The 57,168-nt window shown below is 64.2% G+C and carries 50 protein-coding genes (1 of these 50 only partly in view); 26 read left to right on the top strand and 24 right to left on the bottom strand.

Annotated features, from left to right (window positions below; translation table 11 throughout):
- On the bottom strand, positions 1–1,072 hold the 5' portion of the coding sequence (locus RFN30_RS25410) for an ABC transporter ATP-binding protein (RefSeq protein WP_320264815.1). Its footprint begins 683 nt before the window's first position; 1,072 of the gene's 1,755 nt are visible here — the first part of the coding sequence; it begins with the start codon at positions 1,070–1,072; its stop codon lies off the left edge, out of view.
- 161 nt (positions 1,073–1,233) lie between these two features.
- On the opposite strand from RFN30_RS25410, the gene RFN30_RS25405 reads away from it, so the two are divergent.
- The 3 genes from RFN30_RS25405 to RFN30_RS25395 all read left to right on the top strand — a co-directional run bounded on the left by RFN30_RS25405 (position 1,234) and on the right by RFN30_RS25395 (position 4,448).
- Positions 1,234–2,514 carry an amidohydrolase family protein gene (locus tag RFN30_RS25405; RefSeq protein ID WP_320264814.1) on the top strand — a complete coding sequence of 427 codons (1,281 nt, stop codon included), beginning with the start codon at positions 1,234–1,236 and terminating at the stop codon, positions 2,512–2,514.
- Between the two features lie 416 nt (positions 2,515–2,930).
- The gene (locus RFN30_RS25400) at positions 2,931–3,854 is read left to right on the top strand and encodes a DMT family transporter (RefSeq protein WP_320264813.1); all 924 of its coding nucleotides are present in this window, start codon (positions 2,931–2,933) and stop codon (positions 3,852–3,854) included.
- Between the two features lie 120 nt (positions 3,855–3,974).
- On the top strand, positions 3,975–4,448 hold the full coding sequence (locus RFN30_RS25395; RefSeq protein WP_320264897.1) for a DUF805 domain-containing protein: 474 nt from the start codon (positions 3,975–3,977) through the stop codon (positions 4,446–4,448).
- 40 nt (positions 4,449–4,488) lie between these two features.
- Here the strand turns inward: RFN30_RS25395 and RFN30_RS25390 are convergent, their stop codons facing one another.
- Positions 4,489–5,391, bottom strand: a complete 903-nt coding sequence (locus RFN30_RS25390; protein WP_320264812.1) for a phosphotransferase — start codon at positions 5,389–5,391, stop codon at positions 4,489–4,491.
- Positions 5,392–5,489: 98 nt separating this feature from the next.
- Here RFN30_RS25390 and RFN30_RS25385 point away from each other — a divergent pair, with 98 nt between their 5' ends.
- Positions 5,490–6,122: a class I SAM-dependent DNA methyltransferase gene (locus RFN30_RS25385; RefSeq protein WP_320264811.1), complete on the top strand. Its 633-nt coding sequence runs from the start codon at positions 5,490–5,492 to the stop codon at positions 6,120–6,122.
- Positions 6,123–6,134: 12 nt separating this feature from the next.
- Here RFN30_RS25385 and RFN30_RS25380 read toward each other — a convergent pair whose 3' ends face one another.
- Positions 6,135–8,576, bottom strand: coding sequence for a GcvT family protein (locus RFN30_RS25380; RefSeq protein ID WP_320264810.1), 2,442 nt, complete (start codon positions 8,574–8,576; stop codon positions 6,135–6,137).
- Positions 8,573–9,469: a phosphotransferase gene (locus RFN30_RS25375; RefSeq protein WP_320264809.1), complete on the bottom strand. Its 897-nt coding sequence runs from the start codon at positions 9,467–9,469 to the stop codon at positions 8,573–8,575. Before RFN30_RS25375 ends, RFN30_RS25380 begins: the two co-directional genes overlap by 4 nt.
- 399 nt (positions 9,470–9,868) lie before the next feature.
- Between RFN30_RS25375 and RFN30_RS25370 the strand changes: the two genes are divergently transcribed.
- Positions 9,869–10,633, top strand: a complete 765-nt coding sequence (locus RFN30_RS25370) for a DeoR/GlpR family DNA-binding transcription regulator (RefSeq protein ID WP_320264808.1) — start codon at positions 9,869–9,871, stop codon at positions 10,631–10,633.
- A 56-nt stretch (positions 10,634–10,689) separates the two neighbouring features.
- Here RFN30_RS25370 and RFN30_RS25365 read toward each other — a convergent pair whose 3' ends face one another.
- On the bottom strand, positions 10,690–12,054 hold the full coding sequence (locus RFN30_RS25365) for a sensor histidine kinase (RefSeq protein WP_320264807.1): 1,365 nt from the start codon (positions 12,052–12,054) through the stop codon (positions 10,690–10,692).
- Positions 12,051–12,725, bottom strand: coding sequence for a response regulator transcription factor (locus RFN30_RS25360; RefSeq protein ID WP_320264806.1), 675 nt, complete (start codon positions 12,723–12,725; stop codon positions 12,051–12,053). Before RFN30_RS25360 ends, RFN30_RS25365 begins: the two co-directional genes overlap by 4 nt.
- 199 nt (positions 12,726–12,924) lie before the next feature.
- Here RFN30_RS25360 and RFN30_RS25355 point away from each other — a divergent pair, with 199 nt between their 5' ends.
- The 3 genes from RFN30_RS25355 (at position 12,925) to RFN30_RS25345 (ending at position 15,106) form a co-directional block, all read left to right on the top strand.
- A complete protein-coding gene (locus RFN30_RS25355; protein ID WP_320264805.1) occupies positions 12,925–13,524 on the top strand; it encodes a class I SAM-dependent methyltransferase in 600 nt (199 codons plus the stop codon).
- Positions 13,521–14,132 carry a DedA family protein gene (locus RFN30_RS25350; RefSeq protein ID WP_320264804.1) on the top strand — a complete coding sequence of 204 codons (612 nt, stop codon included), beginning with the start codon at positions 13,521–13,523 and terminating at the stop codon, positions 14,130–14,132. Before RFN30_RS25355 ends, RFN30_RS25350 begins: the two co-directional genes overlap by 4 nt.
- A gap of 68 nt (positions 14,133–14,200) precedes the next feature.
- The gene (locus RFN30_RS25345) at positions 14,201–15,106 is read left to right on the top strand and encodes a LysR family transcriptional regulator (protein ID WP_320264803.1); all 906 of its coding nucleotides are present in this window, start codon (positions 14,201–14,203) and stop codon (positions 15,104–15,106) included.
- A 108-nt stretch (positions 15,107–15,214) separates the two neighbouring features.
- On the opposite strand, the gene RFN30_RS25340 is transcribed toward RFN30_RS25345, so the two are convergent.
- Positions 15,215–15,697 carry a helix-turn-helix domain-containing protein gene (locus RFN30_RS25340; RefSeq protein WP_320264802.1) on the bottom strand — a complete coding sequence of 161 codons (483 nt, stop codon included), beginning with the start codon at positions 15,695–15,697 and terminating at the stop codon, positions 15,215–15,217.
- Positions 15,698–15,772: 75 nt separating this feature from the next.
- Between RFN30_RS25340 and RFN30_RS25335 the strand changes: the two genes are divergently transcribed.
- The 7 genes from RFN30_RS25335 to RFN30_RS25305 all read left to right on the top strand — a co-directional run bounded on the left by RFN30_RS25335 (position 15,773) and on the right by RFN30_RS25305 (position 23,127).
- Positions 15,773–16,618: a class I SAM-dependent methyltransferase gene (locus tag RFN30_RS25335; protein ID WP_320264801.1), complete on the top strand. Its 846-nt coding sequence runs from the start codon at positions 15,773–15,775 to the stop codon at positions 16,616–16,618.
- Positions 16,619–16,828: 210 nt separating this feature from the next.
- Positions 16,829–17,983, top strand: coding sequence for an ABC transporter substrate-binding protein (locus RFN30_RS25330; protein ID WP_320264800.1), 1,155 nt, complete (start codon positions 16,829–16,831; stop codon positions 17,981–17,983).
- A gap of 169 nt (positions 17,984–18,152) precedes the next feature.
- Positions 18,153–19,151, top strand: coding sequence for an ABC transporter ATP-binding protein (locus RFN30_RS25325; protein ID WP_320264799.1), 999 nt, complete (start codon positions 18,153–18,155; stop codon positions 19,149–19,151).
- A 14-nt stretch (positions 19,152–19,165) separates the two neighbouring features.
- On the top strand, positions 19,166–20,116 hold the full coding sequence (locus RFN30_RS25320; protein WP_320264896.1) for an ABC transporter permease: 951 nt from the start codon (positions 19,166–19,168) through the stop codon (positions 20,114–20,116).
- On the top strand, positions 20,106–20,921 hold the full coding sequence (locus tag RFN30_RS25315) for an ABC transporter permease (protein ID WP_320264798.1): 816 nt from the start codon (positions 20,106–20,108) through the stop codon (positions 20,919–20,921). Before RFN30_RS25320 ends, RFN30_RS25315 begins: the two co-directional genes overlap by 11 nt.
- 96 nt (positions 20,922–21,017) lie before the next feature.
- Complete coding sequence (locus tag RFN30_RS25310; protein WP_320264797.1) at positions 21,018–22,445, top strand: gamma-aminobutyraldehyde dehydrogenase; 1,428 nt, start codon at positions 21,018–21,020, stop codon at positions 22,443–22,445.
- A 196-nt stretch (positions 22,446–22,641) separates the two neighbouring features.
- Positions 22,642–23,127 (top strand): ester cyclase, encoded by a 486-nt coding sequence (locus RFN30_RS25305; protein ID WP_320264796.1) that lies wholly within the window; start codon positions 22,642–22,644, stop codon positions 23,125–23,127.
- Positions 23,128–23,313: 186 nt separating this feature from the next.
- On the opposite strand, the gene RFN30_RS25300 is transcribed toward RFN30_RS25305, so the two are convergent.
- The 11 genes from RFN30_RS25300 to RFN30_RS25250 form a co-directional block, all read right to left on the bottom strand.
- Positions 23,314–23,628, bottom strand: coding sequence for a hypothetical protein (locus tag RFN30_RS25300; protein ID WP_320264795.1), 315 nt, complete (start codon positions 23,626–23,628; stop codon positions 23,314–23,316).
- Positions 23,629–23,668: 40 nt separating this feature from the next.
- Positions 23,669–24,031: a nuclear transport factor 2 family protein gene (locus tag RFN30_RS25295; RefSeq protein WP_320264794.1), complete on the bottom strand. Its 363-nt coding sequence runs from the start codon at positions 24,029–24,031 to the stop codon at positions 23,669–23,671.
- Positions 24,032–24,105: 74 nt separating this feature from the next.
- Positions 24,106–24,573 carry a carboxymuconolactone decarboxylase family protein gene (locus RFN30_RS25290; protein ID WP_320264793.1) on the bottom strand — a complete coding sequence of 156 codons (468 nt, stop codon included), beginning with the start codon at positions 24,571–24,573 and terminating at the stop codon, positions 24,106–24,108.
- Between the two features lie 108 nt (positions 24,574–24,681).
- Entirely contained in the window at positions 24,682–26,235 is a 1,554-nt protein-coding gene (locus RFN30_RS25285; RefSeq protein WP_320264792.1) for an alpha/beta fold hydrolase, read from the bottom strand.
- A gap of 124 nt (positions 26,236–26,359) precedes the next feature.
- Positions 26,360–26,668: a formate dehydrogenase subunit delta gene (locus RFN30_RS25280; RefSeq protein ID WP_320264791.1), complete on the bottom strand. Its 309-nt coding sequence runs from the start codon at positions 26,666–26,668 to the stop codon at positions 26,360–26,362.
- Positions 26,658–27,482: a formate dehydrogenase accessory sulfurtransferase FdhD gene (fdhD, locus tag RFN30_RS25275; RefSeq protein ID WP_320264790.1), complete on the bottom strand. Its 825-nt coding sequence runs from the start codon at positions 27,480–27,482 to the stop codon at positions 26,658–26,660. The genes RFN30_RS25280 and fdhD overlap by 11 nt, the downstream gene beginning before the upstream one ends.
- Before the next feature lie 270 nt (positions 27,483–27,752).
- Positions 27,753–30,665, bottom strand: a complete 2,913-nt coding sequence (gene fdhF, locus RFN30_RS25270; RefSeq protein ID WP_320264789.1) for a formate dehydrogenase subunit alpha — start codon at positions 30,663–30,665, stop codon at positions 27,753–27,755.
- A 10-nt stretch (positions 30,666–30,675) separates the two neighbouring features.
- The gene (locus tag RFN30_RS25265; protein WP_320264788.1) at positions 30,676–32,232 is read right to left on the bottom strand and encodes a formate dehydrogenase beta subunit; all 1,557 of its coding nucleotides are present in this window, start codon (positions 32,230–32,232) and stop codon (positions 30,676–30,678) included.
- On the bottom strand, positions 32,229–32,708 hold the full coding sequence (locus RFN30_RS25260; protein ID WP_320264787.1) for a formate dehydrogenase subunit gamma: 480 nt from the start codon (positions 32,706–32,708) through the stop codon (positions 32,229–32,231). The genes RFN30_RS25265 and RFN30_RS25260 overlap by 4 nt, the downstream gene beginning before the upstream one ends.
- Before the next feature lie 194 nt (positions 32,709–32,902).
- Positions 32,903–33,802, bottom strand: a complete 900-nt coding sequence (locus tag RFN30_RS25255; protein ID WP_320264786.1) for a LysR family transcriptional regulator — start codon at positions 33,800–33,802, stop codon at positions 32,903–32,905.
- A gap of 41 nt (positions 33,803–33,843) precedes the next feature.
- Positions 33,844–34,221 (bottom strand): VOC family protein, encoded by a 378-nt coding sequence (locus RFN30_RS25250; protein WP_320264785.1) that lies wholly within the window; start codon positions 34,219–34,221, stop codon positions 33,844–33,846.
- Positions 34,222–34,495: 274 nt separating this feature from the next.
- On the opposite strand from RFN30_RS25250, the gene RFN30_RS25245 reads away from it, so the two are divergent.
- Positions 34,496–35,680 carry an Mrp/NBP35 family ATP-binding protein gene (locus RFN30_RS25245; RefSeq protein WP_320264784.1) on the top strand — a complete coding sequence of 395 codons (1,185 nt, stop codon included), beginning with the start codon at positions 34,496–34,498 and terminating at the stop codon, positions 35,678–35,680.
- Positions 35,681–35,711: 31 nt separating this feature from the next.
- Here RFN30_RS25245 and RFN30_RS25240 read toward each other — a convergent pair whose 3' ends face one another.
- Entirely contained in the window at positions 35,712–36,161 is a 450-nt protein-coding gene (locus RFN30_RS25240; RefSeq protein WP_320264783.1) for an SRPBCC family protein, read from the bottom strand.
- Between the two features lie 150 nt (positions 36,162–36,311).
- Here RFN30_RS25240 and RFN30_RS25235 point away from each other — a divergent pair, with 150 nt between their 5' ends.
- The 3 genes from RFN30_RS25235 to RFN30_RS25225 all read left to right on the top strand — a co-directional run bounded on the left by RFN30_RS25235 (position 36,312) and on the right by RFN30_RS25225 (position 40,472).
- Positions 36,312–38,117 (top strand): IlvD/Edd family dehydratase, encoded by a 1,806-nt coding sequence (locus RFN30_RS25235; RefSeq protein ID WP_320264782.1) that lies wholly within the window; start codon positions 36,312–36,314, stop codon positions 38,115–38,117.
- A 373-nt stretch (positions 38,118–38,490) separates the two neighbouring features.
- Positions 38,491–39,993: a flavin monoamine oxidase family protein gene (locus RFN30_RS25230; protein WP_320264781.1), complete on the top strand. Its 1,503-nt coding sequence runs from the start codon at positions 38,491–38,493 to the stop codon at positions 39,991–39,993.
- Between the two features lie 80 nt (positions 39,994–40,073).
- Positions 40,074–40,472, top strand: coding sequence for a hypothetical protein (locus RFN30_RS25225; protein WP_320264780.1), 399 nt, complete (start codon positions 40,074–40,076; stop codon positions 40,470–40,472).
- 18 nt (positions 40,473–40,490) lie between these two features.
- Here the strand turns inward: RFN30_RS25225 and RFN30_RS25220 are convergent, their stop codons facing one another.
- Positions 40,491–42,080 (bottom strand): trimethylamine methyltransferase family protein, encoded by a 1,590-nt coding sequence (locus RFN30_RS25220; RefSeq protein ID WP_320264779.1) that lies wholly within the window; start codon positions 42,078–42,080, stop codon positions 40,491–40,493.
- 219 nt (positions 42,081–42,299) lie between these two features.
- Entirely contained in the window at positions 42,300–43,793 is a 1,494-nt protein-coding gene (gene pdxR / locus RFN30_RS25215; protein WP_040993852.1) for a MocR-like pyridoxine biosynthesis transcription factor PdxR, read from the bottom strand.
- A 339-nt stretch (positions 43,794–44,132) separates the two neighbouring features.
- Here pdxR and pgi point away from each other — a divergent pair, with 339 nt between their 5' ends.
- Together pgi and RFN30_RS25205 are read left to right on the top strand one after the other, a co-directional pair.
- A complete protein-coding gene (pgi, locus tag RFN30_RS25210; protein WP_320264778.1) occupies positions 44,133–45,776 on the top strand; it encodes a glucose-6-phosphate isomerase in 1,644 nt (547 codons plus the stop codon).
- A gap of 6 nt (positions 45,777–45,782) precedes the next feature.
- Entirely contained in the window at positions 45,783–46,508 is a 726-nt protein-coding gene (locus RFN30_RS25205; RefSeq protein WP_320264777.1) for an HAD family hydrolase, read from the top strand.
- Here the strand turns inward: RFN30_RS25205 and RFN30_RS25200 are convergent.
- On the bottom strand, positions 46,505–47,143 hold the full coding sequence (locus RFN30_RS25200; RefSeq protein ID WP_320264895.1) for a class I SAM-dependent methyltransferase: 639 nt from the start codon (positions 47,141–47,143) through the stop codon (positions 46,505–46,507). The genes RFN30_RS25205 and RFN30_RS25200 overlap by 4 nt on opposite strands.
- Positions 47,144–47,220: 77 nt before the next feature.
- Complete coding sequence (locus tag RFN30_RS25195) at positions 47,221–49,227, bottom strand: long-chain fatty acid--CoA ligase (protein WP_320264776.1); 2,007 nt, start codon at positions 49,225–49,227, stop codon at positions 47,221–47,223.
- Positions 49,228–49,706: 479 nt separating this feature from the next.
- On the opposite strand from RFN30_RS25195, the gene RFN30_RS25190 reads away from it, so the two are divergent.
- From RFN30_RS25190 to RFN30_RS25170, 5 genes are read left to right on the top strand one after another with little or no spacing between them, the layout of a single operon-like run.
- Positions 49,707–51,305, top strand: a complete 1,599-nt coding sequence (locus RFN30_RS25190; protein WP_320264775.1) for an ABC transporter substrate-binding protein — start codon at positions 49,707–49,709, stop codon at positions 51,303–51,305.
- 50 nt (positions 51,306–51,355) lie between these two features.
- Positions 51,356–52,363, top strand: a complete 1,008-nt coding sequence (locus RFN30_RS25185; RefSeq protein ID WP_320264774.1) for an ABC transporter permease subunit — start codon at positions 51,356–51,358, stop codon at positions 52,361–52,363.
- A complete protein-coding gene (locus RFN30_RS25180) occupies positions 52,363–53,274 on the top strand; it encodes an ABC transporter permease subunit (protein ID WP_430694693.1) in 912 nt (303 codons plus the stop codon). Before RFN30_RS25185 ends, RFN30_RS25180 begins: the two co-directional genes overlap by 1 nt.
- Positions 53,274–54,125 carry an ABC transporter ATP-binding protein gene (locus tag RFN30_RS25175; RefSeq protein ID WP_320264773.1) on the top strand — a complete coding sequence of 284 codons (852 nt, stop codon included), beginning with the start codon at positions 53,274–53,276 and terminating at the stop codon, positions 54,123–54,125. Before RFN30_RS25180 ends, RFN30_RS25175 begins: the two co-directional genes overlap by 1 nt.
- A 13-nt stretch (positions 54,126–54,138) precedes the next feature.
- Positions 54,139–54,963: a dipeptide ABC transporter ATP-binding protein gene (locus tag RFN30_RS25170; protein WP_320264772.1), complete on the top strand. Its 825-nt coding sequence runs from the start codon at positions 54,139–54,141 to the stop codon at positions 54,961–54,963.
- A gap of 183 nt (positions 54,964–55,146) precedes the next feature.
- Here RFN30_RS25170 and RFN30_RS25165 read toward each other — a convergent pair whose 3' ends face one another.
- The gene (locus RFN30_RS25165) at positions 55,147–56,910 is read right to left on the bottom strand and encodes an adenylate/guanylate cyclase domain-containing protein (protein WP_320264771.1); all 1,764 of its coding nucleotides are present in this window, start codon (positions 56,908–56,910) and stop codon (positions 55,147–55,149) included.
- Positions 56,911–57,168: the final 258 nt, after the last annotated feature.

The raw sequence follows: 57,168 nt of genomic DNA, 5'->3' as shown, positions 1-57,168 counted from the left end.
TCTCCGGATAGGCGAAGCTGACATTGTCGAAGCGGATTTCGCCCGGCCCCGGCTGCAGCGGCTTGGCGCCGGGCTTTTCGGCGAGCGTCAGCGGCCGGTCGGCGAGCTGGAACATCATGCGCACGCCGACGATGCCGGTCTCCAGCGAAATGCGCACGCGCGCCAGGCGCTTTGCCGGCTCATAGGCGAGCAGCAACGCCGCGATGAAGGCCATGATGTTGCCCGGCATCTGGCCGCTTTCCAGCACCAGGAAACCGCTGACGAAGACGGCGCCGGCGATTGCCAGCCCGGCAAGCGTTTCCATCACCGGGCTGGTGGCGGCCTCAAGCGTGGCGATGTTGTTGGCGCGGTTCTCGACGTCCGAGACGGCCTTGTACATGCGCTTGCGCATCGCGCCTTCGAGATTGAAGGATTTGACGACGCGTACGCCTATTGCCGTTTCCTGCATGACATGCACGATCTGGCCGAGCGAGCGAAATTCCATCTGGGCGATTTTGCGCACGCGTTTCAGGATGCGGTTGACGCCATAGACCGCTACAGGCCCGACGACGAAGCAGATCAGGGACAGCGCCGGCTGCTGCCAGACCATCACCAGCACCAGCACCACGAGCGTCACCAGGTCGCGCACATAGGACGTGACGACGAGGTCGAGCACGCTGCGTGCGGCCTGTGCGTTGTTGGTCATGCGGGTGATCAGGTCGGACGACGAGGTCGAATGATAGAATTCGATGCCCTGCGCCAGGATCCGGTCGTAGATCTTGCGCTGCCGGTCGGCGATGATGGCGTTGCCGACCCTGCTCATGAAATAGGACTGGATGAAAGTTGCGAGGCCCTTGAGCAGAAAGATCGCGGCCACCCCTGCGGCAATCAGGTTGACGCGGTCGATCCTCTTGTAGACCACGAATTCGTTGGTGATCTCCTTCAGGATCCAGGCGCTGGCGCCCGTCATGGCGGCCACCACCAGCATCGACACCATGGCGGCGCCATAGCCGAATTTATGCTCCCGAAAGGATTCCCTCACCAGCCTTGCGACGAGGCGCTGGTTCTCCGTCGAGCGGAAGAAGCGAAACAAACGGCCTATCCCATGTCAATTTCGGATTCGCCACGAAGGCGAGAGGCGGCTTATAGAGCGAGTTGCCGCCGGAGGAAACCTTTCGCCGCCGGGAAAGAACCGGCTGCGGCAGACCATTTCGGTCACGATAAATGCTGATTCTGCAGAGGGAATGACGACAGATGGATTTCGACCTCATCGTGCGCGGTGGCACCTTGCCGGACGGACGGATTGCCGACATCGGCGTTACGGGCGAGACAATAGCGGCGATCGAGCCGGAGCTGCGGGGCCCGGCCCGGAGCGAGGTCGACGCGCGCGGCAACCTCGTCTCGCCGCCGTTCGTCGATCCGCACTTCCATATGGACGCCACGCTCTCCTACGGCATTCCGCGCATCAACGCTTCCGGAACGCTGCTCGAAGGCATTGCGCTCTGGGGCGAGTTGAAGCCGCTGTTGACGCATGAGGCCGTGCGCGACCGCGCGCTCGCCTATTGCGATTGGGCGGTATCGATGGGCCTGCTTGCCATCCGCACCCATGTCGATGTCTGCGACGACCGGCTGCTCGCCGTGGAGGCGCTGCTCGACGTCAAGAAGACCGTCGCGCCCTATATCGACCTGCAGCTGGTCGCCTTTCCGCAGGACGGGTTCTATCGCTCGCCCACGGCGCGCGAGAATACGATCCGCGCGTTGGACATGGGCGTCGACATCGTCGGCGGCATTCCGCATTTCGAGCGCACCATGGCCGACGGCACGCGCTCGGTGACGGAGCTTTGCGAGATCGCCGCCGGGCGCGGCCTGATGGTCGACATGCATTGCGACGAGACCGACGACCCGCTGTCGCGCCACATCGAGCAGCTTGCCTATGAAACGCAGCGCCTCGGGCTGCAGGGCAGGGTGGCCGGCTCGCATCTCACCTCCATGCATTCCATGGACAATTACTACGTCTCGAAGCTCCTGCCGCTGATCGCCGAGGCCGGCGTCTCGGCGATCCCCAATCCGCTGATCAACATCATGCTGCAGGGACGCCACGACACCTTCCCCAAACGTCGCGGCCTGACCCGGGTCAAGGAGATGCTGGCGCTCGGCATCCGCGTCGGCTGGGGCCAGGATTGCGTGCTCGATCCGTGGTATTCATTGGGCACCGCCGACATGCTCGACGTCGCCTTCATGGGGCTCCATGTAGCCCAGATGTCGAGCCCGGCCGACATGGCGCGCTGCTTCGACATGGTCACCAACGTCAACGCCGCCATCATGGGCCTCGACCATCTCGGGCTTGCCGTCGGCAAGCGCGCCAGCCTCGTCGTGCTCGATGCCGGCAACCCGATCGAGGCTGTGCGCCTGCGCCCCGAGCGCCTTTGCGTCATCGCGAGAGGCAAGGTGGTCGCTGAACGGACGAAGCAGGAAACGCGGCTGTCGATCGCCGGCCGCCCGGCGCAGGTCAACCGGCGGCATAAAACAGCGTAGGTCTCTGGCGTCTCGGTTTGACCGGTCGCGTGCGCGGACGGACAGCGCGCTTCGGCCAATCTCCAAAGTCCGCGATTTGCTTCGTTTGGGACAAAGCATCATGAACGGTTCGCGATTGGCCGGAACGCTCGTCACTTCGTCATCCTATGGCGAAGCAAGGAGCGAAGCGACGCGGCGCAGACCATAGGATCCATGCCATTACTTATGAGAGTTGCGGCGGTTCAGAACGTCCTCTGTTCTGCACCGCCTTCACTCGTCGCGCGAGGTCACGGCATGGATCCTCGGGTCTGCGCGTCCGCTTCGCTCCCGCTCCGCCCGTGGGGATGACGAAGTCCGGCGCTGCCGCCTACCTCGTTTCCCTCGCTGGTCTTACGGATTTCGCTCGTCAAACCTGCGGCTTGCAGCTAGGGAGCCGCATGGTTCAGACCATCGCCCGCAATTTTACGATCCGGAACGTCCTGCTCGCCGGCATCCTCTTGATGCTGGCCGGCGACTTCATGTTCGCGTTGAACGACGCGATGGGCAAATGGCTGGTCGCCTCCTTCTCGGTCGGCCAGGTGGTGCTGATCCGCTCCATCGGCGCCTTCTTGGTGCTTGGACCGATGATCGCCAACCAGGGCGCGGGCAAGCTCTTCCGGATGGAAAGGCCGACATTGCAGTTCCTGCGCGTCGTCGCGACCACGCTCGATACCGGGCTGTTCTACGCCGCCGTCGTCTATCTACCGCTCGCCGACGTCATGAGTTTCTACATGGCCGGACCGATCTATGTCGCCGCGCTCTCGCATCTGTTGCTCGGCGAAAAGGTCGGCTGGCGCCGCTGGCTGGCGATCCTGGTCGGCTTCTGCGGCGTGCTGATCATCCTGAAGCCCTCGTCGGCGGCGTTCTCGCTGTCGTCGACCTATGCGCTGATCGGCAGCGTCGCCTTCGGCTTCGCCATCATCCTCGGCCGGCGTTTGCGTGGAACGAGTGACACGACTTTAGTCACCTGGCAGACCATCGGCACGCTGATTGTCGGCGGTGTGCTCACCGTTGGCGCCTGGCGCACGCCGTCCGCGCTCGATTTCGGCGCCATGCTTTTGCTCGGCGTCGTCTCCTGCGCCGCCCATCTGATGATCACTCGAGCGCTGAAGCTGGCGCCGGCCTCGACGCTGGCGCCGCTGCATTACAGCCTGCTTCTGTGGGCCATTGTCTTCGGCCTGGTTTTCTTCGGCGATATGCCGAGCCCGCGCATCCTGGCCGGCTCGGCGATCGTCGTGCTCGCCGGCATCTTCATCTTCCACCGTCAGAAGGTGGTGGAAACCGTGGTGCCGCCGGAGAACGTGCCGAAGGGCGTGAACTAAGCAGTCCAACGAAAGTATTTTACGGGGCAAATTGCCTGCCCGAGTGCAATCTGCGATTGATTCTTGGCGAGGCAGACAGGATATTAGTTGCCTGGAAAACCGGGGTTACAGGGGGGAATGATGGGTAGTTTCTCCATATGGCACTGGCTCATAATTCTGGTCCTTATCGCCTTGCCATTGGTGTTTGTCTTAAGAGCAGCGCCGGCTGGAGCCAATCGTTTTGGAGACACACCGCCTTCGATGAATCTTGGTGAGGCTGTCTCAAGTTTCTTCAAGAACTATGCAAATTTTTCCGGCAGAGCCAGTCGGTCGGAGTTCTGGTACACCTACCTCTTCATTTTCATCGTCGGCGTCATCATGATCGTGGTTGATGCCGTTGCAGGAAATGAGATTGTCTCATCGATCTGGAATCTTGCCATCCTTGTGCCGACGCTTGCCATGACCACCCGCCGGCTGCATGACATCAACAGAAGCGGCTGGCATCAACTTCTTGCAGGGTTGTTCCCAGTCGGTACCATCGCCCTGCTTATTTGGTATTGCAGAAAGTCTGACGATACCGGCTCGCTGAATGAGATACAGCGAGTTTTCACCTAGGATCGCTGGAACTCTGAAAGCGACCTCATATGGAATTGCTCTAACCCAGCCGCGCGGCCGCCAGATGGCGTGAGAATTCCTTTGTCTCCATCAGCGCCTTGCAGCGGGCGAAGCGGCCGTCGGCATAGGCGCGGAAATCGTCGACCGGATTGTTGTTGGCGAGCTGGATCAGCCCCCAAAGCGTCCAGAGCAGGTCGCACATGGCCTTGTAGATGACGACGCGGCCGCGCTCGGCCGGCCTTGCCTCGCCGCCGAAATAGGCGCGCATCAGCGCCTCATCCTGGTTGGCGTCGAACTTACCCTCGACCGAGAGGTCGCCGAGGTCCCAGAGCGGATCGTTCATGCCGGAATATTCCCAGTCGACGATCCACATCCGCTCGCCGGTATCGAGGAAGTTCTCGCAGAGCGGATCGCAGTGGCAGGCGGCAAGTTGGATCGGGTGCGTCGCCAATGCTTCGCGCACGCTGCCAGCCTCGCGCACCACGTCGTGATAGCCCGGCGGCAGCGCGACAATCTTGGTCGACAGCACCTTCAGATAGTCGTCGATCATCGCGAACAACTCGAAGCGGAACGGAAAGACCGCGTTCGACGAATGCAGTTTTCGGAAGGCCTCGCCCGCGCGGGCCGGGCTCCCCTGGCGCGTTTTGAACTTCTCCGGCGACATCGTCTCGGCGCCGGCGATGAAGCGCGTCGCCATCAAGCCCGATGCCGGATCGGAATAGAGCACCTCGGGGCTGACTCCGGCCTTCGCCGCCTCATGCGCCGCCACCGCCTCGTTGGCGCGGTTGATGTATTCCTCCGTGCCCTTGCCGGGAATGCGCAGGCAGACTTCGCCGGCTCTGTAAACACGGTTGGTAAGGCCGCCCAGCCGCTCCAGCGGGCCCTCGTACCCGGCAAGCACCGGAATGGCGGTCAGCGCCGCGCGCGCCTCGTCCATCGTCATCCCCCTTTACCATCACGCCATGTTTAATGAGTGGAACGGTTCCACAGTTTTTGCCGCTTGGCTACCATGGCGGACGCGAATCGGCGGCGGGAGCGGCAATGACGGACGGCAAGCACAACAGCGCGCTGGGCGCGGCTTACGCCGCAACAAGGCCCGAGGAAGTCGCTGCGATCTATGACAGTTGGTCCGAGACCTATGACGCGGACATGTCGGCGGCGGGCTATCGCCACCCGACGATCTGCCTGGCGCTGCTTGCCCGCCATCTGCCGCGCGGCGCCGAACCTTTGCTCGACGCCGGCGCCGGCACCGGTCTGATCGGGGAATGGCTGGCCATCACCGGCTACCCAAAAGTCGAGGCGCTCGACATCTCGCAAGGCATGCTGGACAAGGCCGGGGCGAAGGGCGTCTACACGGCCCTGCATCGCCTGGCGCTCGGCGGTGACTTGCCCTTCGCCGACGGCGCCTATGCCGGCATCGTCTCCGCTGGTGTCTTCACCTCTGGCCATGTCGGGATCGAGGGCCTGGACGAGTTGATCCGGATCTGCCGCCCGGGCGGCATCATCGTGCTGACGGTGAAGAACACGCTGTGGCAGGCCGGCTTTGCCGAGCGTATCGCCGAGCTGGAAGCGCAAGGCGCCATAACCCGCGTCGAGGAGACAAAGCCGTACGCCTCGATGCCCGGCGAGGCCGACACGGTGCCGAGCAGGGGCCTCGTCCTGCGCGTCGGCTGACGGCTTTCCTGGCTAGGCTTTTATCTTCGTTCCCGCCGGGTCGTACATCGGCTCGAGATGGATTCTTGCCGGCGTGCGCTCCATCGCCACCACCAGTTCGTAGTCCCCTGAGGCCAGGAAATCGTCGCTGACGCCGTCGGCGTTGCGCACATAGCCATAGCCGATGTTCTTGCCCAGCGTGTAGCCATAGCCGCCGCTGGTGAGATAGCCGACTGGCTCGCCGTTGCGCAGGATCGTCTCGCGACCGAGCAGCACGATTGCAGGATCGTCGACCGTGAAGCCGGCAAAGCGCTTTGCCAGCGGCTTGCCTGCCGCCGTCTCCAGCGCCCGCCGTCCGACGAAATCGGTATTCTTCCGGAGCTTCACCGCCCAGCCGAGACCCGCTTCCTGAGGCGTGTCGTTCGGCGTGATGTCGGAGCCCCAGGCGCGGTAGCCCTTTTCCAGCCGGAGCGATTCCAGCGCCCGGTAGCCGACGGGACGGATGTCATGTTTCTTTCCTGCCGTCATCAGCGCGTCGAAGATTTCGCCCGTGGCGGCGATCGGCACATGCAATTCCCAGCCGAGCTCGCCGACATAGGTGACGCGCAGCGCCCGCACGGTGTGGCCGGCAATCTCGATTTCGCGCGCGTGTCCGAATGGGAAGGCGGCGTTGGAGACATCGGCGTCCGTAACGGCCGAAAGCACATCCCGGGCGCACGGCCCCATCAGCGACAGCGTGCCGAAATCCTCGGTGACATCTTTCAGCGTCGCATCGAGCCCTTGGCCGATATGGTCGCCGATCCACGACAGGTCATGGGTGCGGAAACCCGTCCCAGTGACGACGTAGAACCTGTCCTCGCCGAGCCTCGATACGGTGAGGTCCGCCTCGATGCCGCCGCGCGTGTTGAGAAGCTGCGTGTAGGTCAGCCGGCCGACCGGCTTATTGATGTCGTTGGCGCAGATAAAGTCGAGCGCCTTCAGCGCATCGGCGCCCGTCATCTCATATTTGGCGAAGGAGGACTGGTCGAATATGCCGACCTTCTCGCGCACATGCCGGTGCTCGTCGCCGACCGGCCCGAACCAGTTCTGCCGCCCCATCGAATAGATGTCTTCAGGCTCGACGCTGCCGGGCGCGAACCAGTTCGGCCGCTCCCAGCCGAGCTTTGAGCCGAACACCGCGCGATGCGTCTTCAGCCGCTCGTAGAGCGGCGAGACGATGCGCGGCCGTCCAGACAGATATTCCTCATGCGGGAAACCGATCGTGTAGTGTTTGCCATAGGCCTCCAGCGTGCGGTCGCACACCCAGTCGCGGTCGCGGTGCAGGCCGGAAAAACGCCTGATGTCGACCACCCAAAGGTCGAGCGGCGCCTCGCCGTCGACCACCCATTGCGCCAGCACCCAGCCGGCGCCGCCGCCCGACGCGATGCCGAAGGCGTTGAACCCGGCGCCGACGAACATGTTGGCGCATTCGGGCGCGACGCCCAGGATGAAATTGCCGTCCGGCGTGAAGCTCTCCGGCCCGTTGATCATCTGCTTCACGCCGGCGTTAGCGAGTGCCGGCACGCGCTCGATCGCCTGGGCCATATGCTGTTCGAAATGGTCGTAATCGTCGTCGAACAGGCGGAACTCCCAGTCGTTGGGAACGTCGCCCGTCGTCCAGGGCTGCGGGTTCGGCTCGTAGCCGCCCATCACCAGCCCGCCGACCTCCTCCTTGAAATAGGTGCGGCGGTCGGGGTCGCGGATCGTCGGCGCGTCGTTGGCGAGCCCCTCGATCTTCTCGGTGATGATATACTGGTGCTTGACCGGTTGCAGCGGCACGTTGATGCCGGCCATCGCGCCAACCTGCCTCGCCCACTGTCCGGCACAGTTCACCACTTTCTCGCAGGCGATGTCGCCCTTGTCGGTCTTCACCGCGACGATGCGGCCGTCCTTCATCTCGAAGCCGGTGACGCGCACGTCCTCGAGCAGTTTTGCGCCATGCATGCGCGCGCCCTTGGCAAGCGACTGCGTGATGTCGGAAGGGCTTGCCTGGCCGTCGGTCGGCAGCCAGGAGGCGCCGACAAGGTCGCTTGTGTCCATCAGCGGCCACATGCGCTTCACCTCGGCCGGCGACAACAGCTGCATGTCCATGCCGAAGCTCTTGGCGGTGGTCGCCAGCCGCTTGAACTCGGTCCAGCGGTCGGCATTCGTCGCCAGCCGCAAACAGCCGGTCATCTTCCAGCCGGTTGCCAGGCCGGTTTCGGCTTCGAGCCCCTTGTACAGCTCGACCGAATATTTGAGCACGCGCGTGATCGAGGCCGACGATCGCAACTGCCCGACCAGGCCGGCCGCGTGCCAGGTCGAGCCCGAGGTCAGCTTGCCCTGTTCGAGCAGCACCACGTCGGCCTTGTGGTCGCGCGCCAGATGATAGGCGGTCGAGCAGCCCATGATGCCGCCGCCGATGACGACGATCCCGGCATGGCTGGGCAGGGTCATGGCTTTGTCCCGTATTTCGTCCGGTAGTTTTCCAGTGCCGCGTCGAGCCGCACGAGATTCTCCTCGGTGTAGGCGACGTAGTCGATGCCGGGAGCGTCGAGATAGAGCTCGGAGACCATGCTCCACATCGCCTCGCGCAGCAGCGAGGCGCATTGCATGGCCGCATGCGACCGGCGGATCTCGCTGTCAGGCTCCTTCATGAAATAGGCGGTGAGGAAGGCGAAGGACTCGTCGTCGCTCATGCCGGCATTGGAGGCCGCGCCCGCGAGATCGAACATGGCCGTGTTGAAGCCGGCATATTCGAAATCGATCAGCCACAGCCTTTTACCGTCATCGAGGATGTTCGCCGGCAAAAGATCGTTATGGCCGAAGACGATCGGCAAGAGCTTCTGCGCCCGTTCGAGCTCGTCCGCCAGCTGGAGATAACGCGGCAGCTGGTCCTTCTTGCGGCTGCCGCCTTCGTCCAGCGTGCGGGCGTAGTCGCGGATGACGTGGAACACCCAGAACATGAAGCCGGCGCCGGAGACATGGTTCGGCATCTCGCGGTGGAAGCCGCGCAGCAGCGCCGCAACGCGGCCGAGATCGGCGCGCACATCCTCGGCGAGGAAGGTCCTGGCGCCGAGAAACTCGGTCACCAGAATTCCGGGCTCTGCGTAATGCACGGCCGGCGCGAAGCCGGCCGCATGCGCCGCCCGCGCCGTCATCACCTCGCGCTCGCGAAAGACATGATGGAACGGGAAATCCTGGCCGAAACGCACGACATGCCGTCCGGCGGCGTCAGTGACGACATAGTTGGCATTGCTGAGGCCGCCCGGCAGAGGCTCGATCTCGACGCTGCCGGTCCAGCAGGGCAGGGCGCGGATGCGGTCTTCGACGATTTCGGGGGCGCTCACGGGTTCGTTCCTGCTTCAGCCGGCTTTTCACAATGCGCCGGTTTCGGGCAAAGCGGTGAGAGAGAACAACAAAGCCTCGTCGGTGCGAGACGCCGGGATCGATATCCCGCACCGCACCGACGAGCCCCTTGGCCAGGTTCAGGATCCCGGCATCCGCCCCCGCGGATTCGAAAATAACGCGCGTCAGGCACGCTCCAGAAAATCTGGTCGGTCGATTGCGGCTCTGCCATCACCCTCCCGTGGCAGTTCCGAGCCTGTCACCCATCAATCTCACGCCAGGGTGATGTTGCTGTCAATGAAAAGCTGTGACCTTTTTTGGGTGTTTTGCCCGAAAATATAAGCAATTCCTTTAAAAGCGTTAGGAATGCCTTAGAATCGGTCAAAATCCCGGACATTCACATGATCCATTCGAAACGGCATGGCGAGATCCTGCGGCTCCTCAACGAGGAGGGCACCGTAACCATCGCCAGCCTGGCCGAGCGGCTGGGCGTGTCGCTGGAAACGGTGCGGCGAGACGTCAAACCGCTGACCGATGGCGGGGCGTTGCTCAAGATGCATGGCGCCGTCAGCCTGCCGTCGATGACGGGCGAGGCCCCGTTCGAGCGCCGCATGCGCGAAAATGCCGAGGCAAAGCGCCTGATTGCCCGCATGGTCGCGGCCACCATCCGCGACGGCGAGTCGATCATGCTCGACACCGGCACCACCACGTCCTTCCTGGCGCGCGAGCTGCTCGGCCATCGCCGTCTGACGGTGGTCACCAATTCGTCCGACATCGCCCGCACGCTGGCGACCGTGAACGGCAACAAGGTCTATATGGCCGGCGGCGAGCTGCGCAGCGATTCGGGCGCGGCCTTCGGCGTCACGGCGATCGATTTTGTCAGCCGCTTCTCCGTCGACCACGCCGTGATCTCCATTGGCGCGGTCGATGCCGTCGCCGGCCTTACCGACTACGAGCTCGCGGAGGCGGAATTCGCCCGCATGGTGCTGTCGCGCGGCCAGCGCTCGCTGGTCGTCACCGACCACACCAAGTTCGGCCGGCAGGGGCTGGTTCAGGTCTGCGGCTTCGACGGTTTTTCCGAGCTTGCCACCGACCAGCCGCCGCCGCGCGACATCGCCGCCGCGCTCAGCCAGGCTGGCGCGCGGCTCAGCATCGCGGCGGCCTAAGCGGTTCTAGGAAAAGTGTGCAACGGCTTTGCGTCCGGAATTACGCCGGCCGCGTCTCAGCCGCTCGGCATGGCCGGAAAGATCATCCTGAAACAGGCGCCGCGTGCGCTGCCGTCGAGCACCTCGACTTTGCCGCCATGCAGCTGCATCAGGTCCCGGACCAGGTTCAGGCCGAGCCCGGCGCCGTGGTCCTGCGGCCGCAGTCGGTAGAACGGCTCGAAGATCCGCTCACGCTCGGACGGCGGGACGCCGTCGCCTTCGTCCAGCACCTCGATCACCGCGGGCGAACGGACGCTGACGGTGATCCGGCCGGTCTTGCCGCCATGGTCGATGGCGTTCTGGACGAGGTTGGTCACGGCGCGCTCGATCGCCGTGCGGTCGCCGCGCACGGCGAGCTTCTCCTTCGCTGGATCGAATGACATTTCGTAGCCGGCCGCGAACGCCATCGGCGCCAGGTCGACCACCACATTGCGCGCCACCACAACCAGGTCGACCGGGCCGAAATGTTCGGCCTGGCGGTCGAGGCGCTGCAGATCGAGCAGCTGGTCGGCAAGCGCCGACAGACGTGCTGCGTCCTGCAACAGCCGCGCCCGCTCAGGCGTCGCGGGCAGCGAGGCAAGCCGCGTGTTCAAAATGGCGACGGGCGTTCGCAGCTCATGCGCGGCGTCGGTCAGGAAGCGCTTGTGACGTTCATAGCCGGCGTCGAGACGCGACAGCGCTGCGTTGACCGCCTTCACCAGCGGTGTGACCTCTTTCGGCACGCCCTCAAGGGGCAGTTGCACCCCGCGCTTGTCGATGTCGATCTGCTCGGCCGCGGCGGCCGCATTGCCGAGGCCAGAAAGCGCGCCGCGCACCACCCAGGGGGTCACGAACAGCGTTGCCAGCGCCATCAGACCCGCCAGCGGCAATATCCCCCACAGAAACAGGTTGGGCGCCTGTCCAAGCACGCGGAGCAGCGAAAGCTCGCCCTTCGTGCCGCTCATGATCTGGACATTGCCGGCCGCCGTGTCCGTCCACCGGATCTTGCCGCCGGGCGGCGAGGCCTCGCCGATGGCCAAGTCGATACGGGCGTCGCTGATATTGTCCAGCAAAGCGACAAAGGGTTGGTAGGGGGCGGGCACGGCGCCCTCCTGAAGCCGATGTCCTTGCCTGTCGCGGATGATGAACCAGAGGTCGGGAACATTCGTCCGCAACCTGGCGAGATTGGACGTGTCCCTGAGCATCAGCGCTCCGGTGGCATCGCGCGTCAGCGCATCGGTCAACACGTCCATCGTGCCGTCTTCGTAATCGTTCGGGACGATGCCGGTGGCGAGCATGGCGCCGAGAGTGCCGACGATGATCAGCGTCAGCATCACGCATTGCAGGATCGCGATGCGCAGCACCAGGCTCCATTTCAGCGAGCGCGGCCGGCTGAGGTTCATGTGATCTCGCGCAGCAGATAGCCGACGCCGCGTATGCCGTTGATGACGACTCCGCCATCGGCATCGGTCAGCTTGTGTCGCAGGCGCGAGACATGGGTGTCGAGCGCGTTGGACTGGATCTCGTCGTCGAGCCCGAACACCGCTTCCATCAAGGCCTCGCGCTGCACCATGCGCCCCGTTCGGCGCATCAGCGCCTCCAGCACCAGCAGTTCCCGGCGCGGCAGGGCGAGCGGCTCGCCGCGTATCGAGACCTCCCGGTGGCCGACGTCGAGCGAAAGGTGGCCGGCGCGGATCGTCTGTGTCTCGATCGCCTGCGGCCGCCTGAGCAGCGCCCGCAGCCGCGCCAGCAATTCCTCGAAGGCGAACGGCTTTGCCAGATAGTCGTCGGCGCCCATGTCGAGCCCATCGACCTTGTCGGCGGTGTCGCCTCTCGCCGTCAGCATCAGCACAGGTGTGGTGTTCCTGGTCTTGCGCAGGCGCGGCACCAGCGTCAGGCCGTCGCCGTCCGGCAGTTGCCGGTCGAGCAGGATGATGTCGTAGCTGTCGGCGGCGACAAAGCCGTCCGCCTCCAGCAGCGAAGCCGCATGGTCGACCACCATGTCATGCCGCCTCAGCGCCGCGCGCAGCGCCGAAACCATTTCCGGCTCGTCCTCGACCAGCAGGATTCGCATCCGCCACCTCTTACAGTCTCTTGCCGGCCCGCTATCGCGCCAAGATTGCGTAAACATGGCGCCAATCGGCGCCGTTGGCCGGCGGCGCTTTCTTTCGCGAAGCCCCGCTACACGCAATGTCCATGCAATCCGGCGGCCGCAAACAGCGCCTCGTCGAATGCCGGGCAAGCGAATCGCCCGCATAAGCAACGAGGTCAATATGCCTGCAAATGACGCTTTGTCTTTCTTTATGGCGTGGACTCTGGCGCCATTCCGGATCGGCTCGGTCACGCCGTCCAGCCCCAGCCTCGCCGCGCTGATCACGCGCGAGATCGGTCCCGAGACCGGCCCGGTACTGGAGCTTGGGCCCGGCACCGGTCCGTTCACGCGTGCGCTGCTGGAGCGCGGCGTTCAGGAACGCGACCTGACGCTGGTCGAGGCCGATCCGGATTTCGCTTCCTTGCTGACGCGCCGTTTCCCGGCGGCGCGCGTCGTTGAAATGGATGCGGCGGGCCTGCGCCATCTATCGCTTTTCGATGGCCCGCACGCCGGCGCCGCCGTCAGCGGATTGCCGTTCCGGCTGATATCGCCGCGCAAATCATCCGCGATTCTGGAAGGCGTCTTTGCCAATCTTCGGCCGGGTGCAGCACTTTACCAGTTTACCTTCGGCCGTCGCTGCCCCTTCGACCAGACGGTCCTCGACAGGCTCGACCTCGAAGCGGTCCGCATCGGCAGCACCTTCCGCAACTTCCCGCCGGCGACCGTCTACCGCGTGTCCAGGATCAAGAACCTCAGCACCTACGACTGGCGCTTCTCATGACCGATCCCTTGTCGGCGATGCTGGGGCTTGGGCTATTCGGCATCGCCTGCCTTGCCTTCACCGAAAAGATCCTGCCCGCGCCGCCGTCGCATGTGCTGCTGCTGTTCCTCGGCATGACGAGGTCGCCCGACCTTGCAACGCTCTGCGTTCTGCTGGCGGCGACGACGTTCGGATCCACAACGGGTTGCCTGTTCTGGTACGCGATGGGGCGCAGGCTGGGACCTGCGCGCGCCGACGCGCTGGTCGGCCGTTTCGGCAGATACATATTTCTGCGTCACGCCACCTATGCCGGCTTCGCTCGAGCCTACCGCCGCAATCACGTCAGGGCCTCGCTCGTCGCCCAGTTCGTCCCCACGGTGCGCAACTATCTGCCCATCCTGGCCGGTGCATTGCGCCTGCCGGTCTTGCCGTTTGCCCTTGCCACGCTGTTTGGCGCAACTCTGTGGAACACCGGATTTCTGATCGCGGGCTATTCGATGCGCGGCAGCGGTCATGATCTCCTTGTCGTCGCCTTTCGCATCATCGTCGTCCTCCTGGAAATGACGGCTCTGCTTGCGCTGCGCTACCGGCGCCTTTGGTGGCCGCGTCTCGGTCCGGCGCGAGGTTAGTCCCGGACAGCGTTGGACAAGGGCGCGACCGGCTTTCCTTCCTGGCCGCGCCGGTGTTTAGTCCGGCCATGGCCTTCACTATCCGCCAGCTTCAGTTCTTCGTCGCCGTTGCCGAGCACGGCACGGTGTCGGGTGCCGCGCAGAACCTCTCCATCTCGCAGTCCTCGGTCACCGAGGCGATCAAGGAGCTTGAGAGCGATCTCGGCGTCGAACTGTTCGAGCGTCATCCGCGCGGCCTGAACATCACCCACAAGGGTCACCAATTCCTACGCCACGCGACCAAGATCCTGGCCGATGTCTCCGACGCGCGCCGCGCCTTCCTCGGCGACCAGATGACTGCCGGCGGGCGGCTGCAGCTCGGTGTCACCTCTCTCGTTGCCGGCTACGTGCTCTCCGACCTGCTGGCGCGCTACCGCCGTGCCTATCCGAGCGTCGAAGTCTCAGCCATCGAGGACAATGGCGACTATCTCGAGCACCTTCTGGTCGGCGGCAAGCTCGATATCGCCGTCATGGTCACCTCGAATTTGCGCGACCGCACCGCGCTGCAATCCGAAATCCTCGAAGTCTCGGCCTATCGGCTCTGGCTACCGCTCAGCCACAAGCTCGCCAGCGCCGATATCATCTCGATCGGCGACATCGCCTCCGAGCCGCTGATCATGCTCACCGTCGACGAGATCGAGGAGAACACCGGCAAGCTGCTGTCGGCGATCGGCGCGAGACCGCATGTCGCCTTCCGCACCCGCTCCGTCGAGGCCGTGCGCAGCCTCGTCGCCACCGGCGCCGGCGTGGCGCTCCTGCCCGACCTCGTCTACCGTCCCTGGTCGCTGGAGGGCGACCGCATCGAATCCCGCGATATCTCCGGCTCGCTTCCGGTCGTTCAGGTCGGCATGGTCTGGCGCCGCGGTTCCGGCCTGCCGCAAGCCGCCCGCGACTTCATCGGCCTCGCCCAATCGCAGCGCATGGTGCGCCGCTAGAGCAATTCCAGGAAAAGTGTGTAACGGTTTTCCGTCCGGAATTGCGTAAAAACAAATAGTTAGAGCAGTTCAGCGTTTCCGTGAAACGTTGAACGGCTCTAGTGTCGCCTACGCCAGGTCGACGTCGCCAGTCTTGCGCTTGCCCCTTGTTGCGGAAACCGCCTCCGCCTTGAACGGGCCGATCGGAGCAACCTCGAAGCGGCCGGCGCCGGCCAGCCTGACGGCGCGCCGGAACGTCGGACACTCCATCGGCCGGACGGCCGGACATCGGGCGGCGTGACGCAAAGCCTCTCGGATCGCGGTCAGGCGCTGGATAGTGCGGTCCAGTTCGTTCGCTTTGGCATCCAGGCGCCCTCGATCCATTTTCGGCAGACCGTCGGGCGTCAGCATTAAGGAAATCTCGTCCAGTGCGAATCCGCCTGCGCGTCCGAGCGCGATCAAGGCGAGCCGTTCCAGGACGGCCGGGTCGAACAAGCGGCGCAGGCCGCGACGGCCGATCGAGGCGATGAGGCCCTTCCCCTCGTAGTAACGAAGTGTCGAGGCGGGCACGCCGGCGCGGCGCGACACTTCAGCAATGTCCATGTCTTTCATACTTGACCTCAAGTCGGCTTGAACTCGTAGAGTGCTCGCGACGATCGGCGAGAGCAACAGAAAGTGAGGTCCGTTATGCCGCAATCCGCGCAGCCAAACATGCAGCAAGCCGCTCTCTGGAACGACGTCAGCGGAAAGGCCTGGGTCCAGATGCAGCCGATCCTCGACGGGGTGCTGGCGCCGTTCGAGCGCCTGGTCGTGGACGCCGGCTATCCCGGGGAAGGGGGCAATGTCCTGGATATCGGCTGCGGCGCCGGTGCCACGACCTTGGCGATGGCGCGCCGCGTCGGCAACGACGGACGCTGTGTCGGGCTCGACATCTCGCGGCCGCTTGTCGCCCTGGCGACGGAGCGCGCGCGGGCGGAACAGGTGGCAAATGCAAGTTTTGAAGTGGGGGATGCCCAGGCATATGCGTTCGAATCCGGGCGCTTCGACGCTGTTGTCTCGCGCTTTGGTGTCATGTTCTTCGATGATCCCGTGGCCGCGTTCACCAACATAAGAAAGGCCGCAAGGCGCGGTGGCAAACTCGCCTTTGTCGCTTGGCGCAGTCCGGCCGAGAATGATTTCATGACGACCGCTGCGCGAGCGGCCGCGCCTTTCCTGCCGCCCGCACCCGGGCCTGACCCCGAGGCGCCGGGGCAGTTTGCCTTTGCCGACGGCGCCAAAGTGAAGCGGATCCTTGAAGCGAGCGGCTGGTCGTCAATCAAAGTCGAACAGGCGGACGTCCTGTGTCAGATCGCCGAAGGCGATCTGATGACGTATGCCACCCGGCTAGGACCGGTCGGCGCTGCGCTGCGCGAGGTAGACCAGGCAACGGCCGAAAAAATCACCGCGGTCTTGCCTGCTGCATTCGCGCCTTTCGTGGAGGACGGTAGGGCTCGCTTCAATGCCGCCTGCTGGCTGGCGACGGCGGCGGCTTGATCGTGTCTGGTTATCGGAAAATCCGATATCGCCTTTCTGATAAATGAATTTGCGAAACCGGAATTTTCACAGCACCTTTCTCCCAGGGAACAAAGCCGCTCGGGAGCGCGGCTGTCGGGGCGCTGAGAGTTCCGGCGTTCAGGTTTGCGCATGATCCTTTCCGAAAACCGGACCGGTTTCGGGGTCATGCGCCAAAATGGGAGATCGATGATGAATGCATTCCTGAAGTCATGCACGGCGTTGACGGTTGCGCTGACCTTCTCGGGTCAGGCGATCGCCCAGGTCAAGGAGCTCGGCAAGGGCGAGGGCGAGCTCAATATCGTCGCCTGGCCGGGCTACATCGAGCGCGGCGAGACCGACAAGAACTATGACTGGGTGACCGCCTTCGAGAAGGAGACCGGCTGCAAGGTCAACGTCAAGACCGCCAACACGTCGGACGAGATGGTCTCGCTCATGAACGAAGGCGGCTTCGACCTGGTGACGGCTTCGGGTGATGCTTCGCTGCGCCTCGTCGCCGGCAAGCGCGTGCAGCCGATCAACACCGATCTCATCAAGAGCTGGAAGACGGTGGACGACCGCCTGAAGGACGCGCCCTGGTTCACCGTCGACAAGGTGCATTACGGCGTTCCCTACCAGTGGGGCCCGAACATCCTGATGTACAACACCGACGTCTTCAAGGAAGCGCCCAAGAGCTGGAACGTCGTTTTCGAGGAGATGAAGCTGCCCGACGGCAAGTCGAACAAGGGCCGCGTTCAGGCCTATGACGGTCCGATCCACATTGCGGACGCCGCCAACTACCTGATGTTCCACAAGCCGGAACTGGGCATCAAGGATCCCTATGAGCTCAACGAAGACCAGTACAAGGCGGCGCTCGAGCTGCTGCGCACGCAGCGCACGCTGGTCGGCCGCTACTGGCATGACGCTGCGATCCAGGTGGACGACTTCCAGAACGAAGGCGTGGTCGCCTCCGGCTCATGGCCTTATCAGGTGAACACGCTGGTCGCCGCCAAGAAGCCGGTCGCCTCGACCGTGCCGGAAGAGGGCGTCACCGGCTGGGCCGACACGACCATGATGGAAGCCGACGCTGCCCATCCGAACTGCGCATACATGTGGCTCGAGCATTCGCTTTCGCCCAAGGTCCAGGGCGACGTCTCGTCCTGGTTCGGCTCGCTGCCGGTCGTGCCGGCCGCCTGCAAGGGCAATGAATTGCTCGGCGGCGAGGGCTGCAAGACCAACGGCTACGACAATTTCGAGAAGATCAAGTTCTGGAAGACCCCGGTCTCGAAATGCGCCAGCCAGAACGACCAGTGCGTGCCCTACTACCGTTGGGTGTCGGATTATATCGGCGTTATCGGCGGGCGGTGATCGTTCTTAACCTCCCCTTTGTGGGGAGGGTCGACGCTTGAGCGTCGGTGGGGGTTGCGGATAGGTTTTCGCCATCACCCCCACCCACGGCTTCGCCACGACCTCCCCACGAGGGGGAGGGAGGGCGCCGTGCGACTTCTTAGACCCGGCAACTGAACTGACAGGGCCCATGACCTCCGCCGTTTCCTTCAAACAAGTCTCGCGCCATTTCGGCAGCGTGCGCGCCGTCGACGCGGTCGATCTCGAGATCGCGCCTGGCGAGTTCTTCGCCATGCTCGGGCCGTCCGGTTCCGGCAAGACGACCTGTCTCAGGCTGATCGCCGGCTTCGAGCAGCCGACCGCAGGCTCGATCTCGATTTTCGGCGAACGCGCCGAGGGCGTTCCGCCCTATCGCCGCAACGTCAACACCGTCTTCCAGGACTATGCGCTGTTCCCGCATTTGAACGTGCTCGACAACGTCGCCTACGGCCTGATGGTCAAGGGCGTCGGCAAGGCCGAGCGGCTGAAGGCGGCGGAAGAGGCGCTCTCGCTGGTGCGGCTGCCGGGCTATGGCGCCCGCCGCCCCGGCCAGCTTTCCGGCGGCCAGCGCCAGCGCGTCGCGCTCGCCCGCGCGCTGGTCAACCAGCCCAAGGTGCTGTTGCTCGACGAGCCGCTCGGCGCGCTCGACCTCAAGCTGCGCGAAAACATGCAGGAAGAATTGAAGTCGTTGCAGAAGGTGCTCGGCATCACCTTCGTCTTCGTCACCCACGACCAGGGCGAGGCGCTGTCGATGGCCGACCGCGTCGCCGTCTTCAACGACGGCAGGATCATGCAGGTCGGCACGCCCGAGGACATCTACCAGCGGCCGAGGACGCGCTTCGTCGCCGATTTCGTCGGCTCCTCCAACGTGCTGCCGCCGGATTTCGTCCAGCGCTATTCCGGCCAGCATCGCTGGGGCAGTCTCCGGCCTGAATCCATCCGCGTCTCAATCGCGACGAGCGGCGACGGCGTTGCCGCGCGCCTGGTCGGCACCAACTATCTCGGCGCCACCACAAGGCTGGCGCTCGACGCCAATGGGCTGAGGCTGCATGCCATGGTGCCGGCCGGCACGGCGCTCCCCGCCGAGGGCGAGGCTGTCATGCTCACCTTCAACCGCGAGCACCTGCATCTGATGGACGAGACGGCATGAGCCTCGACGCCGCCATGCCGCGTGCCACCGCCCCCGCCATCCTGCCGGGCAGCGGCGGCCTGCGAGGCACGTTCTCCGACCTCTTCTGGCGCCGGCCGAAACTCCTGTTGCTGCTGATGCTGCTGCCACCGGTGCTGTGGCTGGGCATCGTCTATATCGGCTCGCTCTTCGCGCTGCTTTTGCAGAGCTTCTTCTCGATCGACGAATTCTCCGGCCTCATCAATCGCGAGTTCACGCTGAAGACCTATGGCGACCTGTTCCAGGCCGCCAATCTCGACATCATCCTGCGCACGGTGACGATGGCGGCGCTCGTCACGCTCGCTTCCGCGGTCATCGCCTTCCCCATCGCCTATTACGCGGCGCGTTATGCGCGCGGCCGCTGGAAGGCGCTGTTCTATCTCGGCGTCATGCTGCCGCTGTGGTCGAGCTATCTGGTCAAGGTCTATGCCTGGAAGCTGATCCTCGCCAAGGAAGGCATCCTCACCTGGCTGTTTGGCAAGCTCGGCCTGCTTTGGATGCTCGACGGCTGGCTGTCACTGCCGATCGTCGGCGGCAACTCGCTGTCGGTGTCCTTCACCGGCACCTTCATCGTCTTCGTCTATGTCTGGCTGCCCTTCATGATCCTGCCCGTGCAGGCGGCGCTAGAGCGCGTGCCCGGCAATCTGGTCGAGGCCTCGTCCGATCTCGGCGCCTCGCCCGGCCAGACCTTCCGCAACGTGCTCTTCCCGCTGGCCCTACCCGGCATCGTCGCCGGCTCGATCTTCACCTTCTCGCTGACGCTCGGCGACTACATCATCCCGCAGATCATCGGCACCTCGCGGCTCTTCATCGGCCAGGCCGTCTATTCGCAGCAGGGTACCGCCGGCAACATCCCCTTGGCCGCCGCCTTCACCGTGGTGCCCATCGTCATCATGGGTTTCTATCTCTGGGGCGCCAAGCGCATGGGGGCTTTCGATGCGCTCTGATCGTGGCCAGTCCGCTCCGCTCGGCCTGAAGATCGCCGCCGCCTGCGGCCTGCTTTTCCTGCACCTGCCGATCCTTTTGATCTTCGTCTACGCCTTCACCACCGAGGAGAAGAGCTTCGTCTGGCCGCCGCCGGGGCTGACCACGCAATGGTTCGCCGTGACCTGGAACCGGCCTGATGTGTGGGAGGCGCTGTCGCTGTCGATCCGCGTCGCCGCCATCTCGACGGCGATCGCGCTGGTGTTGGGCACGCTCTGCGCCGCGGCGGTCTCACAGACGCGCTTCTTCGGCCGCGAAACCATCTCACTGCTGGTCATCCTGCCGATCGCGCTGCCCGGCATCATCACCGGCATCGCGTTGCGCTCGGCTTTCGCGCTCGCCGACATCCCGTTCTCGTTCTGGACGATCGTGCTCGGCCACGCCACCTTCTGCGTGGTCGTCGTCTACAACAACGCCGTCGCCCGCTTCCGCCGCACCTCGGGCTCGATGATCGAGGCCTCGATGGATCTCGGCGCCGACGGCTTCCAGACGTTTAGGCATGTCGTGCTGCCAAACATCGCAACCGCGCTGCTTGCCGGCGGCATGCTCGCCTTCGCGCTGTCCTTCGACGAGGTCATCGTCACCACATTCACCGCCGGCCAGCAGCAGACCGTGCCGATCTGGATGCTCGAGGAGCTGATCCGCCCGCGCCAGCGTCCGGTCACCAATGTCGTTGCCATGGTGGTCGTGCTGGTAACGCTGCTGCCGATCCTCTTTGCCTACTACCTGACCCGCGATGGCGACCAGATCGCCGGGAGTGGAAAATGAAACAGCGAATAGGGAGTAGCCAATAGCGAATAGGCGACATCTACGGTCAAACCCTACTCGCTACTCGCTATTCGCTACTGATCGAGGAGAAACCCCATGGACACCCAGATGCTCATCGGCTCGAAATTCGAGAAGGGCACCGAAACCGAGGAGCCGATCCTCAATCCGAAGACCGGGGCGACCATCCTCAATCTGCCTGAAGCGAGCCCGGCGCAGATCGAGGCTGCTGTTACTGCCGCCGAACAAGCGTTCGTCAGTTGGTCGCGCACGACGCCGGCGCAGCGCTCCGGCTATCTCTTGAAGATCGCCGACCGCATTGAGGCGGAAGCGAAGGAGTTTGCCGCGCTCGAGGCGCTGAATTGCGGCAAGCCGATCAATGCCGTACTTAATGACGAGATCCCGGCGATCGTCGACTGCTATCGCTTCTTCGCCGGCGCGGTGCGCTCCATGCCCGGCCAGGTCGCCGGCGAATATCTGCCCGGCCACACCTCAATGGTCCGGCGCGATCCGATCGGCATCGTCGCCTCAATCGCGCCCTGGAACTATCCGCTGATGATGATGGCCTGGAAGCTGGCGCCGGCGATCGGCGGCGGCAACACCGTCGTCTTCAAGCCGTCGGAACAGACGCCGCTGACGACGCTGAAGCTGGCGAAGATACTGGCAGAAATCCTGCCCGAGGGCGTCGTCAACGTCGTGCTCGGCCGCGGCGACAGCGTCGGCAACACGCTGATCAATCATCCGAAGGTCAACATGATCTCGATCACCGGTGACGTCGCCACCGGCAAGAAGGTGCTGCAGGCGGCCGCCAAGTCGGTCAAGCGCACGCATCTCGAGCTCGGCGGCAAGGCGCCGGTCATCGTCTTCGACGATGCCGACCTCGGCGCCGTGGTCAACGGCCTGCGCGCCTTCGGCTATTACAATGCCGGCCAGGACTGCACCGCCGCCTGCCGCATCTATGCCGGCAGGAAGATCTACGACAAGCTGGTCGCCGACCTCTCCTCGGCGGTCTCGACCATCAAGTACAATTTGCCCGACGACACCGACAACGAGATCGGGCCGCTGATCTCGCGCCGCCAGCGCGACCGCGTGTCGAGCTTCGTCGAGCGCGCTTCGGAATTGAAGCACATCGAGATCACCACCGGCGGCAAGCCGGGCGATGGCTCCGGCTTCTACTACCAGCCGACGGTCGTCGCCGGCGCGCTGCAGGAAGACGAGATCGTGCGCCGCGAGGTCTTCGGCCCGGTCGTCTCCATCACCCGCTTCTCGGAGGTCGACGAAGCCGTGAACTGGGCGAACGACAGCGACTACGGTCTCGCCTCGTCGGTTTGGACCAAGGACATCTCGCGCGCCATGGCAACGGCCGCTCGCCTGCAATACGGCTGCACCTGGATCAACACCCACTTCATGCTGACCAACGAGATGCCGCATGGCGGCCTCAAGCAGTCCGGCTACGGCAAGGACATGTCGCTCTACGCGTTGGAGGATTACACCGCCGTTCGCCACGTGATGGTGGCGCACGGCTAGCGCTTTTACCTCTCCCCTTGTGGGAGAGGTCGGATTGCCCCGATTTGCTCTTCGCAAATCGGTTGGCAATCCGGGTGAGGGGTAAGCTTGACGCCAAGCTGGAACACCCCTCATCCGACCGGGCTTCGCTCGGCCACCTTCTCCCACAGGGAGAAGGAAGACGGAGGCAAGCATTCAACCAGGGAGGAAAACAACAATGCAACGCCGCCAGTTTCTGACATCCGCAGCCATCGCCGCCACGCTTCTTGCCGTGACGCCGTCCTTCGCCGGGGACACCGCGCAGTCGGTGGTCGAGGCCTATGTCGCAGCCTGGAATGCGCATGACTCGGCCAAGGCCGCCGGCTACTTCGCCGACGACGTCAGCTATTACGACGCTTCCGTCGGCAAGCCGGTGGCGGGCAGGGACGCCGCCAAGACCGGCGTCATCGACAACTTCCTCAAGGCCGTTCCCGATGCGGTCTGGACGATGAAGGGCAAGCCGTTGGTCGACGGCGACCGCGTCTCGTTCGAATGGGAGTTCTCCGGCACCAACACCGGCGCCTGGGGAGACGGCACGGCGGCGACCGGCAAGAAATTCTCCATCACCGGCGCCTCGATGTTTTCCATCAAGGACGGCAAGATCGCGACCCAGAGCGACTATTACGACGCGCTCGGCTTCTATAAGCAGCTCGGCCTGATGTAGTACGCGCAACGGTGTCCCCTTCTCCCCTTGTGGGAGAAGGTGGCTTGTCGCGAAGCGACAAGACGGATGAGGGGTGTTCCAGCTTGGCGCCAAGTCACCCCTCACCCGGATTGCCAACCGATTTGTGAAGGACAAATCGGGGCAATCCGACCTCTCCCACAAGGGGAGAGGCGGGTCACCCAGCCGCTACTCTACGATCCGGAGGATCTGCCAGACGCTGGTGCCCGACACGACATAGGGCTCCAACTCCTTGCCCCATTTGGCGTGCGCGTCGATCTTGGCGATCTTGGCGAAGAATTCCTCCAGCTGGGCCAGGCTCTCGACCTCGTGATGGGCCTCGACCGTCGCTTCTCGCGCGCCGACGGAACCGGTCATGAGCCGGAACTTCAGGTCGGCGAGGCCGACCTGCGAGCCGATCTCGCGTTCCCATTTACGCATCATGTCGATCACGGTCTGCTTGTGGCCGAACTTGGCGTCGATCTGCCATCTGGCGCTGAACATGTTGGTTCTCCTCCTTGATAGCGGTTGAGCCCGCGGTTGATCACTCGTCCCAGGCCTGCACGACCGTCTGGCGGGCGATGCGGCCGTTCCTCAGCTCCAGCATCGCCGCGCAGAACACTTTCGTGCCGTCCGGATAGGCGCAGGCCTGCGTGAAGGCGAGGCTGTCGCCCTCGGCGATGGTGGTGTCGACCTTGTGGGTCATCGCCCGACTGCAGATGTCGTCCCAGAAGGTGCTGATCGCCGCGCGGCCGCGGATTTCACGCGGCTTGCTCGGCGGATTGTTGCGGTCGATCACCCGCACAAGCGCATCGTCATTGTAGAAGCTCGACAGCAGCCTGCCGTCGCGGCTCTCGATCGCCTTCTTGATCGCGGCGCCGTCTACGACTTGTGTCTTGGTCGGCATTTTGATCTCCATGGCCCGTCTGACCGGGCGTTCGATTGAGAGCTGCCCGGCATAGCTGCCGGGCAGCCAGTTCCTCACTGCGACTTCGCCTTGGCGAACAGGTCGTCGGTCTGCTTCTTGAAGGTGGCGAGGTCGACCTGGCTGCCGTTGAGCATGGTCGACCAGTGGCGTACGATCGCCGCCATCGCCACGGCCTCCTTGATCTCCTCGTCGCTCGCGCCGTTGGCCTTGGCCGCCAACGTGTGGAAATAGATGCAGTACTGGCAGGGGATCTGCGAGGCGACCGCGAGGCCCATCAGCTCCTTGGTCTTGCCATCGAGGGCGGTCTTGGGATTGAGCTGCACGCCCTTGATCTCGGCCCAGGCGCCGGCAACGGCGACGTCCGGCAGCGTCTTGAACATGTCGGGCACCGAGCCGAGCGTGGCCTGGATGTCCTTGTAGGCGGCGGTGGCCGAAGCGTCTTCGGCCCGTGCCGAGGTGATGGCCAGCAATGCGCCTGCGGCAAATGCCAGCAATCCGATCTTGCGATTCAGTTTCAGCATTTCATCCTCCATTCGCAGTGCCGTCTCGGCGACATCGCCCGGCCTGCATGGGAAGAATTCGTACCGCTTCCAGCGCTCGAGCCGCTTCGCTCGAAAGCGCCATGGCTCTCATGGCCCTTCCGGGCCAGTCTGTCTGGCCGAAAAGGCCGCCGCCGCCGCCCGCGACGGCAGGTCGAGCTTGAGCAATATGTTGGCGACATGCCGCTTGACCGTGTGCTCGCTGAGCTTCAGCTCGGCGGCGATCGCCGCATTGCTCATGCCGTCCGCGATCAGGCTCACCACCTCGCTTTCCCGCGCCGTCAGTGCCGCCGGCTCCATGGCCCTGGGTTTGGGGCGGCAGGCCGGTTCCAGATGCTGTTCCGATGTTGCCTGGACGACCGGCAGCGGCTCGCCCAGCTCGTCGAGGCTGATGCGGCCGGCATCGACGAAACGCAGGCCGGAGCCTGTCGCCAGTTCGGCGACCAGCCGCGAAGCGAGGATATCGCCGCGTCCGGCATGGGTGGCGAGTTGCATCGTCACCCGCGCTGTCAGCCCGACCGGCTGGCCGCGCATTTCGATCTCGCCCACATGCACGCCTTGCGCGCTCGCCACGCCGATCTGCTGCGCCGCATCGCGAAGCGCCGCCGCGCAGCGTATGGCCCGCGCTGGCCCGTCGAAGCGCGAGACCATCAGCTCGCCATGCGTGCCGGCGACGCGCCCGCCATGGCGGCCGATCAGCAGCCGCCATGTTTCCTGGAAGCGCTGGCTGCGCTCGCTCCACATGCGGTCGCCGAGCTTGGCCGTGTCGTAGATGCGCGTCACCAGCAGCGCCGCGAGCACCCGCTCCGTGTCGGCCACCGCCGGCTGGCCGGTGAGGAATTCCTCGATGAGGTCGGCCACCCGGTCGACGTCCCCGGTCCAGATCGGATGGTCGCGCCCGGGTATCTCGACCAGCCGGGCACCATGGATCTTCCTGGCAAGGAAGCGGCTGGCCTCCGCGTCGACGCGCGCGTCGTTGCGGCGGTGGACGAGCAGCGTCGGCGCGTTGATTGCCGACAGGATGCCGCGCACATCGATCCCGGCATTCATGCGGGCCAGCGCCGCCGCGGCGGTCGGGCTGGCCGATAGCCGCTCGAAGCGTGCCCACCATTGGGAAAAATGCGTGTCGTCCACCCGGCCCGGCGCGAAATTGGGCAGGGTGGCGCCGGTGCCCCATGACGTCTCCGCCGTCTCTATGAAGGCTTCCAGACGCTCCGGCGGCATTACCCATTTGTGGAAATGCGCATAGCCGCCATAGAGCACGAGTGACCGCGTCCGCACCGGATAGGTGGCGGCGAACAGCATCGCCATCGGCGCGCCTTCCGAGGCGCCGAGGATCGCCGCGCGGCCGCTGCCGGCGGCGTCCATCACCGCGCGCACGTCGTCCATGCGGGTTTCGAGGCTGGGCAGATGATGGGGGTCGACGCGGTCGGAAAGCCCGGTGCCGCGCTTGTCGAACAGGATCAGCCGCGAGAAGGCCGAGAGCCGCTTCAAGAGGCGGCTGTAGCCTTCGTCCTCCCATTGCAGGTCGAGATTGGAGATGAAGCCCGGCACGAAGACGAGATCGAACGAACCCTGACCGACCACCTGGTAGGCGATCCGCACATCCCCGCTACGGGCGTACCTGGTCTCGATCGGCCTCACGCAACTGCCCCGCCGGCCAGACGATTTCCTGTCCGGAACCATAGCAGAACGCCGCCACGCGCGGCAGACAAACTTTAGAGAGCGGAAATTTAAGACCTATGGCGCCGATGGCGCGCGGCAGCTCCTATTTGTGCGGAGCAGTGGCCTCCGCTGGCCTGACATAGCCCAGGCTCTTGTCGGCCTGCTCCGGCGTCAGCGGGCGCTTGATCTTGGCCGAAGCGGCGATCACGAGGTCGTCGAAATCCTCCGGGTCGCCGTCCAGCAATTCGAAGAACTGCCGCCGCATCCTGGGCTCCCAGAACTTGTTGATGTGCTCGGCCACGCCGGTGATGCCTTCCTCGCGCGGCTTCGAATGGAAGAAGGTGGCGATCTGATTGGCCATGCGCACCAGCTTTTCCCTGGTGCTGGCGATGTGGTCTTCGTCATGCGACATGCTTGGCAACTCCGCAGGCCACCCGGTCGGGGTGGGTGAAAATATCGAAATCGTCGCCGCGCACCAGCGCCACCAGCGTCATGCCGGCAGCCTCCGCCGTGCGGATGGCGAGCGCCGTCGGCGCCGAAACGGCCATGATGATCGGGGAGCCGATCGCGGCGGTCTTCTGCACCATCTCGACCGACACGCGCGAGGTGACCACGACGGCGCCGCTCGCACCATCGATGCCGGCCTTCGCCAGCGCGCCGGCAAGCTTGTCCAGCGCGTTGTGGCGGCCGACATCCTCGCGCGCCATCACGATGCCCTTGCCGGGAACGTAGAAGCCGGCCGCGTGCACCGCGCCCGTCTCCGTGTGCAGCGGCTGCAGCTTCGACAGCAGCTTCACCGAACGGGTGACGTCCTCGGCCTCAAGCGTAAGCTTCGACGAACCGACCGCGTCGACCGAACGCATCGCTTCCTCGATGGATTCAATGCCGCACAGGCCGCAGCCGACAGGTCCGGCAAGGCGGCGTCGCCGCGCCTGGAAGCGCGTGTTGGCCTTGTCCTTCAGCTTGATCTGAATGTCGATGCCGGCGCCGAGATCCTCGACCTCGATCGCCTCGATCTCTGCCGGGTCGGCAACGATGCCTTCGGTCAGCGAGAAGCCGAGCGCGAAATCCTCGAAATCGGCGGGGCTCGCCATCATCACCGCATGCGTAGTGCCGGCATAGGAAAACGCCACCGGCGTCTCCTCCGGCACCATGCGGTTCGCAGCCGCAGTGCCGCCGGCGCGACGCGCGAGACGAGAGATCTGAGAGATAGGAGGGCGGGTCACGAGGCGCCACCCTCTGGCCTGCCGGCCATTTCGCTCAGGATATGTCGAAGGCCTCTTACTTCAATCGGCAACTGCTCTCCCAGGCCTTCCCCCACTCCGTCGCTGCTTCGCAGCGCCACCTCTCCCCCCTCCGGAGGGAGAGGAAAGGAGCCAACTGGAATCGCCGCACGCCTTTCCTCTCCCCCGTCGATCGGGGGAGAGCTGTCGAGCGAAGCTCGACGGAGTGGGGATCGATCAGCCGTCAAGATTGAAGCTCTTGCCTCGACACAACTACTCCGCCGCTTCCAGCGGGGCGATCCGCCGGCTCTGGCGGGCCTGCTCGTTATAGTCCTTCTGCCAGTCGGTCGGGCCATTGGACGGCGCTACCTGCACGGCGGTGACCTTGTATTCCGGACAGTTGGTCGCCCAGTCCGAGAAGTCGGTGGTGATCACATTCGCCTGCGTGTCCGGGTGGTGGAAGGTCGTGTAGACGACGCCGGGCGAGACGCGGTCGGTGATCAGGGCGCGCAGCGTCGTTTCGCCGGAGCGGCTCGCCAGCCGCACCCAGTCACCCTCGCGAATGCCACGGTTTTCGGCGTCGTGCGGATGGATCTCCAGCCGGTCCTCGGCATGCCACGCGACGTTCTCGGTGCGCCTGGTCTGCGCGCCGACATTGTACTGCGAGAGAATCCGCCCGGTGGTGAGCAGCAGCGGATAGCGCGGGCCGGTCCTCTCGTCCGTCGCCACATATTCGGTGCGGATGAACTTGCCCTTGCCGCGCACGAAGCCGTCGACATGCATGATCGGCGTGCCGAGCGGCGCCTTCTCGTTGCAGGGCCACTGCACCGAGCCGACGCGGTCGAGCAGATCGAAGGAAACGCCGGCGAAGCTCGGCGTCGTCTTGGCGATCTCGTCCATGATCTCAGACGGATGCGTGTAGTTCCAGTCGAGCCCGATGGCGCGGGCAAGCTCCTGTGTCGCTTCCCAGTCGGCGTAGCGCGCCTTCGGTTCCAGCACCTTGCGCACCATGTTGATGCGGCGCTCGGCATTGGTGAAGGTGCCGTCCTTCTCGAGGAAGGTCGAGCCCGGCAGGAAGACATGCGCGTAGTTCGCCGTCTCGTTGAGGAAGAGATCGTGCACGACGACGCATTCCATCGCGGCGAGGCCGGCGGCGACATGCTTGGTGTCCGGGTCGGACTGCAGGATGTCCTCGCCCTGGATGTAGATGCCCTTGAACGAGCCGTCGACGGCGGCATCGAGCATATTGGGAATACGCAGGCCCGGCTCTTCGTCCAGCTTCACGCCCCACAGACTTTCATAGATGTCGCGCACGGCTTCGCCGGAGATGTGGCGATAGCCTGGCAGTTCGTGCGGGAAGGAGCCCATGTCGCAGGAGCCCTGCACATTGTTCTGGCCGCGCAGCGGGTTCACGCCGACGCCCGGGCGGCCGATATTGCCGGTGGCCATGGCGAGGTTGGCGATGGCCATAACCGTGGTCGAGCCCTGGCTGTGCTCGGTGACGCCGAGGCCGTAATAGATCGCGCCGTTGCCGCCCTTGGCGTAGAGCCGCGCGGCGCCGCGGATAAGCTCCGGATCGACGCCCGAAAGCTTGCCGACGGTCTCCGGGCTGTTTTCCGGCAGGGCGACGAAGGACGCCCAGTCCTGGAACTCAGCCCAGTCGCAGCGCTCGCGGATGAAGGCTTCGTTGAAAAGACCCTCGGTGACGATGACATGCGCCAGCGCCGTCAGCACCGCCACGTTGGTGCCGGGCTTGAGCGGCAGGTGATAGTCCGCCTCGACATGCGCCGACTTCACCATCTCGGTACGGCGCGGATCGAGCACGATCAGCTTGGCGCCCTCGCGCAGCCGCTTCTTCAGCCGCGAGGCGAACACGGGATGGGCGGAAGCCGGGTTGGCGCCGATGATGACGGCGACGTCGGTGAACTCGACCGAGTCGAAATCCTGCGTGCCGGCCGAGGTGCCGTAGGTCTGGCCGAGGCCGTAGCCGGTCGGCGAATGGCAGACGCGCGCGCAGGTGTCGACATTGTTGTTGCGGAAGCCCTGCCGCACCAGCTTCTGAACGAGATAGGTCTCTTCGTTCGTGCAGCGCGAGGAGGTGATGCCGCCGATGGCGCTGCGTCCATATTGATACTGGAGGCGGCGGAATTCCTTGGCCGTATGAGCGATCGCCTCTTCCCACGTCACTTCGCGCCAGGGATCGGAGATCTTCTCGCGGATCATCGGCGACAGGATGCGGTCCTTGTGCGTGGCATAGCCATAGGCGAAACGGCCCTTCACGCAGGAATGGCCGTGGTTCGCCTTGCCGTCTTTGTAGGGCATCATGCGGATGACCTCGTCACCCTTCACTTCTGCCTTGAACGAGCAACCGACGCCGCAATAGGCGCAGGTGGTGACGGCCGAGCGCTCCGGCATGCCCTTTTCGAGCACCGTCTTCTCGCGCAACGCATCGGTCGGGCAGGCCTGCACGCAGGCGCCGCAGGAGACGCATTCCGAAGCGATGAAATCCTCATGCATGCCGGCGACCATGCGCGATTCGAAGCCGCGGCCCTCGATGGTCAGCGCGAAGGTGCCCTGCACCTCTTCGCAGGCGCGCACGCAACGCGAGCAGACGATGCACTGCGCCGGATCATAAGTGAAATAGGGGTTGGATTCGTCGCGGGCGATGTAGTCGACCGCCAGCGAGCCGTGGCCGGGCGCCACGCCGCCCTCTTCCTTGACGTGGTTGCGGCCTTCGACACCGTAACGGTTCTCGGTGAGACCGACAGACTTCGCCACCGCGTCGAACTCGCTGGCGCCGGTCCCGGCCTTCTCGTTCCATCCGGTCGGATGGTCGGAGACGTAAAGCTCCATGACGCCGCGACGGATCGCGTCGAGCCGCTCGGACTGCGTGCGCACCACCATGCCTTCGCCGACCGGCGTCGTGCAGGAGGCCGGCGTGCCGCCGCGTCCCTCGATCTCGACCAGGCAGACGCGGCAGGAACCGAAGGAGTCCAGCATGTCGGTGGCGCAAAGCTTCGGGATCTCGACCCCGCCTTCCATCGCCGCGCGCATGATCGAGGTGCCTTCCGGCACGGTGATGCTTTGCCCGTCGACCGTAAGCGTGACCTGCTTCGTCGCTTTCGACTCCGGCGTGCCGTAATCGATCTCTTCGATGAGCGTCGGGAAGTCGGCCTTGATGTTCATCTGCCAGCTCCTATTCGGCAGCCACGCGCGTCGGCGCCGGCTTGAAATCCTCGGGGAAATGCGTGATCGAGCTCATCACCGGGTAGGGCGTGAAGCCGCCCAGCGCGCAGAGCGATCCGAACTTCATCGTGTTGCAGAGGTCGGTGACCAGAGCGAGGTTCTTCTCTGCCTCGATGCCTGCCGCGACCTTGTCGAGAACCTCCATGCCGCGCGTCGAGCCGATGCGGCAGGGCGTGCACTTGCCGCAGCTCTCGATGGCGCAGAACTCCATGGCGAAGCGCGCCTGCTTCATCATGTCGGCCGTGTCGTCGAAAACGGTGATGCCGGCATGGCCGATCAGCCCGTCGCGCTTGGCGAATTCTTCGTAGTCGAAGGGCGTATCAAACAGTGCGCGCGGGAAATAAGCGCCGAGCGGGCCGCCGACCTGCACTGCCTTCACCGGGCGGCCCGAAGCCGTGCCGCCGCCGATCTCGTCGACGATCTCGCCCAGCGTCAGGCCGAACGCCGTCTCGAACAGGCCGCCATGCTTGACGTTGCCGGCGATCTGGATCGGGATCGTGCCGCGCGAGCGGCCCATGCCGAAATCCTTGTAGTAGGCGGCGCCCTTGTCCATGATGATCGGCACCGAGGCCAGGCTGATGACGTTGTTGATCACCGTCGGCTTGCCGAACAGGCCCTGGATCGCCGGCAGCGGCGGCTTGGCGCGCACCACGCCGCGCTTACCTTCCAGGCTGTTCAAGAGCGAGGTTTCCTCGCCGCAGACATAGGCGCCGGCGCCGACGCGGATTTCCATGTCGAAGGCATTGGGCGAGCCCAGCACATTGAGGCCGAGGACGCCCGCCTTGCGGGCGATCGCGACGGCCTTGTTCATCGTCGCCACCGCATGCGGATATTCCGAGCGGATATAGACGAAGCCCTTGGTCGCGCCGGTGGCGATGCCGGCGATCGCCATGCCTTCGATCAGCACGAAGGGATCGCCTTCCATGATCATGCGGTCGGCGAAGGTGGCGCTGTCGCCCTCGTCGGCGTTGCAGACGATGTATTTCTGCTCGGACGTCGTATCGAGCACCGTCTTCCACTTGATGCCGGTCGGGAAGCCGGCGCCGCCGCGGCCGCGCAAGCCGGACTCGGTCACCTGTTTCACGATGTCGGCCGGCGCCATGGCGACCGCATTCTCAAGGCCCTTCAGGCCGCCATGCGACTTGTAATTGTCGAGCGACAGCGGATCGATGACGCCGCAGCGGGCGAAGGTCAGCCGCGTCTGCTTGGCAAGGAAGGGGATCTTGTCGGGCGCGCCGAGCCAGCGCTTGTGATGGCCGCCCTTGAGGAAGCCGCTGTCGAACAGGCTCTTGACGTCCGATGGCTTCACCGGCCCGTAGGCGACGCGGCCCTCGGCGGTCGCCACCTCGACCATCGGCTCCAGGAAATAGGCGCCGCGCGAACCGTTGCGCACGATCTTGGCCTCGACGCCGCGCTCCTTGAGCTCCTTCTCGATCGCCTTGGCGACCTTTTCGGCGCCAAGCGCCAGCGCGCCGGAATCCGCGGGGATATAGATGCGCGGGATCATGAACGCACCTCCGCGACGATCTCTTCGATCTTCTCGTCGTCGAGCCGGCCGATCACCTCGCCGTCGAGCATCGCCGACGGCGAGCAGGCGCAAAGCCCGAGGCAGTAGACCGGCTCCAGTGTAACTGATCCGTCGCGGGCGGTCTCGTGGAAATCGATGCCGAGCAGCTGCTTGACCTTGGCGGCGACCGCCTCCGAACCCATCGACTGGCAGGCTTCCGCCTGGCAGAGCTTCAAGACATGCCGGCCGGCCGGCTGGGCGCGGAAATCGTGGTAGAAGCTGACGACGCCGTGCACTTCGGCCCTGGAAAGGTTCAGCCCGTCGGCAATGACCGGCAGCGCTGCCTGCGGCACATGGCCGAACTCTTCCTGGAGTTCATGGAGGATCGGCAGCAAGGGACCTTCGAGGCCCTTCAACTCGTTGACGATCGCCGCCGTGCGCGACGCGATCTCGGTACTTGCAGGCTGCATCGGCATGCAGCGCCCTCCCTGGTCGTGGCGGCCCAATATATGTCACCCCATCATATAGAGCGGTTTCGGGGCAACGACATGCACTGGGCGCAATATCGCTAAGTCCTTACGAAATCAGAGGAAACCCTCTAGATCAATAAAGCTGTCTCGTTGCTCGATAGAAAATTTCTATCGAGCTTGGTCAGCCCGCATTGTCTAGCCTAGCGATGGGCACGGAAATCGTCTGCCAGCGCCATCGCCTCGTCCAGCAGCGCCTGCACCAGCGGCGTGTGCGGCTCGCGCGGCGCCGCCACCAGCCCGACCGTGTGGCTGGCATCCGGCTCGACGATCGGAATGGCCCGGATCGGCTCTGAAAAGCCGAATGTTTCCGCGAGGTTGAGCGGCATGATCGACGACCATTTGCCGGTCCGGATGTGCGAGAACAAAACGATCATCGAGTTGGATTCTAGCGTCGGCCGCACCTGCACGCCGGCTTCCGCCAGATGCTGGTCGATGATGCGCCGGTTCTGCATGTCCGGGGTGAGCAGGCAGAGCGGCAGCTGACTGATCTCGGCCCACGTCACTTTGTCGCGGTCGGAATAGGGATTTCCGACCGCCGTGATCAGCTGGTAGCGCTCGTCATAGAGCGGCACGCTGGTCACCCGCCCGAGCGGCTCGTTGTCGAGATAGGTGATGCCGGCATCGATATCGAGATTGCCTAGTAGTGACAGCACCTCGATCGAGGTCCGCGACAGCACCGAAAAGGTGACGCCCGGATGCTTTTCGCGGAACGGCGTCGTCAGCCGCGCCACCATGGCGAGCGCCGTCGGGACGGCGGCGATACGGATGCGGCCGGACAGGCCGCGGCGCGCCGCCCGCATCTCCTCGCGCATGGCCCTTGAGTCGCCGACGATGCGGCGCGCCCACGCCAGCACCTGCCTGCCTTCCGGTGTCAGGCCCTGGAAGCGCGAGCCGCGCATCACGAGCATGACGCCGAGCTGCTCCTCGAGCTGCTTGATGCCGGCCGACAGTGTCGGCTGGGTGACGCCGCACACTTCGGCCGCGCGGCCGAAATGCTCTTCCTTGGCTAAGGCAATAAAGAATTCCAGCTTGTCGATCATCGGCGCAGGCTATCCAGCCCGGCAAGACTGCGCCAGATGGCTTATTTGCCCACCAGGTTCAGGATGTTGCCGTCGGGATCCTTGAACCAGGCGACCTTCATGCCGTGACCGACATGGATGTCGCCTTCGAGCGCCAGGCCGGGCATGTCGTAGTGCTCGAAGGTGACGCCCTTCGACCTTAGCGACTTGACCATCGGCTCGATCTGGTCGCCGACTGCCCAGGTTACCGCGGTCGCCTTGTTGGTCCCGGCGAATTGCGAATGATAGACGTTGATGAGCGTGTCGCCGCTTTTGTAGACGATCAGCTCGCCCTCCATATCGTCAACCTGGCTGAGGCCCAGCGTTCCCGCATAGAAGGCCTTTGCCTTTTCCAGGTCCTTGACCGCGAGATTGGCCGTTGCGTTGCTGTTTGCGAGCATGACGAGTCTCCTTTCTCTCTTGGCTGCACCCTGTTGGCTGCCGCACCGGAAGCCAGGAAAGGAAATAGAGTTGCGCTGGCCTCTGGCGACCGCAGCCTGTGCAATCGGGATGCATCTTTCTGGGGATGCATCTTTCTGGAAGACGAAGGGCGTCCGCGAAACCCGACACGCGCGTGCAAGTTTTTGCAGGCATGTCGCCGCATATGCCGTTCCGAAGCTTGGTTCTCTCCGGGAACTGCATTATCTGAACCGCAAACGCTTGGGAAAAAAGCTCATGCCCGTCAGTAAAGAAACCGTCATCGAGCGCCTGAAGACGGTCAATGGACCGGATTTCACCGGCAATATCGTCGACCTCGGCCTGGTCTCGGAGATTTTCATCGCCGACTCCAAGGTGTTCTTCTCGATAACCGTTCCCGCCGCCCGTGCGCAGGAGATGGAGCCGCTGCGCGCCGCCGCCGAGCGTGTGGTCAAGGAAATCCCTGGCGTCGTCAACGCCATCGTCGCGCTGACGGCGGAGAAGAAGGGCGGCGGCATGGAAGCGCCGGTTCGGCCGCGCCCGGCTCCGCAGGCAGCGCCGCCGCGGCCCGCGCCACAGGCCGCGCCGCAGCGTGCCGCCCCGCAGGCGCCTGCCTCACACAGCCACGGCAAGCGCGGCGTGCCCGGCATCGACGCGATCATCGCCGTCGCTTCCGGCAAGGGCGGCGTCGGCAAGTCGACGACCGCCGTCAACCTGGCCCTCGGGCTGGCCGCCAATGGATTGAACGTCGGCGTGCTCGATGCCGATATCTACGGGCCGTCGATGCCGAGGCTGCTCAACATCCATGGCCGGCCGCAGACGGTCGACGGCAAGGTCCTGAAGCCGATGCAGAATTACGGCCTGAAGGTCATGTCGATGGGCTTCCTCGTCGACGAGGAGACGCCGATGATCTGGCGTGGCCCGATGGTGATGTCGGCGCTCACCCAGATGCTGCGCGAGGTCGAGTGGGGACCGCTCGACGTGCTGGTGGTCGACATGCCGCCCGGCACCGGCGACGCCCAGCTCACCATGGCCCAGCAGGTGCCGCTTGCCGGCGCCGTCATCGTCTCGACCCCGCAGGATCTCGCGCTGATCGACGCTCGCAAGGGCCTGAACATGTTCAAAAAGGTCGATGTGCCGCTGCTCGGCATCGTCGAGAACATGAGCTATTTCCTCGCCCCCGACACCGGCAAGCGCTACGACATCTTCGGCCATGGCGGCGCGCGCCGCGAGGCCGAGCGCCTCGGCGTCACCTTCCTCGGCGAGGTGCCGCTCGAGATGGGCATCCGCGAAAGCTCGGACGCCGGCGCACCGGTGGTCGTGGCGAAGCCCGACAGCGCCGAGGCGAAAATCTATCGCGATATCGCTTCGAAGGTCTGGGATCGCGTCAATGAGGAACGCGGCGCAGCCGAAGCCGCCGTGCCGAGCATCGTGTTCGAGTAGCACGGATATCCCTTCCCTCAAGGGGGAGGGGTCAGCCGCCCACCTTCTCTCCAAACGTCGAGAAGAACTGCCCGGCCAGCTTCTTCGATGTCGATTCGATCAAACGGCTGCCGAGTTGTGCGATCTTGCCGCCGACGTCCGCCTTGGCTGCGTATTTCAGCACCGTCGTATCCGCGCCGTCGGCGGTCAGCGTCACGTCGGCGCCGCCCTTGGCGAAACCGGCGATGCCGCCCTTGCCTTCGCCCTGGATCGTGTAGGAATGCGGCGGCTTGAGGTTCTTCAACATGACCTCGCCATTGAATGTCGCCTTGATCGGCCCGATCTTCAGCACCACGGTCGCGGCCATCTCGGTGTCCGATTTCTTTTCCAGACTCTTGCAGCCGGGAATGGCCTCCTTGAGGATGTCCGGGTCGTTGAGGGCTTTCCACACTTTCGCGACGGGTGCGGCGATGCGCTCCTCGCCTTCGATCACCAAAGCCATCAAGACCTCCCGGATTGCTGACGTCGATTGGTCCTAGCGCGCGGCCCTTTCTCTGTCTATCGCACCAAAGTGCGGGTCTGCGGCGAGTCTGCCTCTTGCCTGCATGAGCGCGTTGTCATATCGATTTGTCATACAAATACGGAGACTACGATGGCAGGCGCCCCCACCAAGAAAAAGAAATTTCGCTCGCAAGAGTGGTTCGACAACCCCGACAATCCGGGCATGACGGCGCTCTATCTCGAGCGTTACCTCAATTACGGGCTGACCCGCGCCGAGCTGATGTCGGGCAAGCCGCTGATCGGTATCGCCCAGACCGGCTCCGACCTATCGCCCTGCAACCGGCACCATCTCGAGCTCGCCAAGCGCGTGCGCGAAGGCATCGTTTCGATGGGCGCCATCCCCTTCGAGTTCCCGTGCCATCCGATTCAGGAAACCGGCAAGCGCCCGACCGCGGCGCTTGACCGCAATCTCGCCTATCTCAGCCTTGTCGAGGTGCTCTACGGCTATCCGCTCGACGGCGTCGTGCTCACCATCGGCTGCGACAAGACCACCCCGGCGCTCCTGATGGCGGCGGCAACAGTCAACCTACCGGCGATCGCGCTTTCGGTCGGGCCGATGCTCAATGGCTGGCACAAGGGCAAGCGCACGGGCTCCGGCACGATCGTGTGGGAATCGCGCCAGCGGCTGTCGGCCGGCGAGATCGACTATGACGAGTTCATGGATATCGTCGCCTCCTCGGCGCCGTCGACCGGCTATTGCAACACCATGGGCACCGCCACCACCATGAACTCGCTGGCCGAGGCGCTTGGCATGCAGCTGCCGGGCTCGGCCGCCATCCCCGCGCCCTATCGCGAGCGCGGCCAGATCGCCTACGAAACCGGCAAGCGCATCGTCGAGATGGTGCATGAGGACCTGAAGCCGTCCGACATCATGACCCGCAAGGCCTTCGAGAACGCCATCGTCGTCAACTCGGCCATCGGCGGCTCGACCAATGCGCCGATCCACCTCAACGCGATTGCGCGCCATCTCGGCGTGCCGCTCGACAATGACGACTGGCAGAATGTCGGCCTCAAAGTGCCGCTGCTGGTGAACTTGCAGCCGACGGGCGAGTACTTGGGCGAGGACTATCACCATGCCGGCGGCGTGCCGGCGGTGGTGGCCGAGCTGATGAAAGGCGGCCTGTTGCCCCATCCCGATGCGATCACCGCCAACGGCAAGACCATGGGCGACAATTGCAAGGACGCCGTCAACGAGAACCCGGACGTGATCGCCAGCGTCGCCAAGCCGCTCAAGGCCAATGCCGGCTTCATCAACCTCAAGGGCAATCTGTTCGATTCCGCCATCATGAAGACCAGCGGCATCTCGCCCGAATTCCGCGAGCGCTATCTCTCCAACCCGAACGACCCGGAGGCCTTCGAAGGCAACGCCATGGTCTTCGACGGGCCGGAGGATTACCACGCCCGCATCGACGATCCGGCGCAAGGCATCGACGAGCACACGATCCTGTTCATGCGCGGCGCCGGCCCGGTCGGCTATCCGGGCGGCGCCGAGGTGGTCAACATGCAGCCGCCGGCCTACCTCATCAAGAAGGGCATCCATTCGCTGGCCTGCATCGGCGACGGCCGCCAGTCCGGCACGTCGGGCTCGCCGTCGATCCTCAACGCCTCGCCGGAGGCGGCAATCGGCGGCGGCCTTGCGCTGCTCAGGACAGGCGACCGCGTCCGCATCGACCTGAAGAAAGCCACGGCCAATATCCTCGTCAGCGACGAGGAGATCGCCAGGCGGAGGGCCGAGCTCGAAAGTAACGGCGGCTATCACTACCCCAAGCACCAGACGCCGTGGCAGGAGATCCAGCGCGGCATGGTCGACCAGTTCTCGGCCGGCATGGTGCTGAAGCCGGCGGTGAAGTACCAGGACGTCGCGCGCACCAGCGGCGTGCCGCGCGACAATCACTGAGCGTCATCGGTCTCATGAAAACACGGAATGCTGGCCGTCAGGCCAGCATTCCGGGTCAATTGCTATTGCTGCTCAAAGAACCTAAAGCGCGTCGCTTGAAACGTTTTCAGGGGCGACGCTTTAGGTCGGTGTTCCACCTGAGGATGGAGCGATAGCGGTGATACTGGACAGCCGCCCAGCTTTGCGGATGACCGGTGCCTGATACTGTTTCTTCATAGTGCCTTGCCCCCCTGGCGGCCAATTGCCCGTTGTCAAATCCGATTTGCCATGCAGATCGGTACGATATTACGCTTTACTGTTAGTTTCCGGTATTCCTGCACGAAATCAAGAGGCGGCTCACAGGCGCCCCCCCATGCGAGATTGATACTCGGCGATGGCACAGGCAGTATCCTGCGGGAAAGAACCCCTCGACATCGCCGTCGTCGGCGCGGGAATGGCCGGCCTGTTTCTCGCGTGGCGTTTGCTCTCGGAAACGCGGCCGGCAAAGGTTGCGGTCTTTGAAACCACGAGCCGCGTCGGTGGTCGCGCTTCGACGGTCTCTTTCCCGGGTGAGCCGGACTTCAGCATCGATCTCGGCGCCATGACGCTGATGCCGCAGCACCGACTGCTGCGGAACCTGTCTGCCGCTGTTGGCGTGACCGTGTCCGACCCGATTATCGCCACAGGGGCGAACCGGTTGCACCTGCGCGGCAAAAGCCTCTCCTACAGCCAGATTTCGCGCTTTGCTCCGCGTCGTCTGTTTCCCTACCAAGTATCGCGGCGCCTGCAGGCCAAGGGCCCGTCTCGCCTGCTTAGAAAAGCAGCCGCGAAAATCGTCCCCGGTTCCGAGACGTTTGGCAGCGATGAATGGAACAGAGCGGCAGGCTACATTTACCGCGGGCGCAAGCTCATCGATTGGTCGGCTTGGGAGGCCCTGTCGACGGTCCTTCGACCCGACGAATTGGCCTTCGCGGAGGATGCCGTAGGCTATTCGCTGTTGCTCCGCGGGCCCAATGCCGCGGAGACCTTCAGGCTCGCGCTTGGCGAGCTGAGCGGTGGCCTTTCCTACCTCGCTCCCGACGGCGGCTTCCAGCCGATCGCAGAGCGGATCGCCGAGCAGATCGTCAGTCTCGGCGGGGCCATCAGGACGAATCACACCGCCATCTCCGCAAGGAGATCGGCGCAGGGACTGGTGTTGTCGGTCGCCGGCGACGGCGAGACCTTCGAGGTCCAAGCCCGCAAGGTCGTGCTGGCGCTGCCGGCGCTGCCGCTGCGAATTTTGGTCGAAAACACGCAGTCGTTCCTCGGCAGAAGCGTGGCTGAAAAGATTGGCCGCGCGCAACCCTGGCCGATGCTGACGCTCGCCGCATGCTATCCCGCTGCGTGGTGGGAACGACAAGGCATCAAAGGTGGCCATAGCGTCACCGATCTGCCGGCCCGTCAGATCTGGCATTTTGCCCGCCCGACAGCCGTTGATGGTTCGGTCCGCCGCGGGGCCGTCGTTGCCTATTGTGACGGCCCGCACATCGACTATTGGAGGAAACTGCTGCCGCAGCTCGATCCCCACACTGGCTTCGCGCCGCTGCCGGAAGGACATCCGGCGCTCGAGGCTTTTCACGAACAGATGTTCGAAGTTTGCCGGCCGTCAGGTGCCCAGCCGGAGCCGACCGGCGGGTTTGCGCAGGATTGGGGTGCTTCGGCCTATGGCGGCGCATCTCACGTTTGGAGCCGCGGCACCGACATCGCGACTGTGGCGCCAGGCATCCGAACGCTCGCGCCCGACCTCCATATCTGCGGCGAGGCCTGGTCCAACAGCCATGGCTGGATCGAGGGTGCCCTGGAGAGTGCCGAAGATCTCCTGCAGCAGGAATTCGGCCTCAAAGCTTGGCTGGCCTGAACGGCAGTCGGCGAAAGGGCGCGCTACAAAAGCGTCGATGACCCCATATGAATGATGGACATCGGATTGAAAGGACCATCATGGCGAAACGGCGCTCTTCCCTTGGCTTCCTCGGCATGTTCGGCCGCTCCGGCGACCTGCGGCAGTTGGACGACGCCTTGCGCGCGGCCGACCTGCATCCCGCGCTGGTGCCGGAGGGCGTAAAACTCACCATCGTCAATTTGCTGAATGACCGCTGGCCGGATGAGCCGCCGCCGCAGGCCTATCAGTCGGTGGCGCAACTCTGCAGCTATTGCATCGCCGGGCCTGAAACTTTCGAGCAGGCCAATGGCAGGGAGCCGACGCTGGAAGCCGAGCGCCGCATCGAGGCGGCGCTCGAAGCCGGCGACAGCTTCGACGCGCAGATCGTACTGATGACGCTGCACGCAAAGCTGATCAACGCCGAGGTCGTCGAGCGCTACGGGTTGAGCGCAGAGTAGGATACGAGAGCGGAGAGATCAGCCGCCCATCTTGTTGCGCGGCAACTTGATCATCTCGCCGAAGCGGGCGCGCAGCTTGTCGTCGACGAGCCGCGACACATGCCGCGGGAAGCGCTCGGCAAGCACGCGCTTCTTCTCGGCGATCGCCCGCTGCAGGATGTCGGGTCGGCCCTTCTCGTTCCATTCCTTGGGCGAGAAGCGGTCGCCGACGGCGGGATAGAAATATTCGGTCTGCATCAGCTTCAGCGTCTGCTCGTTGCCGAGATAGTGGCCCGGCCCCTTGAGGCAGACATCGGAGATCGTGTCGATCGACAGTGCGTCGTCGGTCACCTCGATGCCGCGCACGCAGCGCAGGCAGTGGCCAAGCATGTCGTTATCGATGATCAGGCTTTCGAGGCAGAAGCCGAGCAGCGAGGCATGCATGCCGGCAGATTCATAAACCAGGTTGAGGCCGGAGAGCCCCGCCATCACATTGGTGATGCCCTTTTCGTAGCCGGACTGGATGTCGGGCAGTTTCGAATCCGTCATGCCTGCGGCCGAACCGCCCGGCAGGTCGTAATATTGCGCCATCTGCGCGCAGGCCGCGGTCAGCACCGACTGCTCGGCCGAGCCGCCGGACATGGCGCCGGTCCTGAGGTCGGAAACGAACGGCCAGGTGCCGAAAATCGCCGGATGGCCGGGCTTTATCGCGTTGACATAGACGAGGCCCATCAGCACTTCGGCCACCGCCTGCACGACCGCGCCGGCAATCGCGGCGGGGGCCGTGGCGCCGGCCTGGCCGGCGGACAGGAGAAGAATTGGAATGCCGCCCTCGACGCAGGCTTCGAGCACGCCGCAGGCGTCCTCGGCGAATTTCATCGGCGGCACCACGAAGCAGTTCGAGTTGGACACGAACGGCCGCGCCCTGAAATTCTCCTCGCCGCCGGCGATCGCATAGAGCATCTCCAGCGCCGGCTTGACGTTCTCGCGCACCGTGAACGAGGTGCCGACATGCTTCGACGTTCCCATCACGCAGGCATAGAGCGTGTTGAAGTCCATCTCGAGCGGATCGGGAATGTCGCGCGGCACCATGGTGCGCTGGAAGAAATGGATGTTGTCGAGCCCATCGACCAGTCGGGCGGCGTCGTAGATGTCTTGCAGCTGCGATTCGCGGTATTCGCGCTTCTCGACATCGACCAGATGCACTGCGGCACCCGCCGTGCCGTAATGCACGCGCTTGCCCTGGATCACCATATCGTGCTTGGGGTCCTGGCCGTGAAGCGTGAAGTGGCGCGCTGCCTTCTTGATCGTGTCGAGCACCAGCGCGCGCGGCAGGCGGATGCGCCCGTCGTCGCCATAGGTTGCGCCGGCCTTGGTCAGCGCCTCGATGCAGGAGGGGATGGCGTTGGCGAAGCCGACCGTTTCCAGAAGCGTCAGCACCGCCTCGTGGATGCGCTCGCGGTCATTCTGGCTCAATGGCCCGTAACTGCCGCCTTCGAGGCCTGGCCGCACCGGACGGATGTCGTCGGCTAAAGGCGCCGCCCGCATTGCGCGGCGCGCTTCGCGCCCGCCGGATCGCCGCGAACGCTGGTCCGACGACGCTTCCTGCTTCTCAAGAGCCACTGACATGGAAAGCACTCCACCTTTAGCTTTTCAGGGGCAGGGTGCGTGGCGGTTGGTCCACCATCGGCCTGCCTCGTCCCCTATAGGCCCGACTATGCCGCTGGCATTGGTACAGCCTATGAGCCAGCCTGTCCCGTCGAATATGCCAGGATGCTAAAGCAAGCAGGGTGCAAAACAAAAGGGAGCCGACTCGCGCCGGCTCCCATCTAAAAAATCTGTCCGCGGTCAGGCCGCCGCGGGCCGGCGTCCGGCTGCCGTGGCGAGTTCCCGGATGCCGGGCTCGATGTGCTGCAGTGAGATCGAAGAGATGCCCAACCGCATGAAACGAGAGGGCTTTTCGCTGCGGTCGAAGAACCGGTCGCCGGGTTCGATGATGACGCTTCGCGAGGCGGCTGCTTCCGCAAGCCCTCGTGAATCGGTGCCGCGCGGCCCTTCCAGCCAGAGCGATGTGCCGCCCGCCGAGTCGGTCGAACGCCACTCTGGCAGGAAAGCGGAAATCGCATGGACCAGACGCTTGCGCCGCTCATCGAAGGCGGCGGAGAGCCTGCGTACCAGCGCCTCGTGATGGCCGAGCGACAGGAACAGCGCCACCGCGCGCTGGTTGTTCGCCGGCGGGTGTCTCAGCATGAAGCGGCGCAGCGCGCGAAGCTCGGCGATCAGCCCGGCCGAGGCCACGATGTAGCCAAGCCGGAGACCCGGAGCCAGCGTCTTCGACATCGAGCCGACATAGATGACCCGGCCCGAGCGGTCGAGGCTCTTCAGCGCCTGCTGCGGTGCCTCGTCGAGAAGCTGGCTGTCATAGCCGTCTTCGATGATGATCTGATTGTTGCGATTGGCCCGCGCCAGAAGATCCTGCCGCCGCTCCGCCGACAGCGGCACCATCGTCGGGCAATGGTGGCTGGGGGTGACGAAGACGAAGCCGGAATCGCTGGGGATTGCCGAGGTCACGATGCCCGACTGGTCGACCGGAACCGGCTGGATATCGGCGCCGGCCAGCCGAAAGATCGAGCGGGCATCCGGATAGCCGGGGTCTTCCATCGCCACCTTCGAGCCCTTGGTCATCAGCAGCGAGGCGAGCATGTAGAGCGCGTTCTGCGCGCCCAGCGTCACGATGATCTCGTCCGGATTGGCGAAGATGCCGCGGCGCGGCAAAAGCCGGGCTTGGATCTGCTCGATCAGCAGCGGATCGTCGCGGTCCACCATGTCGGACGCCCAGTTGCGGATCTCCAGCACCGCGAGCGCCATGCGGTTGCACTCGCGCCATTCGGCGGTCGGGAACAGCGCCGGGTCGAACTGGCCGTAGACGAACGGATAGGAGGACTTGATCCAGTTGTCGTGCTTGGCCGGCGGCGGCATGTCGCTGGCGGCGATCTGCCGGCGTGCCTTCCAGTCGATCTCGTTCTGCTGGTCGGGCGCCTTCTGGTGCGGCTTGGCGGGAGTGGCCAGCACGTCAGGGTTGACGAAATGGCCGCGCCGCTCGCGTGCCACCAGGAAGCCCTGGTCGACCAACTGCTGGAAGGCAAGCACCACCGTGCCGCGGGCAACCCCAAGTTTTTCCGCCAGAATTCGGCAGGACGGCAGCGGCATCGAAGCGGCGATTTGGCGGTCGAGGATGGCTGCGACGATCGCCTGGCGGATCTGAGCCTGGAGGGTTTGTCCGGATTCGGCCGAAATCCGGAACAGGCCGGACCATATGGCCGTGTCATTGCGCTGTGGCATGGGAAATCTTCCTCGGATGGCCAGCTGTTTTCACTTGGCTGGACCAGTCAAGTGTAGGGGTGGCACAAGGGGTTGCGCCAATCAATTTTTCTGATCGCTGGGATTTATGCCAGTGATCCATTGGTCATGAAGTGATCCATTGGTCACGAAGTGATCCATTGGTCATGAAAGTGATCCATTGGTCACGAAACTGTATTGCAACGCATCATCAAAGCGTGATGCGCTGCGGCATCGCCGCGCTTGAATAAATCGAAATCGGCTCAATAGAATGACGCGCCGACACGCGCCGGAAACATCCGGCTTGTTAAAATAGTCTAAAAACCCGCCAGGAGCCCGCCAGTGGATCAGTCAGCCTTCGACAAGCAGGTCACCGCTCTGCGTGAGCAGCGCGCGGCCACAAAGGGCACAATGCGCGACGCCTTCGCCGCCGATCCCAAGCGTTTCGAAAGGTTTTCCGCCACCGATGGCGATCTTCTGCTCGACTGGTCGAAATGCGCGGTCGACGCTGACACGATGGCGATGCTGGAGAAGCTTGCGGGCGCCGCCGATCTCGCGGGACGTCGCGCCGCGATGTTCGAAGGCAAGAAGATCAACATCACCGAAGACCGCGCCGTGCTGCACACGGCGCTGCGCAACCTGACCGGCAAGAGCGTCGTGGTCGATGGCCAGGACACCAAGGCCGAGGTGATTGCGGTGCTCGATGCCATGGGCGCCTTCGCCGAGGCCATTCGCTCGGGCAAGGCCGCCGGCGCCACCGGCAAGAAGATCACCGATATCGTCAATATCGGCATCGGCGGCTCGGACCTCGGACCGGCAATGGTCACGGTGGCGCTGGCGCCCTACCACGACGGGCCGCGCGCGCATTATGTCTCCAATGTCGACGGCGCCCACATCCACGACACGCTGAAGGGGCTTTCGCCCGAAACGACGCTGTTCATCATCGCCTCCAAGACCTTCACCACGGTCGAGACGATGACCAATGCCGAAACGGCGCGCAAATGGGTGGAGAAGGCGCTGGGCAAGGAGGCGATCGGCAAGCATTTCGCCGCCGTCTCGACCGCGCTCGACCTGGTGGCGAAGTTCGGCATCGCCTCCGACCGTGTCTTCGGTTTCTGGGACTGGGTCGGCGGCCGCTACTCGGTCTGGAGCGCCATCGGCCTGCCGGTGATGGTCGCCATCGGCCCGCGCAACTTCCGCGCCTTCCTCGACGGCGCGCATGAGATGGACGAGCATTTCCGCTCGGCGCCACTGCAGAAGAACCTGCCGGCGCTTTTGGGGTTGATCGGCTGGTGGCACCGGGTGGTTTGCAAATATCCGGCGCGCGCCGTCATTCCTTATGACCAGCGCCTCTCGCGCCTGCCGGCCTATCTGCAGCAGCTCGATATGGAATCGAACGGCAAGAGTGTCACGTTGGATGGCGGCGCGGTCACCACGCCGACCGGCCCGCTGGTCTGGGGCGAGCCCGGCACCAACGGCCAGCATGCTTTCTTCCAGCTTCTGCACCAGGGCACCGATTTTATCCCGGTTGAGTTTCTCGCCGCCGCCGTCAGCCACGAGCCCGAGTTGAAGAACCACCACGACCTCCTGCTTGCCAACTGCCTGGCACAGTCGGAGGCTTTCATGAAGGGCCGCACGCTGGAAGAGGCGCGCGCGCAGATGCTGGCCAAGGGCATGAAGCCCGCCGATGTCGACCGCATTGCGCCGCACCGCGTCTTTTCGGGCAACCGTCCCTCGCTCACCATCCTCTATCGCAAGCTCGATCCGCGCACGCTCGGTCGTCTGATCGCGCTCTACGAGCACCGCGTCTTCGTCGAAGGCACGTTGTTCAACATCAACTCGTTCGACCAGTGGGGTGTCGAACTGGGCAAGGAATTGGCGACCGGCCTGCTGCCTGTCGTGGAAGGCAAGGAGACTGCCGCAAACCGCGACGCCTCGACTGCCGGACTGGTGGGACATATCCACCAATTGCGCAGCGCGGAGTAAAAGGATTTGGCAGATATCAAGGGCATTCTGTTCGACAAGGACGGCACGCTTGTCGACTTCAACGCAACCTGGCTCGGCATTGCCGACTTCATGGCCATGGACGCCGCCGAGGGCGATCGCTGGAAGGCGGACAGGTTGCTCGCCGCGGCCGGTTTCGATTTCGCCAGCAAGCGCTTCAAGCCCGATTCGATCTTTGCCTCCGGCTCGAACATGGATGTCGTCGAGCTCTGGTTCCCGCGCCTGTCGGACGAGGACCAGATGCTGGCCGTCTCCCGCTTCAACGAGATCACCTCGGTGCAGGGCTCGTCGATGGCGGTCGCACTTCCCGGCATCGTCGAGTCGCTGCGGGCCCTGCACAAGCGATCCTTCCGGCTGGGCGTCGCCACCAACGATTCCACCAGCGGCGCCGAGAAGACGCTCGCCACGCTCGGTGTCGCGCAGCTCTTCGACGCCGCCTTCGGCTATGATGCGGTGGCGAACCCGAAGCCGGCGCCCGATACCGTCGTCGCGTTCTGCGACCTGACCGGGCTGAAGCCCAGCGAGATCGCCATGGTCGGCGACAATCGCCACGATCTCGAAATGGCGCGCGCCGGCGGCTGCGGACTGGCGATCGGCGTGCTTTCCGGCACCGGCACGCGCGACTCGCTATCGCCGATGGCCGACGTCATCCTGGACTCGGTCGCCGACCTGCCGGACTTTCTCGCCGCGCGGGTGAGCGTGCCGGCAGGCTAATCAGCAGCCGCCGCGACGAACTGAAACACCCCGCTCGGTTTCGGCGCGCCGCCGCCGTTTCCGCCAACATCAGGCACCTGATACTCGCCAAGCAGCCGAAGCCGCGACCCGGGCAGCCAGGCGCGGCCCGGATCGCCGACCAGCACCTCGATGCCGGCGGCGAGGCAGCGGTCGAGGAAGGGGATGACCCGTCGCGCAACCGCCTGCCCGTAGAAAACATCGCCGGCGAGCACTAGGTCGACGACAGGCGGCGGACCGGCGGTGACATCCTCGCCGATTATGGCGATGGCGGCGCCGTTGGCCGCCGCGTTGAGGCCGAGCGCGACGACGCCGTTGCGGTCGATTTCCGCCGCGATCACCTCGCTTGCCCCGGCCAGTGCCGCGGCGATGCCGACAAGGCCGGAACCGGCGCCGAGGTCGAGCACGCGGCGGCCGGCAACGGGCGAGGGCCGGTCGAGAATGTAGCGCGCCAGCACTGCCCCGCCCGCCCAGGCATAGGCCCAGTAGGGCGGCTGCGGCTCGGCCGTGCCCTCGTCGGCGCCATCATCCGGTTCGAGCAGCCGTCTCAGCCCGCTGCCGGGATGGGCTGTATAGAGGCGGATTTCGGGCAGCGACGGCACCGGCAAAAGCCGCATGTTCGCCTTGATGAATTCCGCCGGATCGAGGCCGCCGCGACGCTCTGGCGTCAGGCAGGCAACATTTTCGCTCAAGTCTACTCCCGCAATGCGCGCCGCAGGATCTTGCCGACCGGCGTCTTCGGCAGCTCGGTGCGGAATTCGATGTATCTCGGCCGTTTGTAGCCGGTGAGGTTCTCCCGGCAATAAGCGGTCAGCGTCTCGACGGTGAGGGCCGGGTCCTTCCTGACCACGAACAGCTTGGGCACCTCGCCGGAATGCTCGTCCGGAACGCCGATCGCCGCCACCTCGAGCACGCCGGGATGCTGCGCCACGACCTCTTCCAGCTCGTTCGGATAGACGTTGAAGCCGGAGACGAGGATCATGTCCTTCTTGCGGTCGACGATCTTGGTGTAGCCGCGTTCGTCCATGAAGCCCATGTCGCCCGACTTGAAGAACCCGTCCTTGGTCATCACCTTGGCGGTCTCGTCCGGCCGGTTCCAGTAGCCGGCCATCACCTGCGGCCCGCGGATGCAGATCTCGCCCACTTCGCCGAGCGGCACGTTGTTGCCGTCGTCGTCGCGGATGGCGATCTCGGTCGAAGGCAGCGGCAGGCCGATCGTGCCGGTGAATTCGCTGGAGCTGAATTTGTTGGCGGTCGCCACCGGCGAGGTTTCGGAAAGCCCGTAGCCTTCGCTCACCGGGCAGCCGGTCAGCGCCTTCCAGCGTTCGGCCACGCCCTTCTGCACCGCCATGCCGCCGCCAAGCGTCAGGATCAACGGCCTGAAGTCGAGCTTGCGGAAGTCCTCATTGTTGAGCAGCGCGTTGAACAGCGTGTTGAGGCCCGGGAAGATGTGGGCCGGATATTTCTGCAGCTCCTTGACGAAGCCCGGAATGTCGCGCGGGTTCGGGATGAGCACATTCTGCGCGCCCTGCTGCATGCCCATCAGCGCGTTCACCGTCAGCGCGAAGATATGGTAGAGCGGCAGCGCGCATATGAAGTTGAGATGCGCGGGCTTCGGCTTGATCGTATAGGCGTCCTCCACCCACAGCGAATTCTGCGCCACGTTGGACAAGACGTTCCGGTGCAGCAGCGTCGCGCCTTTCGACACGCCGGTTGTGCCGCCGGTATATTGCAGGAAGGCGATATCGTCGCCCGAGACCGTTGCCGGTCTGAAGGCGATCGCCGCGCCGGCCTTCAGCGCAGCATTGAATTTGACGTGGCCGGGCAGCGACCAGGCGGGAACCATCTTCTTCACCCGCCGCACGACGAGGTTGACGATCGCGCCTTTCAGGCCGCCCAGCATGTCGCCCATCGCCGCCACCACCACATGCCTGACCGGCGTCCGGGCGATCACCGCCTGCAGCGTGGTGGCGAAGTTTTCCAGGATGACGATGGCCTGCGCACCGGAATCCTTGAGCTGATGCTCGAGCTCGCGCGGCGTGTAGAGCGGGTTGACGTTCACCACCGTGAAGCCGGCGCGAAGCACGGCCATCATCGCCACCGGATATTGCAAAACGTTCGGCATCATCAGCGCCACGCGCGCGCCCTTCTCCAGGCCTTTCGACTGCAGATAGGCACCGAAGGCCGCCGAAAGCCGCTCGAGCTCGGCGTAGGAGATCGACTTGTCCATGCATACATAGGCGGGCTGGCCGGAGAACTGCTTGCAGGCGCCGACGAGGAAATCGCCGATCGAATTGTAGGAGAGCGGACCGATCTTGGCCGGCATGTTCTTCGGATAGTTTTTCAGCCACGGCTTTTCCGGCAATCCGGCGGTGAGCTCGGTGATCGCCTTCGGCAACCGCTTGGCCTGCGTCGAGGCCGGCTTCGCGGCCGCAGGCTTGTCGGTGTTTGCGGTTGCAGCCTTGGCGGCGGATCCGGGATTCGTGTTTTTTGGAGCGGCAGCTGGCTTCGCAGCGGCCTTCGGCTTGGAGGCGGCCTTTGCAGGTGACGGCGTCTTGGCGGGTGAAGAAGCCTTGGCGGATGAAGCGGCCTTGGCAGGGGAAGCGGTCTTGGAAGGTGAAGCCTTGGGCGCGACCGCCTTGCCGGTCGCGGCCTTGGCTCTTGCCTTCGCCGGGGGCGTCGTCTTCGCTGCTTTTGCCACCAAATCCCTCCCTGGTGTCCCTGGTCTTGCTGTCTCGCGCCGCGTCCCTTCCGATATAGGAAGCGTCCTCCGCTGCCGCCGATCGCGGATTCCCAAGAAATCCCGCCTGACACCTATGTATTGCCTCTATCGGCGGCGGTGCAAGTCTTGCCCCAGCGGCAGCGGCGGAAAGATTTGCCGCGGAAATCTCTTCTCCCGACCGCTCCCGGAAGCGTGTGCCGGCGAGGACCAGGATCGCAAGAAGGGTGCCCTTCGCTCCAATTTCGGGAGGCGGCCAATCAATAAAAAAATGCGGTCGTTAACAATGTCGTGATCGAAAAATTCTGCTAATTTTTTCCACCTTTTGAGGAGAATTCGGATTCTTTTCCTGCTTACCGTGGGGTACGCAAACGGGGTGTTCCAAAGCCCGAAAAACGGTGCTTATATGCGCGCTTCGCGAGCCTGATAGAGGGGCTTGGAAGAACATCAGGGAGTGCTCAATGAAAAAGACAATGACTTTTGCAGCCGCGTTGCTGGCTGCAAGCGTCCTCGGCGGGATGGCCAATGCAAAGACGCTTGTTTATTGCTCGGAAGCGTCGCCGGCCAATTTCGATCCGGGTACGACGACGGGCGGTAACGACTTCGACGCCTCGTCGCGCACGGTCTATTCGCGCCTGGTCGAGTTCAAGCATGGCGGCACCGAGATCGAGCCCGGCCTCGCCGACAAATGGGAAATCTCCGACGACGGCCTGGTCTATACTTTCCACCTGCATCCGGGCGTGAAGTTCCAGACCACCGACTATTTCAAGCCGACCCGCGACCTCAACGCGGATGACGTGATCTTCTCCTTCGACCGTCAGTTCAACAAGCAGAATCCGTGGAACGGTGACAAATATCTGCCGAACCTGACCTGGGACTACTATACCGGCATGGACATGCCGAAATACGTCGCCAAATGGGAAAAGGTCGACGACCTCACCGTCAAGCTGACGCTGACCGAGCCGAACGCGCCGATGCTGGCCAACCTCGGCATGGACTTCGCCTCGATCGTCTCGAAGGAATATGCGGACCAGCTCGAGAAGTCCGGCAAGATGGCCGACTTCTCGACCAAGCCGATCGGCACCGGCCCGTTCCAGTTCGTCGATTATCAGCTGGATTCAGTCATCCGCTATGCGGCGAACCCGGACTACTTCAAGGGCAAGGAGAAGATCGACGATCTCGTCTTCGCCATCACGCCCGACGCGACCGCTCGTACCCAGAAGGTGCTGGCCGGCGAATGCGATGTGGCTCCCTATCCGAATCCGGCGGACCTCGCCACCATCAAGGGCAACAAGGACGTGACCTTGATGGATCAGGCCGGCCTCAACATCGGCTATATGAGCTACAACACGACGATCCCGCCACTCGACAAGCCCGAGGTTCGTCATGCGCTCAACCAGGCGATCGACCGGGAAGCGCTGATCAAGGCGCTGTTCCAGGATGCCGGCGCCACGCCGGCCCAGAACCTGATCCCGCCGACCATGTGGTCGTGGAACAAGGACGTGAAGTTCGATTCCTATGATCCGGATGCGGCCAAGAAAGTGCTGGCCGATGCCGGGCTGAAGGAAATCCAGCTCTGGGCCTCCGACCGCGTTCGTCCGTACAACCCGAACTTCCAGCGTGCGGCTGAGCTGATCCAGGCCGACTGGGCCAAGGTCGGCGTCAAGGCGGAGATCGTCAACTACGAGTGGACCAAGTATCGCGCGGAGGGCAAGAAGAAGGATCGTCCAGGCGCGTTCCAGGTCGGCTGGACCGGCGACAATGGCGATCCGGACAACTTCTTCGCCACCCTCTTCGCCTGCTCCGCCATCGGTGTCTCGAACTACTCTAGCTGGTGCGACAAGGACTTCGAGGATCTGATCCAGAAGGCCAAGAAGACCAGCGACCAGGGTGAGCGCACCAAGCTGTACGAACAGGCGCAGGTGATCTTCCAGAAGCAGGCCCCTGCCTTCCTGCTGGCCCACAGCCAGGTCTACTCGGTCGTTCGCAACAACGTCAGCGGCTACAAGATGGACCCGCTCGGCATTCATCGCTTCGACGGCGTTGACAAGGCCGAATAATATTGCGAACGGGGCGGCGCAATTTTAGCGCCGCCCCATTCCATTCGACGATGCTCCGATATCTTCTCAATAAATTCGCCCTCCTGATCCCGACCCTGGTCGGCATCACCATCTGCGCCTTCGCCTTCGTCCGGCTGCTGCCCGGCGATCCGATCCTGGCCATGGCCGGCGAGCATGGCGTATCGCCGGCGCGCTACGAAGAGCTCAAGGAACAGTTCGGCTATAATCTGCCGATCTGGGAGCAGTATGCGCGCTATGTCGGCGAGGTTGCCACAGGCGATTTCGGCGTTTCCATCTCGTCCAAGCGCCCGGTGATGGAAGAGTTCAAGACGCTCTTCCCGGCGACGCTGGAACTCTCCTTCTTCGCCATGATCTTCGCCATGGTGATCGGCATCCCGGCCGGCATATTCGCGGCCGTCAAGCGCGGTTCCTGGTTCGACCAGTCGCTGATGGGGACAGCCCTCGTCGGCTATTCCATGCCGATCTTCTGGTGGGGTCTGCTGCTCATCATCTTCTTTTCCGGCTACCTCGGCTGGACGCCGGTTTCCGGCCGCATCGGCCTGCAATTCTTCTTCAAGCCGATCACCGGCTTCATGACCATCGACAGTCTCCTCTACGGCAAGTGGGATGCGTTTCGTTCGGCGCTCAGCCATCTCGTCCTGCCCGCGATCGTGCTCGGCACCATTCCGCTGGCGGTGATCGCGCGCCAGACGCGCTCGGCCATGCTCGAGGTGTTGGGCGAGGACTATGTCCGCACCGCGCGCGCCAAGGGGCTTTCGGCCGCCCGCGTCATCGGCGTGCACGCTTTGCGCAACGCGCTTATCCCGGTCGTCACCACCATCGGCCTGCAGGTCGGCACGCTGCTTGCCGGCGCCATCCTCACCGAAACCATCTTCGCCTGGCCGGGCATCGGCAAGTGGATGGTCGATTCCATCTTCAAGCGCGACTATGTCGTCGTGCAGTCAGGTCTGCTTTTGATCGCCCTCATCGTCATGGCCGTGAACCTCATCGTCGACGTGCTCTACGCCGTCATCAACCCGCGCATCAGGGCGGCGTGATGAGCCAGTCGACCGAAATCGCCCCTATGGCCGCGGGCAGCCCGGACCGGCTGACCGGCTTCAAGACCTTCTGGCATTATTTCTCGGTCAACCGCGGCGCCGTCATCGGCTTGGTGGTCTTCATCCTTTTGGTGCTGGCGGCACTCTTTGCGCCGCTGCTCGCGCCCTATGCGCCCGACATCCAGGACAAGACCGCGTTCCTCAGGCCGCCGGCCTGGCAGACGGGCGGCAGCACTCAATATCTGCTCGGCACCGATCCGGTCGGCCGCGACATCCTCTCGCGCCTGCTCTACGGCGCGCGCTTCTCGCTGCTCATCGGCGCGGTCGTGGTCACGCTGGCCCTCACCGGCGGCATCACGCTCGGCCTGCTGGCGGGCTATTTCCGCGGCTGGGTCGATGTCGCGATCATGCGCGTCATGGACCTGATCCTCGCTTTCCCGTCGCTGCTTCTGGCGCTGGTGCTGGTCACCATCCTCGGCCCCGGCCTGTTCAACGCGATGCTGGCGATCTCGCTCGTGCTGCAGCCGCATTTCGCGCGGCTGGTGCGCGCTGCCGTGATGGCTGAGAAGAGCCGCGAGTATGTCGTGGCGGCGAAGGTCGCCGGCGCGGGCCATCTGCGGCTGATGCTCAAGACCATCCTGCCGAACTGCCTGGCGCCGCTGATCGTCCAGGGCACGCTGTCCTTCTCGAACGCCATCCTGGAAGCCGCCGCACTTGGCTTCCTTGGCCTTGGCGCGCAGCCGCCGACGCCGGAATGGGGCACCATGCTCGCCTCGGCGCGCGAATTCATCCTGCGCGCCTGGTGGGTGGTGACATTCCCGGGTCTTGCCATCCTGATCACCGTGCTTGCCATCAATCTGATCGGCGATGGCCTGCGCGATGCCCTCGATCCGAAGCTCAGGAGGTCGTAATGGCATTGCTCGACATCAAGAACCTCGTCGTCGAATTCCAGACCGCGTCCGGCCCGTTCCGCGCCGTCGACGGCGTCTCGCTCCATGTCGACGAGCGCGAGGTGCTGGCCATCGTCGGCGAATCCGGCTCCGGCAAGTCGGTGTCGATGCTGGCGGTGATGGGCCTTCTGCCCTGGACGGCGACCGTCACCGCCGACCGCATGACATTTGGCGGCCGCGATCTCTTGAAGATCAGCCCGGCAGAGCGCCGCAAGATCATCGGCAAGGACATTGCCATGATCTTCCAGGAGCCGATCGCCAGCCTCAATCCGTGCTTCACCGTCGGCTTCCAGATCGAGGAAGTGCTGCGCTTCCATCTCGGCATGGACCGTGCGCAGCGCCGGGCCCGCGCCATCGAGCTCTTGAAGCAGGTCGGCATTCCCGAGCCCGCCGAGCGGCTGAACTCCTTCCCGCACCAGATGTCGGGCGGCCAATGCCAGCGCGTCATGATCGCGATGGCGATCGCCTGCAATCCAAAGCTGCTCATCGCCGACGAGCCGACCACCGCGCTCGACGTCACCATCCAGAAGCAGATCCTCGATCTCCTGGTTTCGCTGCAGGCCAAATACGGCATGGGCCTGATCATGATCACCCACAATATGGGCGTGGTGGCGGAGACCGCCGACCGCGTCATCGTCCAGTACAAGGGCCGCAAGATGGAAGAGGCCGACGTCTTGTCGCTGTTCGAGAGCCCGAAAAGCAACTACACGCGCGCGCTGCTCTCGGCGCTGCCGGACAACGCCGTCGGCGACCGGCTGCCGACCGTCTCCGACATGCTGTTCGAGCCGGCGCCCCCAGTAGCTGGGGCATGACCGGAGCAGGCGCATGACCAAAGTCGTCGAAGGCAAGAACATCAAACGTGACTATCATGTCGGCGGCGGGCTGTTCCGTGGCGCGCGCACCGTGCATGCGGTGAAGGGCGTCTCCTTCAGCGTCGAGAAGGGCAAGACCCTGGCCATCGTCGGCGAGAGCGGTTGCGGCAAGTCAACCCTCGCCCGCATCATCACGCTGATCGATCCGGCGACGGCGGGTGAGCTCTTCATCGACGGCAACAAGGTCGACATCGCCAGGGACGGACTGACCAAGGAGATGCGCCGCAAGGTGCAGATCGTCTTCCAGAACCCCTACGGGTCGCTCAACCCGCGCCAGAAGATCGGCGACGTGCTCGGCGAGCCGCTGCTCATCAACACCGACAAGCCGGCCGAGGAGCGCCGCGACCTGGCGATGAAGATGCTGAAGAAGGTCGGTTTGGGGCCGGAGCATTATAACCGCTACCCGCATATGTTCTCGGGCGGGCAGCGCCAGCGCATCGCCATTGCCCGCGCCCTGATGCTGAACCCGAGCCTGCTGGTGCTGGACGAGCCGGTCTCCGCGCTCGACCTTTCGGTGCAGGCGCAGGTGCTCAACCTGCTTGCCGACCTGCAGGACGAATTCCAGCTGACCTATGTCTTCATCAGCCACGACCTCTCGGTGGTGCGCTACATCGCCGACGACGTGATGGTGATGTATTTCGGCGAAGCGGTCGAATACGGCCCGCGCGACGAGGTCTTCTCCGACCCCAAGCACGCCTACACCAAGACGCTGTTCGCCGCGACGCCGCGCGCCGATGTGGCGAGCATCAAGGCGCGGCTGGCGAAAAAGGCGGCTTAGAGTAAAAACCCAACTATTCTGAAAGACCGAGTTTTACCAAAGGCGACTTACGTCTGCCAAGGCGGTCGCTTTGCGCCTGATATCGGCCGTTGAGGTCAGCGTTACCGTTGCCCGAAACCAGACATTGCCGGCGACCACGCTGGAGGTCGCGGTCGCGCCCGCAAAAGAGGGCCGCGCAACCGCTTATTTGGGTACCGCCATGGCGAAGCCGACCCGGATGCGTTCGGCATCGGCGGGATCCCGGAATGGCAGCCGCCCGACATGCTCCGAGATGCGATAGTTCGGATTTATCTCTTTCAGTTCCGCCCAAACACACCGCGCCTCGTCGACTTCGCCGAGGTGACCAAGGGCGGCAATGAGAAACCCGCGCGACAGGTCGGTCTTGGGCGAGAGGCGGATCCGCTCACGGAAGGCCTCGACAGCCTTCTGGTATTGGCCGGCGATGAGATAGGCGGAGCCGATGAACTGCCAGGTCAAGTGCCCCACCAGCGGATCGAGGCGCAGCGCGTGCTCCAGATCCGGAATCGCCTCCAGGGGCGCGCCGTTGTAGATGTTGCCCACCCCGCGCATGCGGAGCGCCAACGCGAAGTTGGGGTTGAGCGCCAGCGCCTTCTCCACTTCTTCGCGATGACCGGCCAGATCCTTCTCCCAGAACTTCACGATCGCGGCTACAGAGTGCGCATAGGGCAGGGTGGGGTCCTTCTCGAGCGCCAGCCTGCTGTAGTGGCCCGATAGTTGTTGGCTGTCGGTGCGCCCGCTCCAGTGGTTCTGGAAGTCGTGGTTGTAGGCGTGGGCCAAACCAGCATATGGTTCGGCATAGTCGGGGTCGAGCTCGATCGCCTGGGTGAACAGCGCGACTTCGCGCTCGAAAGACTCCTTTGTCTTTTCAGGACCGAACAACGCCTCCCGCCCGCGCAGGAAGAGATCGTGCGCCTCGATGTTTCTCGTTGGCGTACGGGCGATACGCGCCGACTCCGCTGGAGTAAGTGTGACTTTCAGCGCCTCGACGATCTGGCGCGTTACCTCGTCCTGAACCACGAAGATGTCGGTGAGGTCACGGTCGTAGCGGTCCGCCCAAAGGTGTGTCCCGGCCGTGGCGTCGATGAGCTGCGCGGTGATCCGCACCCGGTTCCCGGCCCGCCGGATCGAGCCCTCCAGCACCGAGGTCACGCCGAGCTCGCGCCCCACGGTGCGGATATCGATGCTCTTGCCCTTGTAAGTGAAGCTCGAATTGCGGGCGATGACGAGCAGCCCGGCGACCTTCGACAGATCGGTGATGATGTCCTCGCTGATGCCGTCGGCAAAGTACTCCTGTTCAACATCGCCGCTGATGTTGACGAACGGAAGAACCGCGATTGACGGAGTTCTGGGCGGCTTGGAAGGTGCCGCTTCGCCCCGTTGGGCAGCCTTGGCGAGCCGGTCGTCGACCACGACACAGAACACCTGGATGGGGCGCGCAATGTTCTTGACCGCGAAGTCGCCGCGGTCCTCGATATTGATTGGAACCTTATCGCGCACCTGGTCCGCGGCGGTGCGGGAGATGAACACACCGCCGGGCTCGGCCAACGCTTCCAGCCGGGCGGCGATGTTGACGCCGTCGCCATAGATGTCGTCACCCTCGACGATGATGTCGCCGACATTGATGCCGATGCGGAACCAGATCGCGTTGTCTCCCGCGTCGGCGTTGTGCTCGCGCATCTTGTTCTGGATTTCGACCGCGCTGGTCACCGCCTCGACCGCGCTGGCGAACTCGACGAGGGCGCCGTCGCCCATCAGCTTGACGATCCGGCCTGAATGCGAGGCGATGGAGGGGTCAATGATGTTCTGGCGCAGCGTCTTCAGCCGCGCGAGCGTTCCGGCCTCGTCGGTCTCCATGAGGCGCGAATAGCCGACCACGTCCGCCGCGAGGATAGCGGCGAGGCGACGATGTGCACGGCCTTCGGCCATTCAACATCCTTTCGAGTCACGATCAGCAATTCGTCAACTCGTACATTCTATCTAGCCCGTCTGGCAGCGGGACGCCAGATTCGCTGGCCCCGAATGACCGGCTGGGGTCACGTTAGGACGATGCCCACGGCCAACCTGAATGTCCGCTCTTGAAGATTCGCAGACCGAAGCTGCCGGTCTGCTCTCGTGAAGAGTTTCGGGCGCCGGCAGGCGTACGAAAGTCCCCGAGGAAGGAACCCGCGGGCCACAGGCGATGGT

The organism is Mesorhizobium dulcispinae (genome assembly GCF_033977345.1).
GTDB lineage: Bacteria > Pseudomonadota > Alphaproteobacteria > Rhizobiales > Rhizobiaceae > Mesorhizobium > Mesorhizobium dulcispinae.
Note: the sequence above shows the minus strand (reverse complement) of the source record. Positions and strands in the feature narration are given on the sequence as shown.

Bases quoted from the DNA above. Each gene is read 5' to 3' on its own strand.
- RFN30_RS25185 (WP_320264774.1), top strand. From the start codon at position 51,356: ATGCTCCGATATCTTCTCAATAAATTCGCCCTCCTGATCCCGACCCTG.
- RFN30_RS25260 (WP_320264787.1), bottom strand. From the start codon at position 32,708: ATGCCGATGCAGCCTGCAAGTACCGAGATCGCGTCGCGCACGGCGGCG.
- RFN30_RS25265 (WP_320264788.1), bottom strand. From the start codon at position 32,232: ATGATCCCGCGCATCTATATCCCCGCGGATTCCGGCGCGCTGGCGCTT.
- RFN30_RS25315 (WP_320264798.1), top strand. From the start codon at position 20,106: ATGCGCTCTGATCGTGGCCAGTCCGCTCCGCTCGGCCTGAAGATCGCC.
- RFN30_RS25380 (WP_320264810.1), bottom strand. From the start codon at position 8,576: ATGACCCTGCCCAGCCATGCCGGGATCGTCGTCATCGGCGGCGGCATC.
- RFN30_RS25230 (WP_320264781.1), top strand. From the start codon at position 38,491: ATGGCACAGGCAGTATCCTGCGGGAAAGAACCCCTCGACATCGCCGTC.
- RFN30_RS25200 (WP_320264895.1), bottom strand. From the start codon at position 47,143: ATGCGGCTTTTGCCGGTGCCGTCGCTGCCCGAAATCCGCCTCTATACA.
- RFN30_RS25320 (WP_320264896.1), top strand. From the start codon at position 19,166: ATGCCGCGTGCCACCGCCCCCGCCATCCTGCCGGGCAGCGGCGGCCTG.
- RFN30_RS25225 (WP_320264780.1), top strand. From the start codon at position 40,074: ATGGCGAAACGGCGCTCTTCCCTTGGCTTCCTCGGCATGTTCGGCCGC.
- RFN30_RS25405 (WP_320264814.1), top strand. From the start codon at position 1,234: ATGGATTTCGACCTCATCGTGCGCGGTGGCACCTTGCCGGACGGACGG.
- RFN30_RS25290 (WP_320264793.1), bottom strand. From the start codon at position 24,573: ATGCTGAAACTGAATCGCAAGATCGGATTGCTGGCATTTGCCGCAGGC.
- RFN30_RS25245 (WP_320264784.1), top strand. From the start codon at position 34,496: ATGCCCGTCAGTAAAGAAACCGTCATCGAGCGCCTGAAGACGGTCAAT.
- RFN30_RS25220 (WP_320264779.1), bottom strand. From the start codon at position 42,080: ATGTCAGTGGCTCTTGAGAAGCAGGAAGCGTCGTCGGACCAGCGTTCG.
- RFN30_RS25235 (WP_320264782.1), top strand. From the start codon at position 36,312: ATGGCAGGCGCCCCCACCAAGAAAAAGAAATTTCGCTCGCAAGAGTGG.
- RFN30_RS25180 (WP_430694693.1), top strand. From the start codon at position 52,363: ATGAGCCAGTCGACCGAAATCGCCCCTATGGCCGCGGGCAGCCCGGAC.
- RFN30_RS25370 (WP_320264808.1), top strand. From the start codon at position 9,869: ATGATCCATTCGAAACGGCATGGCGAGATCCTGCGGCTCCTCAACGAG.
- RFN30_RS25240 (WP_320264783.1), bottom strand. From the start codon at position 36,161: ATGGCTTTGGTGATCGAAGGCGAGGAGCGCATCGCCGCACCCGTCGCG.
- RFN30_RS25345 (WP_320264803.1), top strand. From the start codon at position 14,201: ATGGCCTTCACTATCCGCCAGCTTCAGTTCTTCGTCGCCGTTGCCGAG.
- RFN30_RS25350 (WP_320264804.1), top strand. From the start codon at position 13,521: ATGACCGATCCCTTGTCGGCGATGCTGGGGCTTGGGCTATTCGGCATC.
- RFN30_RS25385 (WP_320264811.1), top strand. From the start codon at position 5,490: ATGACGGACGGCAAGCACAACAGCGCGCTGGGCGCGGCTTACGCCGCA.
- RFN30_RS25190 (WP_320264775.1), top strand. From the start codon at position 49,707: ATGAAAAAGACAATGACTTTTGCAGCCGCGTTGCTGGCTGCAAGCGTC.
- fdhF (WP_320264789.1), bottom strand. From the start codon at position 30,665: ATGAACATCAAGGCCGACTTCCCGACGCTCATCGAAGAGATCGATTAC.
- RFN30_RS25360 (WP_320264806.1), bottom strand. From the start codon at position 12,725: ATGCGAATCCTGCTGGTCGAGGACGAGCCGGAAATGGTTTCGGCGCTG.
- pdxR (WP_040993852.1), bottom strand. From the start codon at position 43,793: ATGCCACAGCGCAATGACACGGCCATATGGTCCGGCCTGTTCCGGATT.
- RFN30_RS25325 (WP_320264799.1), top strand. From the start codon at position 18,153: ATGACCTCCGCCGTTTCCTTCAAACAAGTCTCGCGCCATTTCGGCAGC.
- RFN30_RS25295 (WP_320264794.1), bottom strand. From the start codon at position 24,031: ATGCCGACCAAGACACAAGTCGTAGACGGCGCCGCGATCAAGAAGGCG.
- RFN30_RS25255 (WP_320264786.1), bottom strand. From the start codon at position 33,802: ATGATCGACAAGCTGGAATTCTTTATTGCCTTAGCCAAGGAAGAGCAT.
- RFN30_RS25390 (WP_320264812.1), bottom strand. From the start codon at position 5,391: ATGACGATGGACGAGGCGCGCGCGGCGCTGACCGCCATTCCGGTGCTT.
- RFN30_RS25310 (WP_320264797.1), top strand. From the start codon at position 21,018: ATGGACACCCAGATGCTCATCGGCTCGAAATTCGAGAAGGGCACCGAA.
- RFN30_RS25395 (WP_320264897.1), top strand. From the start codon at position 3,975: ATGGGTAGTTTCTCCATATGGCACTGGCTCATAATTCTGGTCCTTATC.
- RFN30_RS25400 (WP_320264813.1), top strand. From the start codon at position 2,931: ATGGTTCAGACCATCGCCCGCAATTTTACGATCCGGAACGTCCTGCTC.
- RFN30_RS25355 (WP_320264805.1), top strand. From the start codon at position 12,925: ATGCCTGCAAATGACGCTTTGTCTTTCTTTATGGCGTGGACTCTGGCG.
- RFN30_RS25305 (WP_320264796.1), top strand. From the start codon at position 22,642: ATGCAACGCCGCCAGTTTCTGACATCCGCAGCCATCGCCGCCACGCTT.
- RFN30_RS25365 (WP_320264807.1), bottom strand. From the start codon at position 12,054: ATGAACCTCAGCCGGCCGCGCTCGCTGAAATGGAGCCTGGTGCTGCGC.
- RFN30_RS25250 (WP_320264785.1), bottom strand. From the start codon at position 34,221: ATGCTCGCAAACAGCAACGCAACGGCCAATCTCGCGGTCAAGGACCTG.
- RFN30_RS25280 (WP_320264791.1), bottom strand. From the start codon at position 26,668: ATGTCGCATGACGAAGACCACATCGCCAGCACCAGGGAAAAGCTGGTG.
- RFN30_RS25335 (WP_320264801.1), top strand. From the start codon at position 15,773: ATGCCGCAATCCGCGCAGCCAAACATGCAGCAAGCCGCTCTCTGGAAC.
- RFN30_RS25340 (WP_320264802.1), bottom strand. From the start codon at position 15,697: ATGAAAGACATGGACATTGCTGAAGTGTCGCGCCGCGCCGGCGTGCCC.
- RFN30_RS25300 (WP_320264795.1), bottom strand. From the start codon at position 23,628: ATGTTCAGCGCCAGATGGCAGATCGACGCCAAGTTCGGCCACAAGCAG.
- RFN30_RS25175 (WP_320264773.1), top strand. From the start codon at position 53,274: ATGGCATTGCTCGACATCAAGAACCTCGTCGTCGAATTCCAGACCGCG.
- RFN30_RS25170 (WP_320264772.1), top strand. From the start codon at position 54,139: ATGACCAAAGTCGTCGAAGGCAAGAACATCAAACGTGACTATCATGTC.
- RFN30_RS25165 (WP_320264771.1), bottom strand. From the start codon at position 56,910: ATGGCCGAAGGCCGTGCACATCGTCGCCTCGCCGCTATCCTCGCGGCG.
- RFN30_RS25330 (WP_320264800.1), top strand. From the start codon at position 16,829: ATGAATGCATTCCTGAAGTCATGCACGGCGTTGACGGTTGCGCTGACC.